This window comes from Knoellia koreensis, assembly GCF_013041615.1.
GTDB lineage: Bacteria > Actinomycetota > Actinomycetes > Actinomycetales > Dermatophilaceae > Pedococcus > Pedococcus koreensis.
This window is the reverse complement of the sequence record NZ_JABEPQ010000003.1, coordinates 169,118-226,028: the sequence shown is the minus strand read 5'-3', so window position 1 is coordinate 226,028 and position 56,911 is coordinate 169,118. Positions and strand designations below refer to the sequence as shown.

Sequence of the window (56,911 nt, the reverse complement as noted above, 5' to 3'; positions counted from 1 at the left end):
CCCCACCGTCCCCAGGAGGACCCATGCGACCCACCTGTGCCCTCGCGCTCGCCGCGACCCTCGCGGCAGTCGGCGCCACCACGCTCGCCAGCCCCGCGGCATACGCGGCGGACGGTCAGGACAAGCCCGGTCACGAGACGTTCGCCGTCATCGGTGACGTGCCCTATGGCGCCGCGCAGATCGAGGCGTTCCCGCGCTGGATCGACCAGATCAACGCCGACCCCGACGTGTCGACCGTCTTCCACGTCGGTGACATCAAGAACGGGTCCACGCGGTGCGACGACGCCTACTACCGGATGATCCGCACCCAGTTCGACCGGTTCACCGACCCGCTGGTCTACACGCCGGGCGACAACGAGTGGACCGACTGCCACCGCGCCAACAACGGCTCGTACAACCCGTTGGAGCGGTTGGCCTTCGACCGTTCGGTGTTCTTCGACCGCCCCGGCGTGACCCTGGGCCGCAAGGCGACGGTGACGGTGCCGAACGCCGCCTTCCCGGAGAACGTGATGCTGCGCCGCGACGGCGTGACCTTCGGGATGCTGCACGTCGTCGGCTCGAACAACGACCTGGCGCCCTGGACTGGCATCGGGAACACGACGGCGACACCCGAGCAGGTCACTGAGGAGCAGGCGCGGATGGACGCGTCGATTGCGTTGGTGCGCAAGGCGTTTGCGGATGCCCGGCAGCGCAACGACCGGGCCGTGGTGCTGATGCAGCAGGCTGACATGTTCGACCCGACGTATGTGCCGAAGGAGTCGGACATCTCGGCGTTCCGACCGCTGGTGCAGGCGCTGGTCGACGAGACGAACGCGTTCGACGGAGAGGTCTACCTCGTCAACGGCGACTCGCACATCTACAACTCGGATCGTCCGCTGGCGCCCGGGTCGGTGTGGCTGTCGCGCTATGGCGTGACCGGTTCGGCGGCCGGGTTGGAGCGGATCACGGTCGACGGGTCGGACAACAACAAGGACTGGCTCAAGGTCACGGTGAACCGGCCGGGCGCCGACCGGGTGCTCAGCTGGGAGCGCATCCCGTATGCCGGGTAGTCGCCTCCGCGCGTAGCGCGCGTGGCTGGCTCGGGTGCCATCCGGGGCGATTTCGGCCGGGGGTGGGTGCTCGGGTAACCTGCTCCGCGGTGGCGTGTCCGAGCGGCCTAAGGAGAACGCCTCGAAAGCGTTTGTGGGCGGAAGTCCACCGAGGGTTCAAATCCCTCCGCCACCGCCAACTGAACGAGGACCCCGACACGCTTTTCGTCGGGGTCCTCGTTCAGTTGTTGCTTGGGCATGTGGGATTTGTGGAGGAACCCCTCGGCGCGAAGCGCCCCGGCGTGACGGCTCCCTCCGCCACCCGGCGAGCGACGCACCCAACCCAGCCCCGCGGCATACCGACTCGTTGCCGAGCACACGGCGTGTGGGCCCGGTTTCGACGCCGGATGCCGAGCGATCGGCAACGAGTGGGTAAGGGTGTGCGTCAGGCGGGGCCGGGGTCGAGGTAGGCGTGCACGAGCGGCACGACCGACGAGCCCTCGCCGGCGGCGGCGGCGACCCGCTTCATCGACCCTGCGCGGATGTCCCCGGCGGCGAACACCCCGGGCAGCGTCGTGGCCAGGTTGGCCGGAGGTAGGCCGTCGACCCAGGCGTCGGGGGCGACGTCGCGGCCCGTCAGGACGAACCCGCGGGCGTCCCGGGCCACGGTGCCTGGCAGCCAGTCGCAGTGGGGCTCGGCACCGAGCAGGAGGAACAGGGCGCCCACGCCCTGGCGGGTGACCTCGCCGGTCGTGGTGTCGCGGACGTCGACCCACTCGAGCTGGCCGTCGCCACCGGCCTCGCACACCTCGGCCCGGGTCTGCACGGTGATGCGCGGGTTGAACTCGATCTCGCCGATGAGGTACTGCGACATGGTCGCCTCCAGCCCGTCGCGGCGGACCATGATCGTCACGGACTTGGCGAACCTTGACAGGTGGATCGCGCATTGCCCGGCCGAGTTGCCGCCGCCGACGACGATGACGTCCTGCCCCTCGGTCTCGCGGGCAGCGCTCATGGCCGAGCCGTACCAGACGCCGCGGCCGGTGAACTCCTCGACGCTGTCGACCCCGAGCCGCCGGTAGGCGACGCCGGTCGAGATGACGACTGACCGCGCGTGGACGTCACCGCCGTCGGTCCGGACAACGTGGTGTTCGCCGTCCTCGCACGCCTCGAGCGCGTTGACCTCCCAGCCGGTGAAGAACCGCGTGCCGAACCGGATCGCCTGGCTGCGGGCCCGCTGCGCCAGCCTCATGCCGGAGATCCCGCGCGGGAAGCCGAGGTAGTTGCGGATCATGGAGCTCGTCCCAGCCTGTCCTCCGATGGCGTCGGACTCGACGACGATGGTGCTCAACCCTTCCGAGGACCCGTAGACGGCGGCGGCGAGACCGGCAGGGCCGGCGCCGATGATGCACAGGTCGACCACCGTGTCGACGGACACCTCGTCGGGTCGGCCGGTGAGCAGGGCCGCGACCTCGCGTGCCGAGGCCGGCGCGTGCACCTCACCGCTGCCGACGACCTCGACGAGCGGAAAGCGCACGGGCCCGTCGAACCGGGCGATGACGTCCTGCCCCACCTCTGAGTCGGGTGAGTAGGTGCGGGTCGGCATGCCGATACGGCCGACCAGCTCCTGGATCTCCGATGTCACGCGGTCTCGGCCCGGCGAGACGATGCGCAGGGTCTCGATGACTGGTGCGGCCACGGTGGAGCCCCAGTCGGACAGGAGCTCGGTGAGGGCGGTGTGGAACTCCTCGTCGCGCACGCCGCGGGGCATGAGCAGCATGGCGTCGAACTTGCCCTTGGCGAGTCCGGGCCGCAGCTTGGCGGAGTCCTCGCGGAACGTCTCCCACGGCGACACCACGACGCGGCGGGCCGTGGGCACGATGGCTCGCAGGTCGTGAAAAGCCTTGAGGGTCATGGTGTCCGGCAACCGCGACTCCGCGACGTAGAGCGCCACCGGCACGCCCTCGCTCTTGAGCCGCCGGCTGATCTCGAGCGCACCCTCGGCACTCCGGGTCGAGTGGAGCGCGTAGTCCCTCGTGTAGCGGCCGAGCTCGTCGAGGAGGAAGTCGGCGTGGTTGGGCGAGGCGATGACGATCGCGGGCTTCATGCGACCAGTATCAGCGCCGGTGTCCGATTGGTCACCTGCGTTCCGCGGGCGGCGAGATGGGGCAGCTGGGTGGGCGCGCGGCATACGCCGCAGGGAGTATGCCGTGTTGCCGCCGCCGGGTGACGCGGCGCCGGCGGCGTCGTCCCTACGCTGAGGGGATGCACGCGCCCGACTACCCGCGCCCGTGGGGTCCGCCGTGGGCCTGGGGCGAGCGCGGTCCCGGTGCCGGGCGGCCGGGCCCTCCGCCTGCGCTGCGGTGGGTCGTCGCTGTCGTCGTGCTCGTGGTGCAGCTCGGCGGCACGCGAGGTGCCGCGCACTGGCAGCCGGGCAGCCGCCCGTTGAGCCTCATCGGGGTCCTGCTGCTGCTCGTCGCGCCGGTCGCGATCGTCGTGGCCCGGAGGGCGCCGAGGGCAGCCATGGCGGCGACAGCCGCGGCGGTGGCGACCTACCTGGCTCTCGCGTTCCCGTACGGCCCGGTCTTCGTCGGGCTGGCGGTGATGCTGGTGGCCACGGTGGTGCGTGGGCACCGGCTGGTGGCGTGGGCCGGTGCTGCGCTGGTCCTGGTGGGCAACCTCGTGGGCCGGCTGACGTGGTTCGACACGTTGTCGTGGAACTCGATCGGAGGGACCGTCGCGTGGACCGTGGTGGTGCTGTCTCTGGCGGAGGTGTTCCGCGGCTGGCGCGAACGGGTCGCCGCCGCGCGCGCCGCGGCCATGGAGTCCAGGCGTCGTCGCGCGGGGGAGGAGCGGCTGCGGATCGCCCAGGAGCTGCACGACGTCGTCGCCCACCACATGTCCCTCATCAACGTCCAGGCCGGGGTCGCCCTGCACCTGGCCCAGCGCAACCAGACCGAGCAGGTCGAGCCGGCGCTGCAGGCCATCAAGGACTCGAGCAAGGAGGCGCTGGGGGAGCTGCGTTCGCTCATCGACGTGCTGCGCACCGAGGACGGGCCCGCCCCGCGGTCGCCCGGCGCGACCATCGCCGCCCTCGACGACATCGTGGACCGCAGCCGGCTGGCCGGACTCGAGGTCACCAAGACCGTCACCGGGCTGTCGCGGCCACTGCCCGCCGCGGTCGAGCTCGCGGCCTACCGCATCGTGCAGGAGGCCATCACCAACGTCGTGCGGCACGCCCACGCCAGGTCCGCCGATGTCGTCCTCGGCTACGGTGAAGAGGTGCTGACCATCAGCGTCGACGACGACGGCACCGGCGGCCCCTCGGTCGAGAACCTCAAGCGGGGTAACGGAATTCACGGCATGACCGAGCGGGCCAGAGCCCTCGGAGGCGACCTCGAGCTCAGGCGTTCGGCGCGCGGTGGGCTGCGCGTGACGGCTCGCATCCCCACCGGTGGTGCCGCGTGATCCGGGTGGTGCTGGCCGACGACCAGGCGCTCCTGCGTGCGGGCCTGCGAGCCCTGCTCGACGCCGAGGACGACATCGAGGTGGTCGGAGAGGCGTCGGACGGCGCCGAGGCCGTCGAGCTGGTGCGCGAGACAGCTCCCGACGTGGTCCTCATGGACATCCGTATGCCGGGCACGGACGGACTGGAGGCCACGCGCCGCATCGTCGCCGCCCCCGAGCTGGCCGGGACCCGGGTGGTGGTCCTGACGACGTTCGACTTGGACGAGTACGTCTTCGAGGCCGTGCGCATCGGCGCCAGCGGCTTCCTCGTCAAGGACACCGAACCGGCCGAGCTGGTGCGCGCCGTCCGGGCGGTTGCCGGCGGAGACGCGCTGCTGAGCCCGGGCGTCACGCGCCGACTGATCGGAGAGTTCGCCAACCGCAGCCGCGGCACGAATGCACCTGCAGTGCAAGAGCTCTCACGCCTCACCGAGCGGGAGCGCGAGATCGTCGCGCTCGTCGGGGAGGGGTTGTCCAACGACGAGATCGCCGAACGCCTCGTCGTCAGCCCAGCGACCGCGAAGACCCACGTGAGCCGGGCCATGGTCAAGCTCCACGTCCGTGACCGGGCCCAGCTGGTCGTGCTGGCCTACGAGAGCGGCCTCGTCCGGCCCGGCTGGTCGGGCGACTGAGCCTCGCGCCGCAGGCTGGGCCACGCGGCATACTCCGTCGGGCGCAACGGAACTGACGCCTGCGGTGGGATTCGCGGGCGGGCCGCGCGGCGAAGCATGGGTGACACCAACCGACCGGTGACAAGCAGCCGGTCCGATCAAGGAGTCACCATGTTGACCACCATCACCACAGCCATCGCGGCCCACGACCGCTGGGACGGTCCCGGCCCGTGGTGGCCGATCTTCCCCTTCCTGTGGCTGCTGTTCATCGTCGCGGTCTTTGCCACGTTCGGCTTCTTCGGGCGTCGTCGTTGGGGTCGCTACCACGCGCAGAGCGCCCAGCGGGCCGGTGAGGCACGGCTGGCCGAGCGCTACGCGGCCGGCGAGATCGACGAGCAGGAGTACGAGCGTCGCCTGACGACGCTGAAGCGGATGGGGCCGGCGTGAGCACCGACGCCGTCATCTCGGCTGAGGCGCTGACCAAGCGCTACGGCTCGGTCGTCGCGGTGGACGGTGTCGACCTCACCGTCCGCCGTGGCGAGGCGTTCGGCTTCCTCGGCCCCAACGGCGCCGGGAAGACCACCACGCTGCGCATGCTGCTAGGGCTGGTGCGCCCGAGCAGTGGCCGGGCCAGCATCCTCGGTCGTCCGCCGGGGGACCCGGATGCGTTGCGGCGCACCGGATCCCTGATCGAGGGGCCGGGCTTCTACCCCTACCTCTCGGGGCGCACCAATCTCGAGCTCATGGCCAGGTATGCCGCAGTGCCGGCCTCCAGGGTCATGCCGGCCCTCGAGGCGGTCGACCTGGCCGGTCGGGCCGGCGACAGGTTCGGCTCCTACTCCCTCGGCATGAAGCAGCGTCTGGGGGTCGCGGCCGCCCTGCTCAAGGACCCCGAGCTGGTGATCCTCGACGAGCCGACGAACGGCCTTGACCCGCAAGGGATGCGTGACATGCGCGCGCTCATCGCCGATCTGGGCGACCAGGGGCGGACGGTCATCCTGTCGAGCCACCTCATGCAGGAGGTGCAGGCCGTCTGCCAGCGCGTGGCGGTGATCGACCACGGGCACATCGTCACGGTGGGCACCGTGGAGGAGCTCCGCGGGCAGCCGGACCTCGAGGTGCGGGCCACGCCCTCCGACACCGCCCTGGCGACCCTGCGCGCACTGTCCTACGTCGAGTCCGTGCGTCCCGACGGCGGTCACCTGGTCGTCACCGTGCCCACCCGGCACACCGCGGACGTCACCCGCGAGCTCGTGGCCGCCGGTGTCGCCGTCACCGGGTTGCGACGTACCGAGCGCCAGCTCGAGGACGTCTTCTTCGACCTCACCAGCCAGTCCGGCAGCGCTTCCGACGCCACCCAGGAGCCTTCCCATGTCTGACAACTCCGCCACCTCCATGGTCGCGATGACCCGTGCCGAGCTCACCAAGCTGGTCCGCCGACCGGCCTCGTGGGTGCTGCTCGCCTCAGCGGTCACGCTCAGCCAGGTCTTCGGATACGTGATCCCCTACCTGTCCTACCGCAGTGGACCGGGCGCTCCCATGACCGACGGCCAGACCCCCGAACAGCTTCTCGCCGGCACGCTCCCCGCGGAGGTGGTCACCAACACCACGAGCGCGTTCCCCGTCTTCGCCGGGGCGCTGGCCCTCGTCCTGGGCGCCCTGGTCAGTGGCACCGAGTTCACCGGAGACACGGTCAAGACGCTGTTCACGCAGGGACCCCGGCGGTCCGCCGTCTTCGGCGCGCAGGTGGTGGCTCTGGTCGTCGCCACGGGGGTGGGCGTGCTGGTGCTCTTCGCGACGTGCGCGGCCTCCGGTGCCGGCATCGCCTTGGCCGAGGGCCAGCCGATGGACTGGCCCACTCTCGGTGCGCTTGCCTCCGGGCTCGGCAGCGGGTGGCTCGTCATGGCGATGTGGGCGACGATCGGGGCCGCGCTGGGCGTCCTGCTGCGGTCGGTGGCCCTGCCCATCGGGCTGGGTGTCGTGTGGATCCTCGGCATCGAGAACCTCATCTCCGCAGTGGCCGGCACCTCGCTCGAGGCGCTGAAGCCATTGCGGGACGTGCTCCCCGGGGTCAACGCCGGGTCGCTCATCGTGTCAGTGATCCCGGCCCAGACGGGTCCGCTGCCGCCCGGTGTCCAGGACGCCGTCGGTGGCGGCCGGGGACTGGTGACGGTCGCGGCATACGTCCTCGTGGCGGCGGTCGCGATGGTGGCGGTCGTGCGGCGTCGCGACGTCGCCTGAGGTCAGGCCGAGGAGGTGAGGGCGAGCTCGACCTGCTCGGCTGACAGGGCGTGCTGGATCACCATGGTGGCCGCGCCGATCACGCCGGCGTGGTCGCCGGTGCGTGCGGCCACGATCTGCAGGTCGCCCGTCGCCAGCGGCAGCGAGCGGCGGTAGACGACCTCGCGGATGCCGGCCAGCAGGCTCTCGGCCGCCTGCGCGAGGATGCCGCCGACGACGATGACCGACGGGTTGAGCAGGCTCACGCAGGTGGCCAGCACCTCACCGATCTCCCGGCCGGCGTCGCGGATCGCGGCCGTGGCGACCGTGTCGCCGGACTTGGCCAGGGAGATCAGTCCCCGGCTGTCGCCCGCGTCAACGCTCTGTGCTGCAAGGGATCTCACGATGGCTGGTCCGCTCGCTACCGCTTCGAGGCAGCCGACGTTGCCGCAGGTGCAGCGGACGTCGCCCCCGTGGGGAGCGGCGACGTGCCCCAGGTCGCCCGCGGACCCCTGGGCGCCACGGGTGAGCCGGCCGTCGCTGATGATGCCGGCGCCGATACCGGTGGCCACCTTGACGAACATCAGGTGGTCGACCTCGGGGTAGATCGTCGCGTGCTCGCCCAGCGCCATGATGTTCACGTCGTTGTCGACGAGGACCGGGCAGCCGCCGAGGCGGGACGAGACATGACCGGGCACGTCGAAGTCGTCCCAGCCGGGCATGATCGGCGGCAGGGCAGGTCGCCCGCTCGAGTGCTCCACCGGGCCGGGCAGGCCGATGCCGACGCCCGCGAGCTCGTCCTGGCGCCGCCCCGCCGAACGGAGCAGGGCCTTGGCGGTGCGCACCACCCGGTCGAGCACGGGCTTGGGACCGAGGGTGATGTCGAGCGGCTCGGCGCGCTCGGCAATGACCCGCCCGCTGAGGTCGGTGAGCGCCACGATCGCATGTGTCGCACCGAGATCCGCGCCGATGACCACCCGGGCGTCGGGGTTGAAGGCGAACCTCGCCGGTGGGCGACCACCGGTGCTGGCCGCCTCGCCCGAAGGTGCCAGGAGGCCCGTGCCGAGGAGCGCGTCGACGCGCGCACCGACGGTCGACCGGGCGAGCCCGGTGAGCTGGATGAGCTCGGCGCGGGTGCGCGGCTTGCCGTCGCGCATGAGCTGGAGCAGGTCACCGGCACCCGACGACCCGTTGACCGTCGTGAGGGGTCCTGCGGTGTCCACGGGGGAAGTGAACCACAGGGGACTTCTCGAGGCACCTGCGGCAGATCTGGATCCTTGACATCAAACTTTTGCTTGACCGGCATACAAAAGTAGGTCTAGCGTCTGCCGGCATGACCCGAGGCAACGCAGCCTCGCCCTTGTTGGCGATGACCGGCATCGTGAAACGGTTCCCCGGCGTCGTCGCCCTGCGCGGCGTCGACCTCGAGGTCGAGCCGGGTGAGGTGCACTGCCTCCTGGGCCAGAACGGCGCCGGCAAGTCCACCCTCATCAAGGTGCTGGCGGGAGTCCACCAGCCCGACGAGGGCCGAATCACGTGGAACGGCACCGAGGTTCGGCTCTCGCACCCACAGGCCGCGATGGACCTCGGCATCGCCACCATCTACCAGGAGCTCGACCTCGTCGAGGGGCTCACGGTCGCGGAGAACATCTTCCTCGGGCACGAGCGTGCGCGGTACGGCTTCTCGCAGCGGCGGGCCGCGGCCCGCGAGACCGCAGACCTGCTGCGCCGGCTCGGCCACAGCGAGATCTCGCCGACGGCCGAGGTCGGGAGCCTGTCGGCAGCCGGTCAGCAGATCGTGAGCATGGCGCGTGCCCTGTCGCGCGACGCCCGCCTCATCGTCATGGACGAGCCCTCCGCCGTGCTCGACGCCGGTGAGGTGCAACGACTCTTCGGGGTCATCCGCGACCTCACCGCCGAGGGCGTGGCCGTCGTCTACATCTCGCACCGGCTCGAGGAGATCCGCGCGATCGGCGACCGGGTGACGGTCCTCAAGGACGGCGGCACGGTGACAACGGGCCTGCCCGCCAAGGAGACCCCGACGGCGGAGGTCATCCGGCTCATGACGGGGCGGTCGATCGAGTACGTCTTCCCACCGCGGCCGGGCGTGCCGCCGGGCGAGCCGCTGCTCGAGGTCGAGGGCCTTTCGCGCGCAGGGGAGTTCGCGGATGTCGACTTCAGTGTGCGACCCGGGGAGGTGGTCGGGTTCGCCGGACTGGTCGGGGCCGGCCGTTCGGAGATCCTCGAGACCGTTTTCGGCGCCCGGAAGGCCGACCGCGGCACGGTCCGCGTGGGCGGGAAGGCCCTGAGGCCGGGCTCGGTCGACGCGGCGGTCGCTGCCGGCATTGGGCTGTGCCCCGAAGAGCGCAAGTCGCAGGCGCTCCTCCTCGGTGACTCCGTGGCCACCAACATCTCGTTGGCGAGCCTCACGCGGTTCGCCAAGGGTGGCGTGCTGGACGGGCGGGGTATGCGGCGTGCTTCCGCCGACATCGCCCGCTCGGTCGACGTGCGGCCGCCGGACATCGGCCGCGAGATGCGCACCCTCTCCGGGGGCAACCAGCAGAAGGTGGTGCTGGCGCGCTGGCTGCTGCGTGACTGCCGCGTGCTGCTGCTCGACGAACCCACCCGCGGCGTCGACGTCGGCGCCCGGTCCGAGATCTACGGTCTCATCCGCACCCTGGCCGACCGCGGTGTCGCCGTGGTCGTCGTCTCCAGCGAGATCGAGGAGGTGCTCGGCCTGTCCGACCGGGTCCTCGTCATCGGCGACGGAGCCGTGCTGGCCGAGGCCGCGAGCGGTGAGCTCGACGAACGTGGAGTGCTCGACATCGTCATGAGAGGAGACGCCGCGTGAGCCTCGAAGCCCCGGCGACGACGCCGGACCCGTCACGGGACCCGTCCAAGGGCCCCACCACGGGCCAGGAGAAGGAAGCATCGGCGTCCGGCCTGCCCAAACAGGAGACCAGCGCCGTCGCGACCGAGGGGGACGGTGCCCGACGGTCGGGCCCTCTCGGTGGACTGGTCGCGGGCGCGGCTGGGCGCAACCTCGGCCTGGTCATCGCCCTCCTCGTGCTGTGCGTCGTCGGCCTCGTCACCGCCGGCGACCGGTTCGGCAGCCTCGACAACGCGATGACGATCCTGCGCCTCGCCAGCGTCACCGGCGTCGTCGCGGTGGGGATGACCTTCGTGATCTGTGGCGGCGGCATCGACCTGTCGGTGGGTGCGATCGTCGCCCTGTCGTCGGTGTGGGCCACCACCTTGGCGACCCAGGCCATGGCCGCGGACTTCCACTGGATCGTCATGGTCTTCACCGCGCTCGTGGTCGGGGCGGCCTGCGGGCTGGTCAACGGGATCCTGATCGCCTACGGGAAGGTCGCCCCCTTCATCGCCACCCTCGCCATGCTCGCGGCAGCCCGCGGGCTGGCCGAGATCATCGCCCAGCGCAAGACCCAGATCGTGCGCGAGCGCGGCTTCATCGACTTCTTCGGTGGCAGCGTCCTTGGGATCCCGGTGCTCGTCATCATGTTCGCCGTGGTCGCCGTGATCGGCTGGGTGCTGCTCAACCGCACGACGTTCGGCCGGCGAACCCTGGCCATCGGCGGCAACCCGGAGGCCGCGCGGCTGGCCGGGATCCGCGTGCAGCGTCACACGGCATACCTGTATGTCCTCATCGGGGTGGCGTGCGGCATCGCCGCGGTCATGCTGATGGCGCGCACGACCACGGGCACGTCCACACACGGCAACCTGCTCGAGCTGGACACCATCGCCGCCGTCGTCATCGGAGGGACGCTGCTGAGCGGCGGTCGCGGCACCATCGTCGGCACCGTCTTCGGTGTCCTCATCTTCACGACGCTCAGCAACGTGTTCACGCTCAACAACGTCGACACCTCGACCCAGGCCGTCGCCAAGGGCGCCATCATCATCGCCGCCGTGCTGCTCCAGCAACGCGTGGCCGCCCGACATCGCGAGTCGGCCAAGGCCTGAAACACAAACTCGCCCAGGGGAATCCACACCACCCAACATCCGCACGCGGCATACCGCCCCACCAAGGAGAAACGAATGAAGCGCACCATCACCTCCCGGCGCCTCGCCGCCGTCGGCATCGCCGGCGCCCTCGCCCTCGTGGCAGCCGGGTGCACGAGCAACGACCCCCAGCAGACCAGCAACGACTCGTCGGCGGCGCCCAAGGCCGCGAGCGACAACGACGCTCCGGGCGACAAGGTGACCATCGGGTTCTCGGGCCCGGCTGCCGACCACGGCTGGCTGGCCGCGATCAACAGCTCCGCGCAGGCCGAGGCGAAGAAGTACTCGGACATCGACTTCAAGGCCGTCGAGGGCACCAATGACGCTAGCCAGCAGATCGCGCAGATCGAAACCTTCATCAACGACAAGGTCGACGCGATCGTGTTGCTGCCCACCGATGGTGCGGCGCTGACCGAGGTCGCGACCAAGGCGATGAATGCCGGCATCCCGGTGGTGAACGTCGACCGCGAGTTCTCCAGCCCGTTCGCCGCCCGCACCACGATCCTCGGCGACAACTACGGCATGGGGGTCTCGGCCGGGACGTACGCCTGCAAGGTCGTCAAGGACAAGAAGCTCAGCAACCCGGTCATCGCCGAGATCGCCGGCATCGACTCGCTGCCGCTGACCCAGGACCGCAGCAAGGGCTTCGCCGACGCGCTGAAGGCCTGTGGGCAGACGGTCGACAACCGGGTCGCGGCGCAGTTCACCGTCGAGTCCGGTGAGAAGGAGGCGTCCAACCTCCTCCAGGCCGCCAAGAAGATCGACATCCTCTGGAACCACGACGATGACCAGGGCGTGGGCGTCATGGCCGCGCTCGACCAGGCGAACCGGCACGAGATGGCCTTCATCGGTGGCGCCGGGTCGGCCAACGCAATGCGGTGGATCAAGGAAGGCAAGATGGAGGCCACCGTCCTCTACCCGCCGACGCAGGCTGCCGACGGCATCAAGCTCGCTCGGCTGCTCGCGCAGGACAAGGGCCTGTCCGACCTCGTCCAGGTCGAGGTGCCCAAGCGCGTCGTCCTCAACGCGCCGGTGGTGACCAAGGAGAACGTCGACAAGTACCTGCCGCTGGGCTTCGAGTCCTGATGGCGGCAGAGGACAAGCCGACCCTGGGAGTCGGCATGATCGGCTACTCCTTCATGGGTCGCGCCCACTCCCAGGGTTGGCGGGGCGCCCACAGCTTCTTCGACCCACCCGCGCTGCCTCGGCTGGTCGCGATCGGTGGTCGGGATGCGGCGGCAGCCCAGGAGACGGCCGACAGGTTCGGATGGGAGTCGGTGGAGACGGACTGGCGGGAGCTCATCGCCCGCCCGGACGTCGACATCGTCGACATCTGCACGCCGGGCGACACCCACGCCGAGATCGCGGTGGCCGCGCTCGCCGCCGGCAAGCACGTGCTCTGCGAGAAGCCGCTGGCCAACACCGTGGAGGAGGCCGCGACGATGGCTGCGGCTGCGGCCGACGCGGCTCGCGACCGGGGTGTGCGGTCGATGGTGGGCTTCACCTACCGTCGCGTGCCCGCCATCGCCTATGCGCGAAAGCTGGTGCAGGACGGGCGAATCGGCGAGGTGCGGCACGTGCGTGCGCAGTACCTCCAGGACTGGCTGGTTGACCCCGAGGCGCCGTTGACGTGGCGGCTGCAGAAGGAGCGCGCCGGGTCGGGGGCGCTCGGCGACATCGGCGCCCACATCATCGACCTGACCCAGTTCGTCACAGGGGAGTCGGTGGCCGGTGTGAGCGCCCTGACCGAGACCTTCGTCAAGGAGCGGCCGCTCCCGGGAGACACGGCGCGGGGACTGTCGGCGGACGTCTCCGAGGGCCGTGGCCAGGTCACGGTGGACGACGCGGCGATCTTCGTCGGGCGGCTCGCTGGCGGCGCGCTGGCGACCTTCGAGGCGACCCGGTTCGCCACCGGCCGCAAGAACGCGATTCGACTGGAGGTCAACGGTTCTCGCGGCAGCCTGGCGTTCGATTTCGAGAACATGAACGTGCTCTGGCTCCACGACGCAGCCGTGCCGGCTGTCGACGGCGGGTTCACCCGCGTCCTCGTGACCGAACCCGAGCACCCCTACGTCGCGCCCTGGTGGCCGCAGGGCCACCTGCTGGGCTACGAGCACGGCTTCACCCACCAGGCGGCCGACTTCCTCACCGCCGTCGCCGAGGGCGCCGACCCCACGCCCTCGTTCGCCGACGGCCTTCAGGTGCAGACGGTGCTCGCCGCGGTCGAGCGCAGCGCGGCCTCTGGCGCAGCCTGGACGCCGATCGCCCCGCCTTCATGAGTTGACCTCGCACGACCCCATCGCACCAATCTCGGCACGAGCAAAGGAGCAGCATGGACACCACCGACCGACCCGACACCCCCGCCCTCGCCAAGGGGCTCGGCCTGGGCCGCCGCCAGTTCCTGGCGGCTACGACCGGCATGGCGGCGGCGACCCTCGCAGGCCCGCTGGCCGGGCGAGCCTCCGCGGCCTCCGCCCCCGCGGCTGCGTCCGCGAGCGGCGTCGTCGTGCCGCCGGGAAAGCGCGGCATCATCCTCTACACCGTCCGGGACGCGATCTCGCGCGACCCCGCGACCACCCCCTACGCATCGGGATTCCGCGCGGTCTTCGAGGAGCTCGGCCGCATCGGCTACAAGCAGGTGGAGTTCGCGGGCTACCGCCAGCACCCGAACGCCCCGGGCGGCGACACCGACACCGTCGCCGGTGCGCACCTCCTGCGCCAGTGGCTCGACGACAACGGGCTCGAGGCCGAGGGCAACCACGGCAGCGTGCCGGGCGACCTGAGCGCCGGTTCGCTCGCGGCATTCGACGCCGCCTGTGAACGCGCCAACATCCTCGGCCTCGGGCACATCGGCACGGGCGGCGACCCGACGGGTAGCGCCTACCAGGCCGACTGGGACGCCGCCGCCGAGCGCTGGAACGTCCTCGGACGACGCGCCGCCGGGCACGGGCTCAAGCTCTACACGCACAACCACGACACGGCATACAACTTCCTTCTCGACAGCGGACCCCTTGACGCACAAGGCCGTCCGACGCGTTCGTCCGGCATCCGCCGGCTCGAGTACTTCCTCACGCGCACCGACCCCGCCTACGTCTTCCTCGAGATGGACATCTACTGGGCGCACGTCGCGCAGTTCCGATTCCGCACCTACACGGCTCCCGACGGCTCGACCGTCACCTCGGTCTTCAACCCGCTCGCCGTGGTGCAGCGACAGCCGATCCGCTTCCCGCTCTTCCACGCCAAGGACGGCGACTCGCGTCCCGACCTGCCGGCGGGCTACGAGATGGTGCCCTTCGGCACGGGCGACATCGACTACCGCACGTTCCTGTCGCAGACCGGTGCGCGTGGGTACCACAACCCGATGTACGAACAGGACAATGCGCCGGGAGGCGCGGCGAACCCCGGTCAGTCGCTGGACTTCTCGCGGCTCAGCTACCAGAACATGGCGGCCCTTCGGGCCTGAGAGGAGAAGACCGTGGCGCGACCGATCACGCTGTTCACCGGGCAGTGGGCCGACCTTCCCTTCGAGGAGGTATGCCGCCTGGCCGCCTCGTGGGGGTACGACGGACTCGAGATCGCTTGCTGGGGCGACCACTTCGAGGTCGACCGTGCCCTTGCCGAGGACGACTACGTGGCCGGCCGACGCGAGATCCTCGAGCGTCACGGTCTCGGGGTCTGGGCCATCTCCAACCACCTCGTCGGGCAGGCCGTCTGCGACGACCCGATCGACCAGCGGCACAAGGACATCCTGCCGCCAGACGTGTGGGGTGACGGTGACCCGGAGGGCGTGCGGCAGCGGGCCGCCACGCGCATGTCCGACACGGCCCGCGCCGCCGCCAAGCTCGGTGTCGACGTGGTCATCGGGTTCACCGGTTCGGCGATCTGGAAGTACGTCGCGATGTTCCCGCCTGTGTCGGCGGAGACGATCGAGGCGGGCTACCAGGACTTCGCCGACCGGTGGAACCCGATCCTCGACGTCTACGATGAGGTCGGGGTGCGGTTTGCCCACGAGGTCCATCCGAGCGAGATCGCCTACGACCACTGGACGACGGTGCGCACGCTCGAGGCGATCGGCCACCGCCCGGCGTTCGGCCTCAACTGGGACCCGTCCCACATGGTGTGGCAGGACCTCGACCCGGCCGCGTTCATCTGGGACTTCCAGGACCGCATCTACCACGTCGACTGCAAGGACGTGCGGATGCGAATCGGCAACGGCCGCAACGGAAGGCTGTCGTCGCACCTGCCGTGGGCTGACCCGCGCCGCGGCTGGGACTTCGTGTCCACCGGGCACGGCGACGTGCCGTGGGAGGACTGCTTCCGGGTGCTCGGCGCGATCGGGTACGACGGGCCCATCTCGGTCGAGTGGGAGGACGCGGGAATGGACCGCCTGGTGGGTGCGGCCGAGGCGGTGGACTTCGTGCGCCGGCTTGCCTTCGACCGTCCGGAGGCGGCGTTCGACGCGGCGTTCAGCTCGGGTGACCGTGATGGCTGAGGGTGACTTCACCCCCACCCGCGAGGACCGGTTCTCGTTCGGGCTGTGGACGGTCGGGTGGCAGGGGGTCGACGTCTTCGGCGGCGCCGTCCGTCCACCGCTCGACCCGGCCGAGGCGGTCCACCGGCTGTCCGACCTCGGCGCGTGGGGTGTGTCGTTCCACGACGACGACGTCATGCCCTTCGGGTCGACGGCCGAGCAGCGACTCGAGCACCTGACCCCCTTCCGCAAGGCCCTCGCCGACACCGGTGTCGTGGTGGAGATGGTGACGACGAACCTGTTCTCCCACCCCGTCTTTCGCGATGGGGGCTTCACCAACAACGACCGCGACGTGCGCCGGTTCGCCATCCGCAAGGTGGCCGACAACATCGACCTCGCGGCCCAGCTGGGCGCGACGACGTTCGTCGCCTGGGGCGGTCGTGAGGGCGCCGAGTCCGGTGCGGCCAAGGACGTCCGCGCCGCCCTCGACCGCTACAAGGAGGCGTTCGACGTCCTGGGCGACCATGTGGTCGAGCAGGGGTACGACCTGCGCTTCGCCCTGGAACCCAAGCCGAACGAACCGAGGGGCGACATCCTGCTCCCCACCGTCGGCCACGCCCTCGCCTTCATCGACGAGCTCGAGCACTCCGACCTCGTCGGCCTCAACCCCGAGGTCGGCCACGAGGAGATGGCGGGCCTCAACTACGCCCACGGCATCGCCCAGGCGCTGTGGCACGACAAGCTCTTCCACATCGACCTCAACGGGCAGAACGGTCCCCGCTTCGACCAGGACCTGCGCTTCGGGGCGGGGAACGCGCGTGGCGCGTTCTGGACCGTGGACACTCTCGAGCAGGGTGGGTATGCCGGTCCGCGTCACTTCGACTTCAAGCCGCCGCGTACCGAGGACCTCGACGGCGTGTGGGAGTCGGCCGCCGGCTGCATGCGCAACTACCTGGTGTTGGAGAAGAAGACCCGCGCCTTCCGTGCCGACCCCGAGGTCCAGGAGGCGCTGCGTGCCGCGCGCGTCGACGAGCTGGCCCGGCCGACGCTCGACGACGGCGAAGACCTCGCCACGCTGCGCGCCGACACCGACGCGTTCGACCCCGACCAGGCCGCCGCCCGCGGCATGGCCTTCGAGCGGCTGGACCAGCTCGCGCTCGAGCACCTCTACGGCATCCGGTGAACACCACCGCGTGAGGTGCCATCCGCGCTCAGGCGCGCACGCGGCATACCCCTCGACAGCTCAGGCGAAGCTGAGCAGCGCCAAGGCGTAGGCGCTCTCGGCGTCCGGGTCAATGAAGCTGGCCGGGCCGAGGTTGGGGTCGACCACGTCCACGACCCAGCCGTCGGCGCCACTGCGCAGGGCGACGAACCGGTCACCGAGCAGCCCACGCAGCTGGTCCTCCCGCGGCAGCCACAGGGCCGTGTCGAGGGTGACCGAGTCGAGTGCCCACTCGGTCGTGCCGTTGAAGCCGATCAGCGGCTGGCCCTGGAAGGTGTGCACGTCGATCGTCAGGTGGCTGATCCAGAACACCTCGCCGACGACGTTCGGCTGGTCGATGGTGAACCGGTCACCGGGGCTGGGCTCCCAGAGCACGCCAGCCTGCGCCAGCTGGCGGGCGAGCTCGACGCTGATCATGGTTCGAGCGTACGGGGGATGGCGCCGGCTCACAGGAGTGCGAAGGTGCGCAGCTCCTCCTCGGTCATGAGGCGCGAGCGGATGAGGAAGCGCACGCCCTCCGGCGCCTCCACCGAGAAGCCGCTCCCACGGCCGGCCACCACGTCGACGGTGAGATGCGTGTGCTTCCAGTACTCGTACTGCGGCGCCGACATCCAGAACTCGACCGGCTCCGGCAGGCCGTCGACCGCGAGCGACCCCAGGTGCACGTCACCGTCGCCGGTGAGGAAGTCGCCGACGGGGTAGCACATCGGCGCGCTGCCGTCGCAGCAGCCGCCGGACTGGTGGAACATCAGCGGGCCGTGCCGGCCGGTGAGGCGACGGAGCAGGTCCGCCGCCTCACCGGTGAGGTCGACCCGGGTGACCTCGCTTGTCATCGGCCTAGAAGAAGCCGAGGGGGTCGGGTGAGTAGGAGACCAGGAGGTTCTTGGTCTGCTGGTAGTGGTCGAGCATAATCTTGTGGTTCTCGCGCCCGATGCCGGACTGCTTGTAGCCGCCGAACGCCGCGTGTGCGGGGTACTGGTGGTAGCAGTTGGTCCACACGCGGCCGGCCTTGATCTCGCGCCCGACGCGGTAGGCCTGCGACCCGTTGCGCGACCAGACTCCGGCGCCGAGCCCGTAGAGGGTGTCGTTGGCGATCCGCAGGGCATCGGCCTCGTCGGCGAACCCGGTCAGCGACACCACCGGCCCGAAGATCTCCTCCTGGAAGATCCGCATGTCGTTGGTGCCCTCGAACACCGTCGGCGTCACGTAGTAGCCCTCCGCGAGGTCGCCGTCGAGCACGTTGCGCTCGCCGCCGGTGAGGACCTTCGCGCCCTCCTGCTTGCCGATGTCGATGTAGGACAGGATCTTCTCGAGCTGGTCGTTGCTGGCCTGCGCGCCGATCATCGTGTCGGTGTCGAGCGGGTTGCCCTGCTTCACCTGCTCGACCCGCGCCACTGCGTCGCCCACGAAGTCGCTGTAGATCGACTCCTGCACCAGCGCCCGCGACGGACAGGTGCACACCTCGCCCTGGTTGAGGGCGAACATGGTGAAGCCCTCCAATGCCTTGTCGTAGAACGCATCCCGCTCGCTGGCGACGTCCTCGAAGAAGATGTTCGGGCTCTTGCCGCCGAGCTCGAGGGTGACGGGGATGATGTTCTGGCTGGCGTACTGCATGATGAGCCGGCCCGTGGTCGTCTCACCGGTGAAGGCCACCTTGGCGACCCGGTTCGACGACGCCAGCGGCTTGCCTGCCTCCACGCCAAAACCGTTGACCACGTTGACGACTCCCGCCGGCACGAGGTCGCCGATGAGCTCGATCACCTTGAGGATCGACCACGGTGTCTGCTCGGCCGGCTTGAGCACCACCGCGTTCCCGGCGGCCAGCGCGGGGGCGAGCTTCCACGTCGCCATGAGGATCGGGAAGTTCCACGGGATGATCTGCGCGACAACGCCCAGCGGCTCGTGGAAGTGGTACGCGACGGTGTCCTCGTCGATCTCGGAGATGCCACCCTCCTGCCCGCGCAGCACACCGGCGAAGTAGCGGAAGTGGTCGATCGCGAGCGGCAGGTCGGCCGCCAGCGTCTCGCGCACGGGCTTGCCGTTGTCCCACGTCTCGGCCACGGCCAGCACCTCGAGGTTCTCCTCGAGCCGGTCGGCGATGCGGCTCAGGACGAGCGCGCGCTCGGCCGGACTGGTGCGTCCCCAGGCCGGTGCCGCGGCGTGGGCGGCGTCGAGTGCGGCCTCGATGTCCTCGGCGGTCCCCCTGCCGACCTCCGTGAACGGCCGGCCGGTGACGGGTGAGATGTCCTCGAAGTACTCGCCCTTCTTCGGCTCGACCCAGTTGCCGCCGATGAAGTGGCCGTAGCGCGGCTCGACCGGGACGATCGAACCCTCGGTCCCGGGGGGTGCGTAGACGGTCATGCGATGCTCCCAACGTCCTTGGTGGTGGCCCCTTTTCGGGGTGCGCCAGACGCTAGGCAGCGCAACGTTGCGACCACGTTGCACGAGGTATGCCGCGGGCTCGGCCCCGCGGCATACCTCGCCGTGCGCTCAGGGGGCGCCGAGCTCCCGGTCGAGCCGGGCGAGCTGGCCGGCCACGAGCGGACGCAACGGCGAGGTGGGCGCGAGGGCCGCCTGCTGGGCGCTCCACATCTCGTAGTCGTCGGCGCCCCACGCCGACCGGGTCCACGTCGACATGAGGTCGGGTTCGCCGGTGGTGAGCACCGCGCGTCGCAGCTGTCCCTCGACGCTGGAGCGCAGGCGGACGACCCCGGGAGCGGTCGCGGTGTGCAGCAGCGGCCCGCGGTAGGACCGCAGGGCCGAGTCGACGGCGCCGGCGGCGAGGTGCGCCTCGACCGCGAGCCAGTCGCCGGTGACCTCTGCGGTGAGGCGGTAGGGGCGGGAGGCGAGCAGTTCCTCGCCGAGGAGGGAGCGCAGCCGGTTGAGCTCGGCGCGCAGCGTGGACGCGCTGACGTCGTCCTCGTAGAGCAGGACCGCGAGCTCGTCGCCGGAGAGCCCGCGTGGTGTCGAGGCGAGAAGCAGCACGATCTCGCTGTGCCGTGGGCTGAGGCGCAGCGTGTGGCGTCGAGCGCGACCGTCGTCGATCGTCACCAACGCCTCCGCCCGGCCCAGTGCCTGGAGGCTCAGCCGCACCGTGGGGCCGTGCGGGTGCGCCGGTTCGTCCCGCCGCTGGAGCAGCTCGCGGGCGAGCTCGGCCTCGGCCATGCGGGCTGCGGCACGCACCATGGCGTTGGTCTGTGGCACCACGATGTCATCGCCGCCGGTGATGTCGAGCACGCCCAGCAGCGAGGCGTCGGACGGGTCGTGGATCGGGGTGGCGGCGCAGCTCCAGCCGCGTACGCTCGCCCGGAAGTGCTCGGCGCCGATGATGCTCACCGACTGGTCGAGGGCCAGTGCCATGCCCGGCGCGTTGGTGCCGGCCAAGCGCTCGTCCCAGTTGCTGCCCTCGACGAACCCGATCGACTCGGCCTTGCGCAGCACGCTCGGGGTGCCACAGACCCAGAGCAGCTGACCGGCTGCGTCGGAGACGGCCATGATCGCGTCGCACTCGCGGGCGGCGCGGCCGAGCACGTCGTCGAGCAGGGGGAACACCTGGGCCAGGGGATGGGCCTGCCGGTGGTCGCGCAGTGCGTCCTGCGGGAGGGTGATCGGCGCTTCGACTCGATCGGTGTCGACGCCGGCGGCGGCCGAGCGCAGCCAGGAGTCGGCCACCTCGGAGCGGACGCCGTCGACCTCCATGCCGACGATTGTGCGCAGGAGGCGGCGCGGATGTCACCCGCCGACCAGTGGGCGGTCAGCAGCCGCCGGACGCCTTGGTCGTGGGGGCGGTCTTGCCGGTGGGCTTGCTGGTTGCGTTGGCGTTGTCTGCAGTTGCGGCCTTCGGTGGTGGCGCCAGCGCGGTGTACTTGGCCCCGAGGACGAGGTCGACCGTGGCGTCGGTGCGCTTGTCAGGGACGGCCTTGGCGCCCTTGACGAGGGCGAGCACGAGGTTGGCCCGGTCCTTGCCGGCAGTGCCGTACCGGACCTCGGCCGAGCCGGCGACCTTCTTGTTGAGCGGGTCATTGGCCACGGTGCGCACGGTGAACCCGCGCTTCTTCACATCTGCGGCGGTCTTGGCGGCGAGGCCGTTGCGCTCGGTCGAGTTGTAGACGTTGACCGTCACCGACTTCGGCGCGATGGGGGCCGTCGTCGTGCAGGTGGGGGTGGGCACGGCGGCCGGCTTGGCGCGGTCGGAACGGTAGTAGGAGTAGGCGTACCAGAACGCGAAGAACAGCATCAGCGCGACGATGGCCAAGGTGATGAGGGCACGGCGGCGTCGCTCACGTCGCCCGCGCGAGGCGCCCGACTCCACGACGTAGCTCAACGCCAACCTCCGTGCCCGTGGCCGTCACCCTCGGCGGCCGCGAATCCCTTGAGAGGTCAGTCAAGCACGAGCACGCGCGCGTGCAGCGTAGGTCGCTGCTGCAGCGCGGCGCGCAGGGCGCGGTGCAGGCCGTCCTCGAGGTAGAGGTCGCCCTCCCACTCCACGACGTGCGCGAAGAGGTCGCCGTAGAACGTCGAGTCCTCGGCCAGCAGGTGACCGAGGTCGAGGGTCCGCTTGGTCGTGATCAGCTGCTCGAGCCGCACCATCCGCGGCGGCACGTCGGCCCAGTCGCGGGGCGACTGCTTGCCGTGGTCGGGATAGGGGCGCCCCTCGCCCACCTTCTTGAAGATCACCTGCCCACCCTAGAGGTATGCCGCGTGCGCGCGTTTGCGTGAATCTCGCCCTGCCCGAGGGGTGGACGTCGCACTAGAGTGCCGACCGTGACCGAGAACGCGAAGCCCGACAAGCCCGAGCAGCCCGAGCAGTCCGACGAGGCGGCGGCCAAGCCCGCGACGTCCAACGCGCAGATCGACGAGATCCGCGCCGGCTACACCTTCGAGGGGGGTGCGCTCCTGTTCGGGGCCGCGGTCGTCGACGGCACGGCATACCCGGACGCGCCGGTGAAGATCCCGCTCGCCACCCTCAACCGGCACGGCCTCGTGGCCGGCGCCACCGGCACCGGCAAGACCAAGACCCTTCAGCTCATGGCCGAGCAGCTCGCGGGCCAGGGTGTCCCGGTCTTCCTCGCCGACATCAAGGGCGACCTGTCCGGCATGGCCAGCCCGGGCCAGCCCAACGACAAGATCACCGCGCGCGCCCAGGAGGTCGGGCAGGACTGGCAGCCCACGGCATACCCTGCCGAGTTCCTCTCGCTGGGAGGTCAGGGCAACGGGGTGCCGATCCGTGCGAGCGTCTCGTCGTTCGGTCCGACGATGCTGGCAAAGGTGTTGGGGCTCAACGAAACCCAGGAGTCCAGCCTCGGCCTCGTCTTCCACTACGCCGACTCCAAGCAGCTGTGGCTCGACGAGCTCAAGGACCTGCGAGCCGTCGTGCAGTTCCTCGCGTCCGACGAGGGCAAGGCCGACCTCAAGGAGCTCGGCGGGCTCTCGTCCGCGACCGCGGGGGTGATCCTGCGCGAGCTGATCACGTTCGCCGACCAGGGGGCCGAGGCGTTCTTCGGCACGCCCGAGTTCGACACGGCCGACCTGCTGCGGACGGGGGCCGACGGCAAGGGCATGGTCACGCTCCTCGAGCTGCCCGCGGTGCAGGACCGGCCGGCGCTGTTCTCGACGTTCCTCATGTGGCTGCTCGCCGACCTCTACCACGACCTGCCCGAGGTGGGGGACCCCGAGAAGCCCAAGCTGGTGTTCTTCTTCGACGAGGCGCACCTGTTGTTCAACGACGCCTCGAAGGCGTTCCTCGACGCGATCCAGCAGACGGTGCGGCTGATCCGGTCCAAGGGTGTGGGTGTCTTCTTCGTGACGCAGTCGCCCAAGGACGTGCCTGCCGATGTCCTCGCCCAGCTGGGCAACCGGGTGCAGCACGCGCTGCGGGCCTACACCCCCGAGGACGCCAAGGCGCTCAAGGCGGCCGTGTCGACCTACCCGCACAGCGGCTACGACCTCGAGGAGCTGCTCACGACGCTCGGCACCGGTGAGGCGGTCGTGACCGTGCTGTCCGAGAAGGGCGCACCGACCCCGGTGGCCTGGACCCGGATGATCGCGCCGCAGTCGCTCATGGCCCCCTCCGACGACGCCACGATCAAGGGCATCGTGGCCGCGTCGTCGCTGGCGCCCAAGTACACGACCGCGACCAACCGCGACTCCGCGTTCGAGATGTTGCAGGCCAAGGAGCAGGCGGCGCAGGCGCAGCCGGCCCCGGGTCAGCCCGCGCCGGCTCCGGCGGGTGGCGGCGAGGCGGCGAAGCCGCCGCGGGCCCCGAAGGAGCAGCCCGGCATCGTCGAGCAGGTTGTGACGTCGAGCGCGTTCAAGTCCGCGCTGCGGTCGGCGGGCACCGTCCTTGGCCGCGAGATCACCCGCTCGATCTTCGGCACCTCGCGCCGCCGCCGCTGACCGCGTTGCGTCTGCGTGAACGGTGGCTATGGCAGCCGTTCACGCAGACGCAAGCACGCGCGGGGAGATCAGGTTGACCGGCGGTTGCGTTCGGTCGCGACCGCCTCGCGCACGGCAGGGGCGATCTCGTCGCTGATGCGGCGCAGCGCGGACTCGACCGGCGGCACGCCGAAGACATAACCGTTCATGCCGTGGTCGAGCGTGACCTGGGTGAGCAGGTCGACCCACTGCCCGGTCGAGAAGTCGCCCCACACGTTGTAGATGCGGGTGATCTCTGCGGGGTCACGTCCGGCGGAGCGCGCGGCCTCGTCGATCTGCTCGTGGGCCCCGCCGAGCTGGTCCGGTGGGACGAACGCCAGGGACGGAAGCCATCCATCTGCCTTGCGCCCCAACAGATCCAGCATGCGCGGCTTGAACGCCCCCAACCAGATGCCGATGTCGTGCAACGGGCGCGGCCCGGGGTGGGCGCCGGTCATCGAAAAGTGCTTCCCGGCATACGAGGCCGGTCGTCCCGACCAGAAGAGGTCCATGACGTCGATCGCCTCGGCGACCGCCTCGAACTTCTCGCGTGGCTCTCCGACCGTGCCGCCGAACGCCCGGATGCCGTCGGGGAACGCCCCGGCGCCGAGCCCCAGCTCGACGCGTCCACCGGTGATCCGGTCGAGCGATGCGGCTGCCTTGGCGAGCATCACGGGAGGCCGCAGTGGCAGGTTCGCCACGTCGGGGAAGAGCCGCACCCGCTCGGTGACCGCCCCGACCGCGGACAGCAGTGTCCACGTGTCGAGGAAGCCCGAGTTGTAGGGGTGGTCCTGCACACCGATCAGGTCGAGACCGGCCCGGTCCGCCACGCGCGCCGCGTCGAGCAGCACGTCGGGACGGTCGGCGTCGGGCGACATGAACCAGCCGAACTCGACCGGTCGTCCGTAGTCGTTCATGACGTTGCCTCCACGGGCTCGACGGCTGGCTCGATCGGGTCGGCGGGCACGGGCGCAGGGCCGCGGCTGGCCGCCGCTTCATGGTCGCGCACCAGCAGCGAGACCGCGACGCCGAAGGCGGCGATGAGGGCGCTGACGACAAAGACGTCCTGGTATGCCGCGAACGCGGCGGCCGTGCGTGTGGTCGCCGAGGCGTCCACCGCGAGGTCGGCCAGGTGGGACGTCATCCGGACGGTGAGCGTGGTGGCCAGCAGGGCGACACCGACGCTGGCGGCGACCTGGCGGGTGGTCGAGAACAGCGCGCTCGCGCGAGCCGTCTCCAGCGGGGTGATGCTCGAGAAGGCCGCGGCCTGCACCGGCACCATGATGAACGCGCCGGCCATGCCCATGAGGAACATCGCGCTGCGGATGAGCCACAGGCTCGATTCCGCCTCGACGAGCGCCAACCCGACCTGGCTCAGCGTGATGACGGCAAACCCGCCCGCGAGCATCCGGCGTGGACCGACCCGCTGGAAGACGCGGTTGGTGAAGGGCAGCACCACGAGCATCCCGATCGCCTGCCACATGGTCAGCAGGCCGGACTCGGTGGCGGACAGTCCCATCGAGGTCTGCACCATGAGGGGCACGACGAACAGCGCACCCATCGTGGCTCCGGCAGCCGGCAGCATGATGATGTTGCCGAGCCGGAACATCCGGTTGCCGAGCAGCTTGAGGTCGATCATCGGGAACTGCACGCGCCGCTCGGTCACGACGAACGCGATGACGAGCAGGACGCCGGCGCTGACGAGCGCCAGCGTGGGACGGTCGGACCAGCCCTCACGCGCCCCGCGTTCGAGGCCGACGAGCAGGGTCGCCAGACCGGCACCGCCGGTGAGGAACCCGAGTACGTCGAGGCGCTCGCGGGCCGTCCGCACGCCCTTCCTGAGGGCGACGGCGCTGAAGACCAGGCCGATGATGCCGATCGGCACCTTGAGCAGGAACACCCAGCGCCACGAGATGTTGTCGGCGAGCCAGCCGCCGAGCACCGGGCCGAGGGCCGGTGCCAGCGTCGTCGGGATGGCCAGCACCGCGGAAGCGCGGGCGCGCTCATGCGGCGGGAAGGCACGGAACAACATGGCCGTGCCCACCGGCGTCAGCAGACCACCGCCGACGCCCTGCGTCACACGGGCGATGAGCAGCTCCGTCACCGAGTTCGCGAAACCGGCCCACAACGAGGCCGCGGTGTAGATGGCGAGGGCGAGCACGAACGTGTTCTTGTCGCCGAACCGGTCAGCCACCCAGCCGGAGGCGGGGATGAAGACCGCGAGGCTCACGAGGTAGCCCGTGACCAGCCACTGCAGCGTCGAGGTCTCGGCGTCGAAGTGTTCGCCCAGGATGGGCAGCGCCGTGTTGAGCACCGTCATGTCGAGGATCTCCATGAACAGCGCCATGACGAACGCCGTGGCCACCAGCCACTTGTAGGGAACGGAGCGGAACATCAGGGCCGTCGATTCAGGCTGTCGCGAACTGGAAGGCCAGGACGACGGCGCCCAGGACGAGCAGGACGAGCGCGCCCACACTGCCCTTGAACGTGTCCCGGGCCCGGACGTGGAAGACGAGCGCGCCGATCATCATGAGGACGAGCCCGATGGCGGCGGCGATGCCGAGCGGCTGGAGCCACAGGCCTATGACGACGCCGATGGCGCCGAGCACCTCGAGGGCGCCGACGGTCTTCTGCAGGCTCGGGGTGACGCCCAGCGACTCGAGGGTGCCGGTGACGGGTTCGGCCCGGCGCAGCTTGCCCGTACCGGCCAGGAAGAAGCCCAGGCCGAGCAGGGCGGAGAGAATGATGGTGGTGATGGTCACGTGAGGAACCTCCGTGGTGAAGTGTGTGAAGACACAGGTGCGGGAAGACAACAGACCTCACAACGGTTCACCTAGTGAAGTTATTTCTTCATTCAACCAAGTATTCTGGGAGGCGAGGAGCAGACCATGGCAGCCACGCGGCATACCCCCGCTCGCACGGGCGACGACCAGGCGCGGCTCGACGCGCTCGACAGCCTGCTCCGGCTCGGCATGGAGCTGCGCCGGCACGTCGAGACGGTGGCGCACGACTTCGGGATCAGCGCACCCCAGGCGAGGCTCGTCGTCACTCTGTCCGAACCCATGCGGATGCAGCAGGCCGCCGAGGCGACCGCCTGTGAGCCCTCGCACCTCACCGCGCTCGCCGACCAGCTCGAGGGCGCCGGCCTGCTCACCCGCAAGCCCGATCCGACGGACCGCCGGGCCCGTCAGCTGTGCCTCACTACCAAGGGAAAAGCGTTGCGCACCAAGCTGGTTCCGGCTGTGGTCGACGGGGCGCCCGTCGTGGGTCGCCTCGACGGCGGCCAGTGCGGCCGGCTGCGCTCGCTCATCGAGATGGAGGAAACATGACCTTGCAGACCCGGCCCCTGTTCGGCTTCGCGGCCGACGTGCCATTCGGCCAGGGCGCCGCGGCCGAGGCGGTCGTCCAGGCCGCGGAGGCGGCCGGCTTCGATCTCTTCTCGATCACCGACCACCCTTACGGCGCACAGTCTTTCGAGCCGTATGCCGCCGTTCCCTACCTCCTGGGTCGCACCAGCCGCATCTCGGGTTACGTCGGCGTGACGAACCTTCCGCTGCGTCCCGCGCCGATGCTGGCGCGGACCGTCGCATCGATCGCATCGCTGTCCGGTGGCCGGTTCGCGTTGGGTCTGGGCTCCGGTGGCTACTGGGAGCACATCACGCGGATGGGGGTGCCGCACCTGACGCCGCGGCAGGCCGTCGACGCCTTCGACGAGGCGATCGACGTGGTGCGCAGGCTCACCGGCGGGCCCGGGCGGCCGGTCGACTTCGAGGGTGAGCACTACCGCGCCGACCACCTGGCGCCGTCGGCCGTGCCGACGCCGCCGATCTGGACCGGATCCGGCGGTCCGCGAGCCCTCGCCATCACCGGCCGCAAGGCCGACGGGTGGATCCCGCCGGGCGGCGCAGACTGGACCACGCAGGTCTACCGCGAGGGCCGCGCCCGCATCGACGCGGCAGCCGGTGAGGCCGGTCGCGACCCCGCCGAGATCATCACCGTCGTCAACCTCGGCACGCCGATCCTGACCGCGGCCGACGTGGCGCAGACGCGCGGACCGGACGGACGGTTCGTCGGTGGCTCGGCGCGGCAGTGGGTCGAGGAGCTCACCGGGGCGGTGTCGGCGCACGGCATTGCCGGCTTCAACGCAGCGGTGCTCGACGAGAACGGCTCGATCAACCTCGACACGATCGCGCGGTTCGGCGCGGAGGTCATCGCGCCGGTGCGCGACACCCTCGGCCGCTGACGGCGGCGTCAGGGGTTCGACGGCTCCGGCAGGGCGCACGAGTCGTCGGTGCACACGGCTCCGTCGACAGCGTCGCCGCCGACGACCTGGATCGGATGCTCCTTGGCTCAGACCTCGTCGAGGGCGGACCGGAAGGTCTCGACCGGCTGCGCGCCGGAGACGGCGTACTTGCCGTCGATGAGGAAGAACGGCACGCCGCTCACGCCGATCGACTGCGCCTTCGACTCATCGGCGCGGACGGCATCGGCAAACTCGTCACCGGCCAGCACCTCGCGCACCCGGTCCTCGTCGAGTCCCACCTCGGTCGCCACCGCGACGAGCTCATCGACGTCGCCGGCCTTGAGGCCGCGGGCAAAGTAGCCGCGCATCAGGGCGGCGAGCATCTGGCGGTCGAGCCCGCTCTCACGGGCCAGGTGGACGAGCCGGTGGGCGTCGAAGGTGTTGGTGACACTGGCCTTCGTCGTGTCGAACTCCAGGCCGACCGCGTGAGCCTTGTCGGCAATACCGCGCTGCATGGCGGTCACCTGGGCCGGTGTGGTGCCGAACTTCGCGGCCAGCGCGTCGACCATGGGACGGTGCTCGTGCGGCGCCGCGGTGGGGTCGAGCTCGAACGCCCGCGGCACGATCTCGACGTCGTCGCGGTGCTCGAAGGACTCCAGGGCCAGCGCCAGGTGGCGCTCACCGAGGTAGCAGAACGGGCAGGCGACGTCGGACCAGATCTCGATCTTCATGCCACTGCCAAGTACTTCAGTCACACAACTATTCCGTCGGGTGTGTCACCTCGCGCCGCCGCCGCTGACCGCGTTGCGTCTGCGTTGCCGCGAGTCTTCGGAAGAATTCCGACGTTCCAGCGTCGGAATTCTTCCGAAGACTCGCAAGCGCGTCAGCCGAGGAGCCAGGCGAGCAGGAGGATGACCGGCACCGAGCCGATCGTCGTGATGAGGATGGTGTCGCGGGCCAGCACCGTGGCCCGGTCGTAGCGGGTGGCGTGGACGAAGATGTTCTGTGCCGTGGGCAGCGCCGAGGTCACGACGATCGCGAGCAGGGCGTGCCCCTCGACGCCCAGCACCACGCTCGCCACCAACCACGCGACCACCGGCTGCACCAGCAGCTTGAGCGTCGACGTCGTCGCCAGCTCGCTGACCGACCCGGCCCGTCCCAGCCCGGGCCCGAGGCGCAGCGCCACTCCGTAGGCCACGAGCATGCTCGGCACCGCCATGTGCCCGAGCAGGACGAGTGGGTCCTCGACGATCGTCGGCAGCGTCCACCCGGTGACCGACAGCACGACACCGAGCAATGATCCGACGGTGAGTGGGTTCTTCAGGGGGCGCAACGCGAACTGCCACCACGGCATACCCCCTCCTCGAGCATCCGAGTCGAGGACTGCCAGCGCCACTGGCTGCATCACGAGCAGCTGGAGGAGCAGGGTGGGAGCGACGTATGCCGCGTCGCCGAGGACGTAGCTGGCGACCGGGATGCCGAGGTTGCCGGCGTTGACGTAGGCGGAGCTGAGCGCTCCGATCGTGGTGTCCCCCAACGGCCTTCGCCACACGAGGCGGGCCAGGGCGATGTAGATCCCGGCGGCCACCACCACGCCGGCCACCGAGGCGACGAGGTTGGCGGACAGCACCTGGTGCACGTCGGCCCGGCCGAGCGTGGTGACCATGAGCGCCGGGCTCGCAACGAAGAACGCGATGCGTGACAGCACCTGTTGGGCCCCGGCATCGACGATGCGCAGGTGCGCGAGCAGGGCGCCGACGCCGATGACGACGCCGATGGTGACGAACCCGGTGATGACTCCCTGCACGCCCGACAGGCTAGGCGGGTGGGCGCAGCACCGGCGTCAGGGTCTCAAGCACTGTCGCGTCCTCGATGGTCGACGGCACGGTCGGGGTCTTGCCGTCGGCGATCTCGCGCATCGTCTTGCGCAGGATCTTGCCTGAGCGCGTCTTGGGCAGGGCAGTGACGATGTCGACCTGCCGCAGCGAGGCCACGGCCCCGACCTCGTCACGGACCCGCTGCACCAGCTCGGCCCGGATGCGTTCGCCGTCGGACTCGGCCGACACCCCGGACTTGAGCACCACCAGCCCGCGCGGCACCTGGCCCTTGAAGTCGTCGGCCACGCCGATCACCGCGCACTCCGCCACGGCCTCGTGCCCCGCCAACGCCGCTTCGATCGAACCGGTCGAAAGCCGGTGTCCCGCAACGTTCAGCACGTCGTCGGTGCGCCCCATGACGAACAGGTAGCCGTCCTCGTCGACCATGCCGCCGTCACCGGTGAGGTAGTAGCCGTCGAACGCCGACAGGTACCCCGAGACGTACCGCTCGTCGTCGCCCCACAGCGTCGGCAGCGTCCCCGGGGGCATCGGCAGCTTGATGCAGATCGCACCCTCGGTGCCCGCAGGCACGGGGCGGCCGTCGTCGCCCAGGGTCTCCACGGCATACCCCGGCACGGGGACCGATGGCGAGCCCGGCTTGATCGGCATCGGCTCCAATCCACGCAGGTTCGACGCGATCGGCCACCCCGTCTCGGTCTGCCACCAGTTGTCGACGACGGGCACGCCGAGCCGCTCGGTGGCCCACTCCCACGTGTCCGGGTCGAGCCGCTCACCCGCCAGGAAGAGGGTCTCGAGCGAGGACAGGTCGAGCGAGCCGAGCAGCTCACCGGAGGGGTCGTCGCGCTTGATGGCCCGGTATGCCGTGGGGGCGGTGAACATGGCCTTGACGCCGTAGTCGGAGATCACCCGGAAGAACGCGCTCGCATCCGGCGTTCCGACCGGTTTCCCTTCGTACAGAACGGTTGTCGCGCCGGTGAGCAGTGGCGCATACACGATGTAGGAGTGGCCGACGACCCAGCCGACGTCGCTCGCGGTGAACCACGTGTCACCGGGGTTGATGCCATAGACGTTCGGCATCGACCAGCGCAGCGCGACCGCATGCCCGCCGTTGTCCCGCACGATTCCCTTGGGCCGCCCCGTGGTCCCTGACGTGTAGAGGATGTAGAGCGGATCGGTCGCGTCGACGGTGACCGGGTCGGCGGGCTCGGCGTCGCGCATGACGTCGTCCCACTCCATCTCCTCCCAGTCGGTGTCGCGCACCCCGACGTCGGCCGGTGCCTGCTCGCGCTGGAGCACGATGACGGCCTCGGGCTTGTGCTCGCTGCGATCGAGGGCCGCGTCGAGCAGCGGCTTGTACTCCACCACCCGCGACGGCTCGATGCCGCACGACGCAGACACGACCACCACCGGCTTCGCGTCCTCGACCCGCGCGGCCAGCTCGGCGGGCGCGAACCCGCCGAACACCACCGAGTGCACCGCACCGATCCGCGCGCACGCCAGCATCGCGACGACGGCCTCGGGCACCATCGGCATGTAGATGACGACCCGGTCGCCCTTCTCGACACCCAACGAGGACAACACGCCGGCGAACCGCGCCACCTCGTCGAGCAACGCGGCATACGTGATGGTGCGCTTCGTGTCGGTGACGGGGCTGACGTAGTGGATCGCCGCCTGCTCTCCGCGTCCGTCGCGCACGTGCCGGTCGAGTGCGTTGAAGCTCGTGTTGAGCGTGCCGCCGGTGAACCACCGGTAGAACGGCGGCCGGTCGTCGTCGAGCACCCGCGGCGGCGGCGTCACCCACTCGATCGCCTTCGCCGCCTCGCCCCAGAACCCGTCCGGGTCGTCAAGACTGCGTTGGTATGCCGCGTGGTAGGCGCCGTCGCTCATGCCCCCATCGTCGGTGGCGGGGACCGGTGGCGCCAGCGCACCTCGGCTACAGCTCGACAAACCGGGGGCCTGTAGCGCCGAACGGTCGACCGCTCAGTCCTGCGGGGTGCTCTGGTAGCTGATCCAGGCGGACGAGTCGCGATGCCACAGCCGCACCACGGCGAAGACGCCGGCGGCCAGCAGCAGCATCGCGCTCATGCGGGCGAACGGGCCTGCCGTAGGGATGAGGCCGCCGAAGAAGCCGACGAGGGCTGCGGCCAGCAGCACGCACGAGGCGATGCGTCCCCACTTCGAACCGCGAGCCGTCACCCGCGACTGCCACCACCAGACGAGAGCTCCGAGCATGCCGACCACGACCGAGACGGACAGGCCGACGGTGACCACGGCGTCGAGGTCGTGGGCGTTGAGGGATCTGTTCTGGCTGTGCGCCTCGGCGTCGAACGCGGCGCGGAGCTGGCCTCGGGTGAGGACGGCGCGCACCACTTCGAGCAGGCTCAGGACCGCTCCCACCTGCATCGCGCGCACCGCCTCGACGGTCGAGCGGGGTGGGGTGAGCGGCTCGGTGGGGCGCCACGTCCCCCGTTCACGCTGCCCGTCAGCGGGCCCGTCGGGACTGAGGACTCCGCGCAACCGGATCGACCTGGCCATGCCCCATCCTTGCAGCCGTCGTGCGGTCGTTGCCGCATACTGCTCGCGTGCTCCTCGCCGACCTCGTGCGCGACCCCGCGCTGCACCTCGACGTGGTCGTGCCCGCCACCACCGACGACGTCCGGATCGTGGCCGCGCACGTGTCCGAGCTGGTCCGGCCGCAGGAGTGGCTCCAGGGCGGCGAGCTGCTGATGACCATCGGGCTGCTGCTGGAGGTCACCGAGGACGAGTGCGACGCGTATGTCCGCAGCGTGCGCGACGGTGGTGCCGCCGCCCTGGCGCTCGGACTCGGTCACGGCCTGCCACACCAGGAGGCGCCCGAGCCGCTCGTGGCCGCGGCCCGGCGCCACGGCATACCCCTGCTCACCGTTCCCGACGAGGTGCCGTTCATCGCCGTGACCAAGGCGGTGTTCCGAGCGCTCGCGGCGCAGGAGCAGGCGGCGATGCAGCACGCCGTCGACCTGCTGCGTGACCTCACCCGCGCCGCGACGGGCACCGACCCCCTCACGGCCATGACCCGCACCTGGGAACGCGGCACCGGCACCACCGTGTTCGTCCTCGACCGTGCCGGCCGGTCCCTCGACACCACCGGCAGCCCGCCGCCGAGCGGGATTGCCGACCTGCTCGCGGCGGTCGAGCAGAAAGGCCTGCACGGCAGCGCCCGCGACGTCACCGACCGGGCCCGGGTCGACGTGCAGCCGCTGGGTGTCGACCGGCTGCGTGGTTTCGTCGTCGTGCAGACCCCGGTCGGGGACGGTGCGGTCGGAGCCGAGGCCGACCCGGTCGCCGTGGCCGCCCTCGTCTCGCTGCTCTCGGCCGAGCTCGAGCGGCGACACCTCGCGGGTGACGCCGGTCGTCGCGCCCGCTCCGCCCTCGTCGGCCGGGCCCTCGACGCGGCCCCCGGCGCACCGGTCTGGGGGCACCTGCGCGACGCCGGCCTGCGTGGCGAGTCGGTGCGGGCACTCGTGGTGGACGTGACCGACCTGCCCGAAGCGGCCGAGCTGGCCGGTGACCTCGCCCTGGTCGCGAGCGCCGGGCTGGTCCGCCACCACGGCGGCGAGCTCGTGGTGCTCGCCGACGAGGGCACCGACCTGGCGGCGGTGGCACGCCGGTTCGCCGCGGGCCGCCCCTGCGGCATCGGTCGCCCCATGCCGCTTGACCGGTTGCGCGACACGGTCGGGCAGGCCCGCGCCGCCATGCTCGTCAGCAGGTCGACCGGTGAACCGGTCGAGCACCACGACGACCCGCTCGACACGCTGCTCGCGACGGTCTCGGCCCCGGAGGCGGTGCGTGCCTACGCCGACACGGTGCTCGCACCGCTCGAGCGGGCCGACGCCGACGGCACCCTGCTCGCGACCCTCGCGGCCTGGCTCGACGCCGGATCGGTCGACGCGACCGCCTCGCGGCTCGACGTCCACCGCCACACCGTGCGCAACCGCCTCCAGCGCATCGCCGACCTCACCGGCGCCCAGCTCGACTCGGCGGAGGGACGGCTCCACCTCCATCTCGCCGTCCGCCTGCGCGGCGACCTCCGCGATGGACGGTTGGGCCAGTCCTGACCGCACCGTTGTCCACCACGGCCATCGGCCGCGGTGCTCCGCCGGACTAGCGTCTCGCCTCACTCGACGAGGAGAGGATCCATGAGCGGAACCCACGACGGCACCACCGCACCGCGCGGTCCGGTGGACGGGTCCGCCGTTCCCCGGTTCGCGGGCCCCGACACGTTCGCGCGGCTGCCGCGGCTCGACGAGGTGGACCGGGCCGCGGTGGCGGTGCTCGGGGTTCCGTTCGACGCGGGTGTGAGCTACCGACCCGGCGCCCGGTTCGGGCCCGCCCACGTGCGTGCCGCCTCCAAGCTGATCCGTCCCTACAACCCGGCGCTGCGCGTCGAGCCGTTCGGGGTGCACCAGGTCGCGGACGCGGGCGACCTCGCGGTCAACCCGTTCTCGATCGACGACGCCGTCGTCGCCATCGAGTCCGCCGCCAACTCCTTCGCCGACGCGGACACGACCCTGCTCACCATCGGGGGCGACCACACCATCGCCCTGCCCCTCCTGCGTGCCGCCGCCCGCAGGCACGGACCCATCGGCGTCGTCCACTTCGACGCCCACCTCGACACGTGGGACACCTACTTCGGCGCCCCCGTCACCCATGGCACACCGTTCCGGCGCGCGGCCGAGGAGGGCCTGCTCGACCCGCGCCGCTGCCTGCACATCGGCACCCGGGGGCCGTTGTATGCCGCCAGCGACCTCACGAGCGACGAGGCCCTCGGCTTCCGGGTCACCACCTCCGACGACTACGAGACCCTCGGGATATCCGGTGTCGTGGAGGCGATGCGGCGGCGCCTCGGCGACGGCCCGGCATACGTCTCGGTCGACATCGACGTCCTCGACCCCGCCCACGCCCCCGGCACCGGCACCCCGGAAGCCGGCGGGCTCACCTCCCGCGAGCTGCTCGGCACCCTGCGCGGGCTCGTCGGGGCTCAGCTGGTCGGCGCCGACCTCGTCGAGGTCAGCCCGCCCTACGACCACGCCGAGATCACCGGCATCGCCGCCGCCCACGTGGCCTACGAGCTGTTGTCGGTGCTCGCCGTCAACGCGCTCCACGCCGGAGGGCGCCAGTCCTCCGAGCCGACCTCCGCACCCACCTCCCCGACAACGACGTCAGGACAGGACCAGTCATGAGCAACCCCACCACCGAGGCCACCGGCCTGCGAGCCGGCAGCGTCCGCACCGGCCACCTCGTCTTCTTCGTCGTCGCCGCAGCTGCGCCGCTGACGGTGCTGGCCGGCTTCGCGCCGCTCGCCTTCCTCGTCGGCGGCCAGACCGCGCCCGTCGGCTACCTCGTCGCCGGCCTGGTCTACCTGCTGTTCGCGGTCGGCTTCACCACGATCAGCCGGCACGTGCGCAACACCGGCGCCTTCTACGGCTACATCCGGGCGGGCCTCGGCGCCGTCCCGGGTGGGGCCGCCGCGCTCCTGGCGTATGCCGGGTACGCCCTCGGGCAGATCGGGTTCTGTGCCGCAGCGGGCCTCTTCGCGAGCAACCTGGTCGAGCTGGTGACCGGTGCGAAGGTGTCGTGGGGGATCTGCGCCCTCGTCATCGCGCTCGCGGTCGGCGCCCTGGCCTACGCCAAGGTCGAGGTCGGTGCCCGGGTGCTGGCCGTGCTGCTCGTCGCTGAGATCGGCATCCTCTTCGTGCTCGCCGCGGCCATCCTCGTCAAGGGCGCCCCGGACGGGTTGTCATTGGCGGGCTTCAACCCCGGCAGCTGGACCCTGTCGGCGCTCGGGCCGCTGTTCGTCCTCACCTTCATCGTCTACATCGGCTTCGAGCAGACCGCCGTCTACAGCGAGGAGTGCGACGACCCGCGCACGGCGGTGCCCCGCGCCACCTATGTGGCGGTCGTGCTGCTCGCGGTGGTCTACACGTTCATCTCGTGGATGATCCTCATGGGCATCGGGGCCAGCAACCTCGAGAAGGTTCTCGCCGGCGACCTGTCGGCCGTGGTCTTCGACGTCAACACGCAGTACCTCGGCACGGCCGCCACCGACGTGCTCCAGGTGCTCATCGTGACGAGCTTCTTCGCCGGTGTGCTGGCGCTGCAGAACGCCAGCTCGCGCTACCTCTTCGCCCTCGGCCGGGACGGGCTGCTCCCGCGTGCCCTCGGGCGGTCGCACCCCCGCACCGGCAGCCCCGCGACGGCCGTGGTCGTGCAGACCGTGATCGTGTTCGTAGCCATCGCCGCCTTTGCCGTCGGCGGGTTCGACCCCTACCTCCAGGTCGTGATCTGGACCAACACCCCGACGCTGGTGGCCGTGCTGGTGCTGCAGATCGCAACGAGCATCGCGGTGGTCGTCTTCTTCCGTCGCAACCCCCGCGGCGAGTCCGCGTGGCACCGGCTGGTGGCCCCTGCGTTGTCCGCCATCGCGCTCCTGGCGGTGCTCGTGCTGGTCTGCGCAAAGCTGTCCCTGCTGACGGCTCTCGGAGTCGGTGGCAACCTGCTCATCATGGTTCCCCTGGTGGTGGCGGCTGTCGTCGGCGCCGTCCGCGGCGCCAGCGTCGGACCGGTGTCCGCCGGCCAGCTCGATGACCGTGACCGCACCGAACTCGCCCTGGAGACCTACTCGTGACTTCCGCTCCCCGCTACGCCTGGTCGATCCCCGGATTTCCCATCGAACGGCCGTCAGGCGACCCGCAGCAGCCCGAAATCTGGTGCTACACAGACGAGTTCGCCTACTCACCCGGTGACCCGATCGACCTTCACGTCCACACGACGGCGGACACCTACGACGTCAGCGTGATGCTCGACGGCGCCCGGCCGCGCGAGGTGTTCCGCGCCGAGGGGCTGCCGGGCCAGGCGCACGAGACCCCCGACGACGCGTATGCCGTGGGGTGTCGTTGGCCGGTCGCCCTCACCATCGAGACCGACGGGTGGGAGAGCGGCTTCTACCTCATCGTCGTCGGGATGGAGCGCGACGGAAGGCGTTACGAGGGAGAGCACTTCGCCGTCGTGCGCCGGGCCGCCGACGCCGAGCCGGCGCCGATCGCGCTGGTCCTGACCACCTCCACCCTGCTCGCCTACAACGACTGGGGCGGCGCCAACCACTACCGCGGTCTCGGTGACGACCCCTACACGGACATCCCGACGCCGCTCTCGGCTGTGCAGCGTCCCGTGGCGCGGGGCATGCTCCGCAAGCCCGACACCGCGCCACGCAGCGCCAACCCGCACACGCCAGAGCCGGGAGAGCTGCCCCGCCACCCGGCATACGAGTGGGCCATGGTGCACGGCTTCTCACGGCACCACGCCGACGCGTTCTGGGCCACGTACGAAAGGCATTTCGTCGTCTGGGCGCAAGAACACGGCTACCGGCTCGACTACCTCACCCAGCACGACCTCCACCACGACCCGAGCGCCCTCGACGGCTACCGCTGCGTGGTCTTCGTCGGCCACGACGAGTACTGGTCGCGCGAGATGAGGGACGTCGTCGACGCCTATGTCGACGGCGGCGGGCGGGTGGCGCGGTTCGGCGGCAACTTCGTCTGGCAGGTGCGGATCGAGGACGACGGACACACCCAGGCCTGCTACAAGGACCCGGCTCTGGACCCGCTGCGCGACAGCGACCCCACGTTGGTCACGACGGCGTGGGACGCGCCGGGCCTGCAGCGGCCGCCCGGCTCGACGTTCGGCCTGTCCGGGCTCTCCGGGTGCTACATCCGTTACGGCTCAGCGGCATCGCGCGCCTCAGGAGGGTTCACGATCTACCGGCCGAACCACTGGTCGCTCGCCGACACCGACCTGGGTTACGGCGACGTGTTCGGCGCCGCGCCGGTGTGCGTCGCGGCGTTCGAGGTGGACGGCGCGGACTTCACGATGCACCGCGGGTTGCCGGTGGCGACCGGGAGTGACGGCGCGCCGGACAACCTCGAGATCGTCGCGATGGCGCCGGCCACCCGCGGCGAGATCGACCGCTGGGGCGGAACGGTTCCGCTCGGCGCGCCCGTCGCCGAGTGGGGCGGCCTCGTGGAGGCGATGTTCGGCCAGGACGTCCCGGACCGGTTCCAGGGCGAGAACTACGGCTCCGGGATGATCGCGTCCTTCACGCGTGGCGACGGCGAGGTGTTCTGTGCCGGCAGCACCGAGTGGGTCAACGGGTTGCGGTTGCGCGACCCCTACACGGAGGCCATCACCCACACCGTGCTCCGGCGGTATGCCGGCCGGCCGGCTGGGGAAGGGGACGACCAGTGAGCGTCGACGACGTCCGCGACATCGCCATCGGGGTGGGCGAACCCGTCTCACCGGTGTGGCCGCCCGGCGAGGCCAGTGCGGAGTGGGCGGAGACCGAGTGGCGCAGCTTCGGCGACGAGGCGGGCGGCCGCTTCTACGGCGGCATGTGGGAGGGCTCGACCGGGACGCTGCGGCTGCCCGACTACCCCTACGACGAGGTGTGCGTGATGCTCGAGGGCCGAGTGGCCCTGGTCGACGAGGACGGCCGGCGCCGCGAGTTCGGCGCCGGTGAGGCGTTCTTCGTGCCGCGTGGGTTCAGCGGGGTGTGGGAGACGCTCGAACCCTCACGGAAGGTGTTCGTGGCCCTGGGCCCGTTCGGGGCCTGAGGGCCGGTCGGGGAGGCGGCCACGCGGCATACCCGGTCATCTGTTGCCGGACCCCGGAGATGTAGGTAAGTTGCGCGACTAGGACGAAGTTTGTGAATCGTTCACGTCGCTGGAGGCGTCATGTCCAAACCCATCGGGTGCGGCCCCCTTCTGCTCCTGCCCCGGCCCGACGTGTCCACGAGCGCCACCGGCGGTCGCCGTGCGGTGCTCGAGCCCGTGCTGCCGCGCACCACCGCGCCCTGACCATCCCGCCCACCGGAGGAGATCCGCATGTCCGCCCTCAACCGTCGCCAACTGCTCACTGCAGCAGGGGTTTCCGCGCTGGCCGTCCCGGCCGCTGCCGCGGCCGCCAATGCTGCTGGGACGCCCGCGGCCACCAACTACCCGTCCCGCAAGGTCACCACGGGTGCCGAGGTCCAGGCCGCCAAGGGGTGGAGCGAGCTGCGCGGCCAGAAGGTCGGAATCATCACCAACCCCACCGGAATCCTGACCAACCTGCGCTCGATCGTCGACGAGATGCACGAGGCCGGCACGGTCGACATCGTCGGCGTCTTCGGGCCCGAGCACGGCTTCCGCGGCACCGCCCAGGCGGGTGGCTCGGAGGGCACCACGACCGACCCGCGCACCGGCCTCACCGTCTACGACGCCTACGGCGCGGGCGTGACGAAGATGACCGACCTCTTCCGCAAGGCGGGCGTCGAGACCGTCGTCTTCGACATCCAGGACGCCGGGGCGCGCTTCTACACCTACATCTGGACGATGTACACGGCGATGCGCGCCGCCGTCGCCACGGACGCGCGCTTCGTCGTCCTCGACCGGCCCAACCCCACGGGTGGCACCGCGCGCGGACCGATGATGACGACGGCATACACCTCCGGCGTCGGGGCCAAGGAGATCGTCCAGGCGCACGGCATGAGTGTCGGCGAGCTCGCGCGCTTCTTCGACGCGGAGTTCCTGCCGGCCGACGCGGGCGGGCGCCTGCGCGACCTCACCGTGGTCGAGATGAGTGGCTGGCGCCGCGATGTCGTGTATGCCGCGACGGGCCTTCCCTGGGTCATGCCAAGTCCCAACATGCCGACACCGGACACCGCGCTGGTCTACCCGGGCACGGGGATGTTCGAGGGGACGAACCTGTCCGAGGGGCGTGGGACGACGCGGCCGTTCGAGCTGATCGGCGCTCCCTACGTCGACTACAAGTGGGCGGAACGCCTTGCGGGGCGCGGGATTTCGGGCGTGGGCTTCCGCGAGGCCTACTTCACGCCGACGTTCAACAAGCACGCCAACCTCGTGTGTGGCGGCGTCCAGGTGCACATCACCGACACTGCGACGTTCGACCCTTTGCGGGTCGCGGTCGAGGTGCTCGTGGCGGCCAAGTCGCTCTACTCGGACTTCCAGTGGCGCTACGACAGCTACGACCCCCAGCGGCCCTACTGGATCGACAAGCTCTCGGGCTCGACCCGCCTGCGCGACCAGATCACCGCAGGCGCCTCGGCCGACGAGGTCATCGGCGCCTGGAAGGCCGAGCTCGCCGCGTTCGACGCGCGGCGCCAGCAGTACCTCATCTATCGCGGACCAGCGAACTGACGAAGGGGAGACACGATGCGAACTGGACGCAGGTCCGCATGGGTGACGGCCACGGTGGCCGCCACGATGGTGAGCGGGGTGGTCATGGCCGGCCCGGCCAGCGCCGAGGACTTCAGCAAGCCGAGGATGGGCTACATGCCCGCGAACACCGTGCTGCGTGACGCGAGCCCGCAGTCCGTCGGCCTCGACCCGGCGCCGATCGCGAGGGCCAGCGAGCTGGTGCGCAGCCACGAGACGGCCCCTCCCGGTGGCAAGCCGATGTATGCCGGAGCGGTCGCCGTCATGGGCCACGACGGCAAGATCGCCGCGAGGCACACGAGCGGCTACGCGCTGCGCTACGCGACGGAGACCCAGGAGCTCCCGCGGGACCAGTGGGTGCCCATGCAGGACGACACGATCTTCGACCTCGCCTCGGTCTCCAAGCTGTTCACCTCCATCGCCGTCGTCCAGCTCATCGAGGAGGGGAAGGTCGACCTGGAAGCCCCTGTCGCGGCATACCTCCCCGAGTTCGCCGCAGGCGGCAAGGAGAACGTGACGGTGCGCATGCTGCTCACCCACACGTCCGGCTTCCCGGCCTGGCTGCCGCTGTGGAGCAAGTACCCGGACAAGGAGTCGCGGATCAAGGCCGTCATGGACCAGCCGCCCGTCAACGAGCCGGGCAGCACCTACCTCTACAGCGACCTCAACATGATCACCCTCGGTGTCATGGTCGAGCGCCTTCGGGGTGAGCCGCTGGATCGCGTTGTGGCAGAACGCATCACGAAGCCCTTGGGGATGAAGGACACGGGCTACAACCCGACGAACAAGGAGCGGACCGCCGCCACCGAGTACCAGGCATCGCCGCCGCGCGGCATGGTCTGGGGCGAGGTGCACGACGAGAACGCGTGGTCGCTCGGCGGGGTCGCCGGTCACGCCGGGGTCTTCTCCACGGCGCAGGACCTCGCGGTGCTCTCGCAGGCCTTGCTCAACGGTGGCACCTACAAGGGCAACCGGGTCCTCACGCGCAAGAGCGTCGACTCCCTCATCACCAACTTCAACACCGCCTTCCCCGGTGACTCCCACGGGCTCGGGTTCGAGCTCGACCAGCGGTGGTACATGGACGCCCTCTCCGGTCCCCGCACCGCCGGGCACACGGGCTACACCGGGACGTCGATCGTCATCGACTTCGCATCGAGGTCGTTCGCCATCCTGCTCACCAACCGCGTCCACCCGTCCCGGAACTGGGGCAGCAACAACCCGGCCCGCCGCGAGTGGGCGGGCGGACTGGCGCAGGCGATGGCGGTGCGGCCGTCCAAGGGGGCGACCGCCTGGTTCGGCGGTGCCACCAACAACGCGACCACCACGCTGACGACAGCCGCGCTCGATGTGCCGGCCTCCGGGGCGCGGCTGTCGTTCGACCTCTTCCTCGACACCGAGGAGACGGACCTGCTCGTCCTGGAGCGGTCGACCGCCGGCGGCCGGACGTGGGAGCCGCAGCCGTTCACGGTGCGTGACCGCGGCACGACGACCACCGCGGACAAGGGCACGGTGTCCGGTGCAGGAGAGCGGTTGTGGACCCAGGCGAACGCCGACCTGGCACCCGGCACCCAGCAGCTGCGCTGGCGCTACACCACCGACGCGCTCTACCTCGGCCGCGGCGTCTACGTCGACGCCATCAAGGTGGCGACGACCGGTGGCGCACTGCTCGACTCCGAGAAGGACCCGAGCACGCTGACCGCCCAGGGCTGGACGCCCGCCACGCGGTAGCAGCCGCAGCGATCCTTTCGGTGGCGCCGATCTACGAGGTCGGCGCCACCGTGGGGTCTACGGTGTCCCCATGTCTGCCGCCGACGAGTCAGCCACTGACTCCTCCGTCCCGCTCCTGGTTCGCCTTCGGGGCATCCGGCCATCCCTGTCTCCCGCCGAGGACCGCGTCGCCGAACGCGTCCTGGCCGACCCGGGTGCCGCCGCGGACCTGACGATCAGCGAGCTGGCGACCGCCGCCGACACCTCGGAGACGACGGTGCTGCGGTTCTGTCGGAGACTCGGCCTGCGGGGCTACCCGCAGCTGCGGCTCCGGCTGGCCGAGGCCAGTGTCCAGCCCCGCTTGGCCAAGGCGCAGGACACCGACATCAGCGCCAAGGACACCATCGCGGACATCGTCGCCAAGGTCGCCTTCGCGGACTCCAGCGCCGTCGAGGAGACGGCCCAGCAGCTCGACCACGACGCCCTCGCCGCGGCAGCCCAGGCGATCGGCTCGGCCAAGCGGGTCGACATCTACGGCATCGCGGCCAGCGCCATCGTGGGTATCGACCTGCAGCAGAAGCTCCATCGCATCGGTGTCGTCGCCTTCGTGTGGAACGACCCGCACATCGCCCTCACCAGCGCCACGCTGCTCGGCAAGGGCGACGTGGCCATCGGACTGTCGCACTCCGGCACCACCAAGGAGACGATCGAGGCCCTCGAGGCAGCCCAGTCGCGTGGCGCCACGACCGTCGCGATCACGAACTTCCCCGTGTCACCACTGGCCTCGAAGGCTGACCTCGTCCTGTCGACCGCCGCGCGCGAGACCAGCCTCCGCTCGGGCGCCACGGCCAGCCGGATCGCGGCCCTCACCGTGGTGGACTGCTTGTATCTCGCTGTGGCACAACGGAATCTGTCGCGGGCGCGCAAGGCGGTGCAGGAGACCCGGGACGCCGTGTCGAGCCACCACGTGCGCACCTGAGCAGCCGGGTCCTCGTCGGGCTGGTGGGTCGTCGCCGACGGCGACCACGCCCACAGTCAGCGTTACTCATTCACGTCGTTGACGGCATACATGTAGGAAACTAACCTCACAGCGTGACCAGTGACGTGAGTGTGAGCGCACCGACCGAGCAGCGCCACCCCGACACGGCCGGCATCGACACCGAGGACACCCTCGGCATCCTTCGTCGCATCAACGCCGACGACGCCCTGGTCGCGCCGGCCGTGGCCGAGACGCTGCCCGAGCTGGCTCTGCTCGTCGACCGGGCCGTCGAAGCGGTGCGGGCCGGTGGGGTCATCCACTACTTCGGGGCAGGCACCTCCGGTCGCCTCGCCGTCCTCGACGCCGCCGAGCTGCTGCCGACGTTCAACATGCCCGAGGGCCTCGTCGTCGCGCACCACGCCGGCGGGCCCGAGGCGTTGCTGCGCGCGGTCGAGAATGTCGAGGACGACGACGTGCAGGGCCGCGCCGACGCCGCCGAGGTGCGCCCCGGCGACATCGTCATCGGGCTCACCGCCTCCGGTCGCACCCCCTACGTCGGCGGCGCGCTCGCCTGCGCCCGCGAGGTCGGCGCCGTCACCGCGCTCGTGACGTCCAACCCCGACGCCGAGCTCTCACCCCTGGCCGACGTGCTGATCGCCCCCAACACCGGGCCCGAGGTGCTCACCGGCTCGACCCGCCTCAAGGCCGGGACCGCGCAGAAGCTCGTCCTCAACGCGTTCTCGACCACGCTCATGATCCGGCTCGGCCGCACCTGGTCCAACCTCATGGTCGACGTCGTCGCCACCAACGCCAAGCTCCGCGGCCGCGTCGTGCGCATCCTGCAGGAAGCCAGCGGCGCCGACGAGACCACCGCACGCACGGCACTCGACGCCGCCGACGGCGAGCTGAAGCCGGCGCTGCTGTCGCTGCTCGCCGACATCGACGCCGCCACCGCCCGGGCCGCGCTCGCGGCCGCCGACGGATCCGTCGCCGTCGCCCTCAAGACCACGTCCGCGCCACCGCCCTGAGGCGCCCACGACGGTGGGGTATGCCGCGGCGCAGGGGGACGCGGCATACCCCGCTTTCGTGCCGTCCCCGACTTCGGGCCGCTGAGGGTTGGTGTGGTGGGCCGCGTCGAGCCGCTGTGGCCCGAAGTCCGGTGGTGGGTTCACTTCGGGCCGCCCAGGGTCGGTGTTGCGAGGTTGGTCGAGCCGCTGTGGCCCGAAGTCGGGTGAGTCACGGCGGAGGATAGGGGAGCCGTCGTTGCGGTCGGCTCGTTCCTCGCCGCCCGCTCCTCCTCCCGTCATCACCTATCCACTCGCCAACGACAAAGGCCCCCGCGCAAGCTTGGGGGCCATGTCTTTTGGCGGAGGATAGGGGAGCCGTCGTTGCGGTCGGCTCGTTCCTCGCCGCCCGCTCCTCCTCCCGTCATCGCCTATCTCCGCACATGAGAAAGGGCCCCTCGCAAGCTCGGGGCCCATCTCATGTGGCGGAGGATAGGGGATTCGAACCCCTGAGAGCTTTCACTCAACACGCTTTCCAAGCGTGCGCACTAGGCCACTATGCGAATCCTCCGCGGAGGAGGCTACCCGACGGCCAAGTGCCCGAAGAAATCCGTCAGCTCTTCGCCGGCACGGGCGGGCCGACCGCCAGTGCCAGGCCCGTCAGCGCCGCCACCGCGACCACCGCCACCACGACGGCCAGACCCGGCCGACGCAGCATCCACGCTTGCACCCGCTCGGGCGCTGACCGGGGCGTCTCCCCACCGGCCACCAACCGCCAGCCACCCGCGAGCAGACCCCGCCGCTCGGCATACCGGTCGAACCACACCGTCATGAACGGCGGCACCGCGCTCACCAACCCGAGCAGCACGATGCGCGCCGACCAGCGCTGGTTCACCGCGACGAACAACACCGCCAGGCAGTAGGCGATGAAGACGACGCCGTGTGCCATCCCGAAGATCCGCACGCCGAGCTCGGTGGTCCTCGTGACGTACTTGAGGAACATGCCGATCAGCAGTAGCGCCCACGTCACCGCCTCGGCGATCGCGACCCGGCGGAACAACGACTGCGGCGACATGACCCCTCCGAAGGGCTCGGCACAAAGGCTCGGCAAGAACGAGCATCCATGGTCGCAAAGCCTCCCCACGGCCCGGTCACCGGTGCCACACTCGAGCCATGGTGGGGGAGCCGGGGACGCCGCAGTTGACGCACACGGCCGTGTCGCGCGCGCCCGCACCCCGCGACCGACGTGCCCGCGTCCGGCGCGTCGGGCGACCGCTGCTCGCCGCCCTGCTCATCGGCGGCTGGCTCGCGTGGGCCACCGTCACCTACGTCACCCAGGCGCGTGAGGTTTCCGTGAAGCAGTTCACCACGGACCTCGAGGCGGGCGACATCGTGGCGTTCCGGGCCGTGTCCAACGTCCGCGGCGGCTACGGCCGCTGGGCCGAGGACCCCATCGACTACGACATACCGGCAACGGACGCGTCCGGTCGGCTCCTCCCGCCGGTCGAGGACGCAGGCTCGATCACGGTCATGTACTGGACCGACAACCCCATCGGCCGCATCCGCATCGTCGACGACTACTCCGTGCCCGTCGAGGAACGCATCGCCGCGCTGCACCAGGCGGACGTCCCGCCCAACACCGCCCTCGACGGACCCAGCGACGCCGGACAGGCGGTGGCCCTGGCGCTCGGGCTGGTCACCCTGCTCGCGATCATCGGCGGACCGGTGCCGACGCGGGGGACGCGCTGGTTCTGGTTCTGGGTGCTCGGCCTGCTGTGGGGTTGGGGCGTGGTGGCGTATGCCGTGGGCGAGCTCCTGCGCCCGCGTGCCCCTGAAGCGGTCGGCGCCGAGAGCGGGGCGGTCCCGCGTCGGCGACGCTGGTCCGGCTGGGAGGGGTTCGCCGTGCAGCTGGTCGTGGGCATCCTCGGCGGGCTCGCGGCGGCGGAGGTGTCCCGCCTCACCGGCGGCGTGGTGATCCCGAGGCCCTGACGAGACTGGGGCCGCACTTCTTCCCGTGCGGATTCGTCGCTGGTGTCGCGCGCCCCTTAGACTGCAGCCGGCACCCCGCGTGGTGGTACCTCTCCGAACTCCCCCAGGGCAGGAATGCAGCAAGGGTAGGAGAGCTCTTCCAGGTACGCGGGGTGTCCTCGTGTGTCTGCCCGCCGTCGCGCGGCGGGATGTGCCGGAAGTGGCAGGAATGCACCTCGGTCGGCCTGCGGCAGGTTCATTCCTGCCGGTTTCGCCACAACCCGGCCGTATGCCGCGTGGTCGCCTGACGCCCGCCCGCGCCGGAGCGGTCGAGAGGGTCGTCCACACGGCGGGCACACGGCATACCGGCTGTCACGAGGCCCGACTAGGGTTCACGAGGTGAGCACCGCCCTCTACCGCCGCTACCGGCCCGAGTCCTTCGCCGACGTCATCGGGCAGGAGCACGTCACCGAGCCGCTCATGCAGGCGCTGCGCACGGGGCGCGTCAACCACGCCTATCTCTTCTCCGGCCCGCGCGGCTGCGGCAAGACGACCAGCGCCCGCATCCTGGCCCGCTGTCTCAACTGCGAGCAGGGCCCCACCGACGTGCCGTGCGGCACCTGCGACTCGTGTGTCGCGCTCGCCCGCGGCGGCCCCGGCAGCGTCGACGTCATCGAGATCGACGCGGCCAGCCACGGTGGTGTCGACGACGCGCGTGACCTGCGTGAGCGGGCGAGCTATGGCCCGGCCCAGAGCCGGTTCAAGGTCTACATCATCGACGAGGCGCACATGGTCACGCCGCAGGGCTTCAACGCGCTGCTCAAGATCGTCGAGGAGCCGCCCGAGCACGTGAAGTTCGTGTTCGCGACGACCGAGCCCGAGAAGGTCATCGGCACGATCCGCAGCCGCACCCACCACTACCCGTTCCGGCTGGTGCCGCCCGGTCAGCTCACCGACTACATGCAGAAGCTGTGCGACCAGGAGGGCGTCACCGTCGCCCCGGGCGTGCTGTCGTTCGTGACGCGCGCTGGTGGTGGCTCGGTGCGTGACTCCCTGTCGGTGCTCGACCAGCTCATCGCGGGGTCGGGCGACGAGGGGCTCACCTACGAGTCGGCCGCGGCGCTGCTGGGCTTCACCGATGCCGAGCTGCTCGACGCGATCATCGACGCGTTCGCTGCCGGTGACGCCGCAGGCGTGTTTCACCAGGTCGACCGGGTCATCGAGACCGGGCTCGACCCGCGCCGCTTCGTCGAGGACCTTCTCGAGCGGCTGCGTGACCTCATCGTCGTCGCGGCCGTGCCCGACGGCGCCTCGTCGGTGCTGCGCGGCCTGCCCGAGGACCAGCTCGAGCGGATGCGCCAGCAGGCCGCGGCGTTCGGCGGCGGGGCGCTCTCGCGCGCGGCCGACATCGTCAACGCCGGCCTCACCGAGATGACCGGCGCCACCGCGCCGAGGCTCCAGCTCGAGCTGATCTGCGCGCGGGTGCTCATCCCCGCCGCCTCCGGCGAGACCGGGTATGCCGCGCGGCTCGATCGCATCGAACGTCGCCTCGACGTCGAGGGCGTCCCCTCCGTCACCCGGGCGGGCACCGCGACCTCGGCCCCGGCCGCGCGCGCCCAGCATCCCGAACCACGGCAGTCGCAACCGTCGCCCGCCGCCGCACCGGCAGCGGCGCCCCAGGGTGAGCCGGCGTCTGGTCCGGCCCGGGCCCCCGAGCCGCAGGAGCGTGCGTCGTCCGGCGCGTCCGAGCCGGCCACGCGGTCTACCTCTGAGCCCGCCGAAGTCCCGGCCGGCGACGTCGCTGCGGTCGGCGAACCGGTCGCCGAGCGACCGGACCCGCAGGCGATGCGCGAGCAGGCGGAGGACTACGCACACGCCCACGGCGACAGCGTCCCGTCCGACACGGTCGACGAATCCGCCAGTGCGGCAGGCGAATTCGAGCCGGCGGCCGCCGCTGCCGAGCCTGCGCGTGCCACCGGCGGCATCGACACCGCGGCGATCCGGCGGTCCTGGCCGGACATCCTCGGCTGGATCTTCAAGCACAAGCGCACGACCTGGACCCTGTTGTCCGAGCACGCCCAGGTGCACGACTACGACGGGTCGAAGGTCACCCTGGCGATCTCGACCGTCGGCATCGCGCAGACGTTCCGCAACGGCCCGCACGCCGACCTGGTGCGGCAGGCGCTGATCGACGTGCTCGGCGTCGAGGCGCGGGTCGAGGGCATCCCCGTGCCCGATGCGAACGCCTCCAGGCCGTCCGGTGAGTCGCACCCCGTGGTCCGTCCCGAGGACACCAGCCCGCGCGGCGGCCAGTCCAGCGGTGGCCAGTCCGGTGACGCCCCCCGAGCGGGCGGTGACGCGGGTCCGCGAGCCGCGGGCGGCGGCATACCCGACGTGGGCGTGCCCTCGACGCCGACGGCCGGCGCCGACGGCAGCAGCGGCAGCTGGGCCGACGCGCCCTCGGCACCCGACAGCGGCCCCTCGTGGGCGGCGCCCGACCCCGCCGAGGCGGCCGGGTCGGCGAGCCCGGCCCCCGTCGCCTCACCGCTCGCACGGGCCCAGGCCCAGGTCGCGGCCGAGTCGCCACCCGACGCACCCAAGCACGTCGCCGACGACAGCGTGGTGAGTGACGACGACGAGGAGATCGAGGAGCTCGGCGACGTCGGGCGGCCCGTCATCGAGCGCATCCTCGGCGGCAAGGTCATCGACGAGGGCTGATCCCGGCGCTGGTCCCGCGTGGGGGCGCGGTTGCCGTCGGACCGAGGACGTACGCTCATCGGGTGTACGAAGGCGTGGTCCAGGACCTGATCGACGAGCTGGGGCGGCTGCCCGGTGTCGGCCCCAAGAGCGCGCAGCGGATCGCGTTCCACCTGCTGCAGGCCGACTCGGTCGACGTGAAGCGGCTGGTCGACGCCCTGACCGAGGTCAAGGTCAAGGTGCGGTTCTGCGAGACCTGCGGCAACGTCGCGGAGGCTGAGCAGTGCAAGATCTGCGCCGACCCGCGTCGTGACGGCACCTCGATCTGTGTGGTCGAGGAGCCCAAGGACGTCGTCGCCATCGAGCGCACCCGCGAGTTCCGCGGCCGCTACCACGTGCTGGGCGGCGCGATCAGCCCGATCGAAGGCGTCGGCCCAGACGACTTGCGGATCAAGGAGCTCATGACCCGCCTCGCGTCCGGCGAGGTCACCGAGGTCATCATCGCCACCGACCCCAACCTCGAGGGCGAGGCGACCGCCAGCTACCTCGCGCGACTCCTGCGCACCATGGGCATCAAGGTCACGCGGCTCGCGTCCGGCCTGCCGGTCGGTGGCGACCTGGAGTATGCCGACGAGGTCACCCTTGGTCGTGCGTTCGAGGGCCGGAGGCTGTTGGATGTCTGACATGTCCGACGACCTGGCCCGGCTCGCGGAGGTCTCCGCCGAGGACGCGCGCGCCTACCTCGGCACCGTGACGGAGGTGGCGTCCGGTTCGGCACCCGACGCCGCGATCCCGATGACGCTGCTCGCCCTGTCGCAGGTGCTCGTCATGGGCGCCCGGCTCGGGGCGATCGAGGACGTCGTGCCCACCGAGCGGTTCGAGCCGGACATCGTCGACCCCGAGCTCGACCCGCTGCGCACTGGCATCGCCAACCTCTTCGAGGGCCTCGACGAGTACGCCGACCTGGTCGACCCGCTGACCTCCACCGAGCTGACCACCGGCTCCATCTCGAGCGACGTCGCCGGCGTGGCCGGTGCCCTCGCGCACGGCCTGCGCCACTACGACGAGGGCCGCATCACCGAGGCCCTGTGGTGGTGGCAGTTCAGCTACCTCTCCGACTGGGGCGAGCGGGCGGCCGCCGCCCTGCGGGCGCTGCAGTCGCTGCTCGGCCACATCCGGCTCGACGCCGACGAGGAGACCATCTCCGAGGCCGAGTTCGACGCGCTCCACCCTTAGGCGCGAGCCCTTCTTCCTGACCCATCGGTGGTCGCCTGGTCGGGGTTTCGAACGGGTTCGGCACGGTCGAGGTCGGAGGGTCTCGGCACCGTGTACGAGGGAGCGGCGGCACCTTCGGCGAGAGGGGCGGGCGAAGGCCGAGTTCGACGCGCTCCACCCCTGACGCCTTCGGCTTGCTGCTCGTGAGGTGCCACCGCGCCCCCAAGATCGGCCAGGGTCGCACCTGACGGGCAGCAAGTCCGGCGGCAGCGCGGGGAAGGTGAGGGGCGGGGCGCACGCGCGCCGTCCGGCATACGACCGGTGCGTCTCGGCAGGTGAGCCACCGTTAGACTGACCGCGCCGCACCCACCGCGCCACCACCGGGAGTTCCACCGTGCCGATCGTCGTCCAGAAGTACGGCGGCTCGTCGCTTGCCGACGCGGCCAGCATCAAGCGGGTGGCTCGCCGGATCGCCGAGGCCAAGCGCGCCGGCAACGACGTCTGTGTCGCTGTGTCGGCCATGGGTGACAGCACCGACGAGCTGCTCGACCTCGCCAACGAGGTCAGCCCGCAGCCGCCGCCGCGCGAGATGGACATGCTGCTCACGGCGGGTGAGCGCATCTCGATGGCGTTGGTGGCCATGGCGATCCACGACCTCGGCTACTCCGTGCGGTCGTTCACCGGCAGCCAGGCCGGCGTCATCACCGACGCGAGCCACGGCAAGGCGCGCATCATCGACGTGACCCCGGGTCGCGTGACCGAGGCGCTCGACAAGGGCCACATCGTGATCGTCGCCGGCTTCCAGGGCGTCAGCCAGGACACCAAGGAGATCACCACGCTCGGTCGCGGTGGCACCGACACGACCGCGGTTGCACTCGCAGCCGCCCTGAAGGCCGACGTGTGCGAGATCTACACAGACGTCGACGGTGTCTTCACCGCCGACCCGCGCGTGGTCCCGACGGCCCGGAAGATCTCGACCATCACCAACGAGGAGATGCTCGAGCTCGCCGCCTCCGGCTCGAAGGTGCTGCACCTGCGCAGCGTCGAGTACGCCCGCCGCTTCGACATCCCGATCCACGTCCGCAGCTCCTTCTCAGCGAAGGAGGGCACCATCGTCACGGACCACCCCGAAGGAGACACCGTGGAAGCCCCGATCATCGCCGGTGTCGCCCACGACCGCAGCGAAGCCAAGATCACCGTCGTCGGCGTGCCCGACCAGACCGGCAAGGCCGCCGAGATCTTCCAGACCCTGGCCGACGCCGAGGTCAACATCGACATGATCGTGCAGAACGTCTCCGCGACGGAGACGGGTCTGACCGACATCTCGTTCACGCTGCCCAAGTCCGACGGCCGCACCGCACTTGACGCGTTGAAGAAGGTGCAGGGCTCGGTCGGGTTCGCCTCGCTGCAGTACGACGACCAGATCGGCAAGCTGTCGCTCGTCGGTGCGGGCATGCGCTCGCACCCCGGTGTCTCGGCGACGTTCTTCAAGGCGCTCGCCGACTCCGGCGTCAACATCGAGATGATCTCCACCTCCGAGATCCGCATCTCCGTCGTGACCCGCTCCGAGGTGCTCGACGATGCCGTGCGCGCCGTCCACACCGCCTTCGGGCTCGACTCGTCCGAGGGAGAGGCCGTGGTCTACGGAGGCACCGGGCGGTGACCTCACTCGCCTCGTCCGGCGCGCGTCCGACCCTCGCCCTGGTGGGTGCGACGGGCGCGGTCGGGCGGGTGACCCAGCAGGTCCTGGCCATGCGCGAGGACATCTGGGGCGAGGTGCGGGCCTGTGCCGCACCAGAGGACGTCGGCACGGTGCTGACCGTCCTCGGCCGCACGGTGGAGGTGCAGCAGCTCACCCCCGCGTTCTTCGACGGGGTGGACATCGCCCTGGTCGATCTGCCCGCTGACGTGGCAGCCGCGTGGGCGCCGATCGCGGCCGACCGTGGTGCCGTGGTCATCGACAACAGCTCGGCGCTGCGTAGCGACCCGGACATCCCGCTGGTCGTCCCCGAGGTCAACCCCGCACAGATCCGCAACCGCCCCAAGGGAATCATCGCCAACCCGGGGGCCACCGTGCTCACCATGATCGACGCCCTGGGCGTGCTGCACGCCGGGTGGGAGCTGACCGAGCTGGTGGTCGCGTCCTACCAGGCGGCCTCCGGTGCGGGCCGGGTCGGGATGGCGCGGCTCTTCGACGAGCTCGAGGTCGTGGCCGGGCACCGCGAGCTGGGTCACCAGCCCGGTGACGTCCGCCGCCTCATCGAGTCCGAGCTGGGGGAGGACTCGCCGTTCCCCGCGCCGTTGGCGCTCAACGTGGTGCCGTGGATCGGTCGCGCCGACGAGGACGGCTGGACCACCGAGGAGCTCAAGATCCGGGGCGAGACCCGCAAGGTGCTCGGGTTGCCCGAGCTCAAGGTCTCCGCGACCTGCGTGCGCGTGCCGGTGGTGACCAGCCACTCGGTCGCCGTTCACGCCACCTTCGCCCGGCGGATCGACCTCGAGAAGGCCCGGCAGGCGCTGATCGAGGCCCCCGCCGTGGTGGTGCTCGACGACCCCGAGAGCCTGGAGTTCCCGACTCCCACCGACGCGGTCGGGTCGGACCCGCGGTTCGCCGGCCGGCTGCGGCAGGCGCTGGACTTCCCCAACACCCTCGACTTCTTCATCTGCGGTGACAACCTGCGCAAGGGCGGCGCCCTCAACATGGTGCAGGTCGCCGAGCTCGTGGCCCGTGAGCTCGTCACGGCCTGAGTACGGGGTGCGGGGTGCGGGGGCACGGAAGCGTCACGACTCGGTGACGAACCGGAATTGCGGCGCGCCACGCCGGCGTTACTGCTGTGACTGATGTGACGATTGTGACTCGAAGGACGCGAAGCTCAATGGGGGCCGACATGAAGGACGAGAACCTCACACCGATCCAGATCTGGCGCAAGAAGCGACTGCGCCAGATCCTCCTCTTCGTGACCATCCCGGGAGTCCTCCTGGGCACCGCGAGCATCACCGCGGCATACTCCAGCGGCCTGCTCACCCCGCCCCCGCCCAAGCCCGCATGCACGCCCGACGTCGTGCCGGCCCCGGCGCGCAGCTCCTTCACCGTCAACGTCATGAACGCCACCGGCAAGCAGGGCGTGGCGTCCGAGGTCGCCGCCGGGCTCGGCAAGCGCGGCTTCAAGATCGTCGGCATCAGCAACGCGCCCAAGTCCTGGTACGTCACCCAGCCGGCCGTCGTCCACTACGGCCCCAAGGGGCTCGACCAGGCGCTGCTCGCACAGAGCCAGATCCCCGGAGCCAAGCTCTTCGAGGACGGTCGCGACGGGACCTCGGTCGACGTCGTCGTCGGGCTCGGCTACAAGGAGATGGTCCCGGTGCCGCCGCGGCTGGCGCCGATCCCGTCCGAGGTGACGGTCAACGTCTACAACACGACGTGGAAGACCGGTTTCGCCAAGACGGTCGCCGACCAGGTCAAGGCGCGCGGCTTCAAGGTCAAGGACGTCGCCAACGACCCGCTGCGCACCATGCAGCTGGGCACGGCGGTCATCCGCTACGGCGAGCGGGGTGACCTGAACGCCGCACTGCTCAAGGGTCACGTGCCCGACGCCGAGCTGGTCAAGGACGCCCGTGCCGACGCCTCCGTCGACCTCGTGATCGGCAACAAGTTCACCGAGCTCGTGCCGGAAGCCGACGTGCCACCGCTGCCGCCGCGGCCCAAGCCGGTCACGCCGACCGTGGCGCGCCCCTGCTCCAGCTGACGACATCTGGGACTGGGGCAGCGGGCCGCGGCCTGGGTGCGGCAGAGTGGAACCCGTGGCTGTCCAGACCGTTGCCCTGCTCACCGCTGGTGGGCTCGCCCCCTGCCTGTCGTCCGCCGTCGGCGGGCTGATCGAGCGCTACACCGAGGTCGCACCCGACGTGCGGATCCTCGCCTACCGCAATGGGTATGCCGGGTTGCTCACCGGCGACTCGGTGGAGGTCACCGATGCGGTGCGTGCGAACGCGCACAAGCTGCACGCGTTCGGAGGCAGTCCCATCGGCAACAGCCGGGTCAAGCTAACCAACGTCGACGACCTCGTGCAGCGTGGGCTCGTGCAGGCCGGCCAGGACCCGTTGCAGGTGGCCGCCGAGCAGCTGACGAAGGACGGCGTCGACGTGCTGCACACCATCGGCGGCGACGACACCAACGGCACCGCGGCCGACCTCGCGGCATACCTGGGTCGCAACGACTACGAGCTCACGGTGGTCGGCCTGCCCAAGACCATCGACAACGACGTCATCCCGATCCGCCAGTCGCTGGGGGCGTGGACGGCCGCCGAGCAGGGTGCGATCTTCGCGCGCAACGTCATCGCCGAGCACTCGGCCAACCCGCGCATGCTCATCGTCCACGAGGTCATGGGCCGCAACTGTGGCTGGCTCACGGCGGCCACGGCGCGTGCCCACCACGACTGGGTCAAGGGCGCCGATTTCGCTGACTGGCTTGAGAACTCGCCGATCACGTGGGACGTCCACGGGGTCTTCGTGCCGGAGCGCCCGTTCGACATCGCCGCCGAGGCCGGGCGGTTGCGCGCCATCATGGACGAACACGACGGCGTCAACCTGTTCATCTCCGAGGGCGCCGGCGTCGCCGAGATCGTCGCGGCGATGGAGGCCGACGGGCAGGACGTGCCGCGCGACCCGTTCGGCCACGTGCAGCTCGACAAGGTCAACCCGGGCCAGTGGTTCGCCAAGCAGTTCGCCGAGCAGCTGGGCGCGGACAAGGTGCTGGTGCAGAAGAGCGGCTACTTCTCGCGGTCGGCCGCGGCGAACGCCGCCGACCTCGCGCTGATCAAGGAGTGCACGACGTATGCCGTCGACGCGGCCCTGCGCGGCGACGCCGGCGTCGTGGGCCAGGACGAGGAGCGTGGCGACGAGCTGCGCGCGATCGAGTTCGACCGGATCAAGGGCGGCAAGGCCTTCGACCCGACCGTGGGCTGGTTCACCGAACTCCTTGCCGAGATCGGTCAGTCGTAGCAGGGTCGGTGCATGGCATCCTCGGCGACCAGCGCACCCTCACCCAGCACCACGGCATACCGGGAAGCACGTGACACCCTCGTTTCCCTCGCGGGCAGACACGACGACGCGGTGCGCGAGTTCCGTTGGCCCGACGTGGGGGAGCGGTTCAACTGGGCGATCGACTGGTTCGACGCGTTCGCGCGCGGCAACGACGCGACCGGGCTGTGGATCGTCGAGGAGGACGGCTCCGAGCAGAAGCTGACGTTCGACGAGCTGGTGCAGCGCTCCGACCAGGTCGCCACGTGGCTCGAGTCGCTGGGCGTCGGCAAGGGCGACCGGGTGCTGCTCATGCTCGGCAACCAGGTCGAGCTGTGGGAGACCATGCTCGCCGTCTTCAAGCTGGGGGCCATCGTGATGCCGACGACGGCGGCGCTCGGGCCGGCAGACCTGCGCGACCGCGTCGACCGCGGTGGTGCCCGAGCGGTGGTGGTCGGCGAGAGCGACGCAGCGAAGTTCGACGAGGTGCCCGGCGACTACGTGCGGGTCGTCGTCGGCTCGGCCGAGGGTTGGCACAGCTACGCCGATGCGTATGCCGTGGAAGGTCACCCCTTCGAAACGACTACTGCCGCAGCGGATCCATTGCTGCTCTACTTCACGTCGGGCACGACCAGCAAGCCCAAGCTCGTCGAGCACACGCAGGTGTCCTACCCCGTCGGGCACCTGTCGACGATGTACTGGATCGGGGTGCGACCGGGCGACGTGCACCTCGCGATCAGCTCGCCCGGGTGGGCCAAGCACGCGTGGTCGTGCTTCTTCGCACCGTGGATCGCCGAGGCGACGATCTTCGTCTACAACTACACGCGCTTCGACGCGGTCGCGCTGCTCGAGCAGATCCGGCGCGCGAAGGTCACGACGTTCTGCGCGCCACCAACCGTGTGGCGCATGCTCATCCAGGCGGATCTCGGTGGGACAGAAGGGAAAGGCGCGCTCCGGGAGCTGCTCGCCGCCGGTGAGCCGCTCAACCCCGAGGTCATCAGCCAGGTCGAGAAGGCGTGGGGCCTGACGATCCGCGACGGCTACGGCCAGACCGAGACGACGCTGCAGATCGGCAACATCGCCGGTGAGCAGCTCAAGCCCGGGTCGATGGGGCGGCCGATGCCCGGCGTGCCGGTGGCACTCGTCGACCCGCTGACGAACGAGCCGGCCGACGAGGGTGAGATCGTGCTCGACCTCAGCCAGCACCCGGTCAACCTCATGACCGGCTACCTCGGCGACGACGAACGCCAGGCCGAGGCCATGGCGGGTGGTTACTACCACACCGGCGACGTCGCCCAGCGTGACGAGGACGGCTACATCACCTACATCGGGCGCACCGACGACGTGTTCAAGGCCAGCGACTACAAGGTGTCGCCGTTCGAGCTCGAGTCGGTGCTCATCGAGCACCCGGCGGTGGCCGAGGCCGCGGTCGTGCCCGCCCCCGACCCGACCCGGCTGGCAGTGCCCAAGGCCTACGTCGCGCTCGCGGCCGGTCATGAGCCGGACGCCGAAACCGCCAAGTCCATCCTGGGGTACGCGCGCGAGCACCTCGCGCCCTACCTGCGGGTGCGGCGGATCGAGTTCTACGAACTGCCCAAGACCATTTCAGGCAAGATCCGCCGGGTCGAGCTGCGCGACCGGGAGCAGCGGGCCTTCGACGAGGGGCAGTCGATCTCCGAGGAGTTCCGCGACGACCAGTTCCCCGAGCTGCGCTCCCAGCGATGAGTCCGGCGCGCCGCACAGGTCTGCCCCTGCATGAGTGACTACGACCGCGACCCCCGCGTCGACGCCTACATCGACGCGCTCCCGGCTTGGCAGGCCGACCTGTGCCGGGAGCTGCGAGATCTCATCCATGCGGTGGATCCGCAGATGCAGGAGACGATCAAGCGCACCGTGCAGCCGTACTTCGTACTCGACGGCAACGTCTGCGCCTTCCTGTCCGCCAAGGACCACCTCAACCTGTTCGTCTACGACGGCGGCATCGTCCCCGACCCCGATGGCCTCATCACCGCAGGTCACGACAACCAGACGGCCCGCACCATCGGCTTCCACGAGGGTGACCCGATCCGTCGGGAACCGCTCCTGGCCTTCCTGCGCCAGCTCGTCGCCGACAACCGCGCCGGCGGCTGGCGCAAGCTCAAGGCCGCTCGCGCCTGACCGGTCTTCTCAGCCTTGTGCGGGAGGACATTTCCGGCTTCCTCCGTCAGAATCGGCCCCCGGTGGACCATTGAAGGGTCCACTTTTCACGAGCCACAGGGCCGATCGTGCCGACGTGCAGGGAGCCGAGATGCCGGGACTGGTCACTGCGATGCCGCTGACGACGCGCATCGCGGTCCACGTGCTGGCCGTGGACCCCGAACGCCGCGTGCTGCTCGACCACGTGCGCCAGGTGAGCCCACAGCAGTGGGGTATGCCGCATGCCGTCGCCGAGCCGGGTGAGGACCCGGCCGTGTGCGCGCGGCGGCTCGTCGTGGCCGCCGGGGCGGTGCCTGCGACCCGCG

At 70.7% G+C, this 56,911-nt stretch carries 53 protein-coding genes, 2 tRNA genes and 1 other RNA gene (1 of these 56 only partly in view); 39 read left to right on the top strand and 17 right to left on the bottom strand.

Annotated elements, in window-relative coordinates; all coding sequences use genetic code 11:
• The first annotated feature begins 23 nt into the window (after positions 1-23).
• Together HJG52_RS14660 and HJG52_RS14655 are read left to right on the top strand one after the other, a co-directional pair.
• Positions 24-1,049 (top strand): metallophosphoesterase family protein, encoded by a 1,026-nt coding sequence (locus HJG52_RS14660; RefSeq protein WP_171244363.1) that lies wholly within the window; start codon positions 24-26, stop codon positions 1,047-1,049.
• Between the two features lie 88 nt (positions 1,050-1,137).
• Positions 1,138-1,227, top strand: a tRNA-Ser gene (locus HJG52_RS14655).
• A 246-nt stretch (positions 1,228-1,473) separates the two neighbouring features.
• On the opposite strand, the gene HJG52_RS14650 is transcribed toward HJG52_RS14655, so the two are convergent.
• Entirely contained in the window at positions 1,474-3,135 is a 1,662-nt protein-coding gene (locus HJG52_RS14650; protein ID WP_171244362.1) for an NAD(P)/FAD-dependent oxidoreductase, read from the bottom strand.
• Positions 3,136-3,293: 158 nt separating this feature from the next.
• Here HJG52_RS14650 and HJG52_RS14645 point away from each other — a divergent pair, with 158 nt between their 5' ends.
• From HJG52_RS14645 to HJG52_RS14625, 5 genes are all read left to right on the top strand, one after another.
• A complete protein-coding gene (locus HJG52_RS14645; RefSeq protein WP_206070850.1) occupies positions 3,294-4,496 on the top strand; it encodes a sensor histidine kinase in 1,203 nt (400 codons plus the stop codon).
• On the top strand, positions 4,493-5,167 hold the full coding sequence (locus tag HJG52_RS14640; RefSeq protein ID WP_171244361.1) for a response regulator: 675 nt from the start codon (positions 4,493-4,495) through the stop codon (positions 5,165-5,167). The genes HJG52_RS14645 and HJG52_RS14640 overlap by 4 nt, the downstream gene beginning before the upstream one ends.
• A gap of 150 nt (positions 5,168-5,317) precedes the next feature.
• Positions 5,318-5,593 (top strand): SHOCT domain-containing protein, encoded by a 276-nt coding sequence (locus HJG52_RS14635; RefSeq protein ID WP_171244360.1) that lies wholly within the window; start codon positions 5,318-5,320, stop codon positions 5,591-5,593.
• Positions 5,590-6,525, top strand: coding sequence for an ATP-binding cassette domain-containing protein (locus HJG52_RS14630; RefSeq protein ID WP_171244359.1), 936 nt, complete (start codon positions 5,590-5,592; stop codon positions 6,523-6,525). The genes HJG52_RS14635 and HJG52_RS14630 overlap by 4 nt, the downstream gene beginning before the upstream one ends.
• Positions 6,518-7,387, top strand: coding sequence for an ABC transporter permease (locus tag HJG52_RS14625; protein WP_206070848.1), 870 nt, complete (start codon positions 6,518-6,520; stop codon positions 7,385-7,387). Before HJG52_RS14630 ends, HJG52_RS14625 begins: the two co-directional genes overlap by 8 nt.
• 2 nt (positions 7,388-7,389) lie before the next feature.
• Here the strand turns inward: HJG52_RS14625 and HJG52_RS14620 are convergent, their stop codons facing one another.
• Positions 7,390-8,523: an ROK family protein gene (locus HJG52_RS14620; protein WP_171244558.1), complete on the bottom strand. Its 1,134-nt coding sequence runs from the start codon at positions 8,521-8,523 to the stop codon at positions 7,390-7,392.
• Positions 8,524-8,699: 176 nt separating this feature from the next.
• Between HJG52_RS14620 and HJG52_RS14615 the strand changes: the two genes are divergently transcribed.
• From HJG52_RS14615 to xylA, 7 genes are all read left to right on the top strand, one after another.
• Positions 8,700-10,217, top strand: a complete 1,518-nt coding sequence (locus HJG52_RS14615) for a sugar ABC transporter ATP-binding protein (protein ID WP_240978054.1) — start codon at positions 8,700-8,702, stop codon at positions 10,215-10,217.
• A gap of 164 nt (positions 10,218-10,381) precedes the next feature.
• On the top strand, positions 10,382-11,347 hold the full coding sequence (locus HJG52_RS14610; RefSeq protein ID WP_240978078.1) for an ABC transporter permease: 966 nt from the start codon (positions 10,382-10,384) through the stop codon (positions 11,345-11,347).
• 75 nt (positions 11,348-11,422) lie between these two features.
• Positions 11,423-12,472, top strand: a complete 1,050-nt coding sequence (locus HJG52_RS14605) for a substrate-binding domain-containing protein (protein ID WP_171244358.1) — start codon at positions 11,423-11,425, stop codon at positions 12,470-12,472.
• Positions 12,472-13,665 carry a Gfo/Idh/MocA family protein gene (locus tag HJG52_RS14600; RefSeq protein ID WP_171244357.1) on the top strand — a complete coding sequence of 398 codons (1,194 nt, stop codon included), beginning with the start codon at positions 12,472-12,474 and terminating at the stop codon, positions 13,663-13,665. Before HJG52_RS14605 ends, HJG52_RS14600 begins: the two co-directional genes overlap by 1 nt.
• Positions 13,666-13,718: 53 nt before the next feature.
• Positions 13,719-14,849, top strand: a complete 1,131-nt coding sequence (locus HJG52_RS14595; RefSeq protein WP_171244356.1) for a sugar phosphate isomerase/epimerase family protein — start codon at positions 13,719-13,721, stop codon at positions 14,847-14,849.
• Positions 14,850-14,861: 12 nt separating this feature from the next.
• On the top strand, positions 14,862-15,878 hold the full coding sequence (locus HJG52_RS14590) for a TIM barrel protein (protein WP_171244355.1): 1,017 nt from the start codon (positions 14,862-14,864) through the stop codon (positions 15,876-15,878).
• Positions 15,871-17,040: a xylose isomerase gene (gene xylA / locus HJG52_RS14585; protein WP_171244354.1), complete on the top strand. Its 1,170-nt coding sequence runs from the start codon at positions 15,871-15,873 to the stop codon at positions 17,038-17,040. Before HJG52_RS14590 ends, xylA begins: the two co-directional genes overlap by 8 nt.
• A 60-nt stretch (positions 17,041-17,100) precedes the next feature.
• Here xylA and HJG52_RS14580 read toward each other — a convergent pair whose 3' ends face one another.
• The 6 genes from HJG52_RS14580 to HJG52_RS14555 form a co-directional block, all read right to left on the bottom strand.
• Entirely contained in the window at positions 17,101-17,496 is a 396-nt protein-coding gene (locus HJG52_RS14580) for a hypothetical protein (protein ID WP_171244353.1), read from the bottom strand.
• Between the two features lie 29 nt (positions 17,497-17,525).
• Positions 17,526-17,912 carry a DUF779 domain-containing protein gene (locus HJG52_RS14575; RefSeq protein ID WP_171244352.1) on the bottom strand — a complete coding sequence of 129 codons (387 nt, stop codon included), beginning with the start codon at positions 17,910-17,912 and terminating at the stop codon, positions 17,526-17,528.
• Positions 17,913-17,916: 4 nt separating this feature from the next.
• On the bottom strand, positions 17,917-19,440 hold the full coding sequence (exaC, locus tag HJG52_RS14570) for an acetaldehyde dehydrogenase ExaC (RefSeq protein WP_171244351.1): 1,524 nt from the start codon (positions 19,438-19,440) through the stop codon (positions 17,917-17,919).
• A 129-nt stretch (positions 19,441-19,569) separates the two neighbouring features.
• Positions 19,570-20,778 (bottom strand): sigma-54-dependent transcriptional regulator family protein, encoded by a 1,209-nt coding sequence (locus HJG52_RS14565; protein ID WP_171244350.1) that lies wholly within the window; start codon positions 20,776-20,778, stop codon positions 19,570-19,572.
• A gap of 55 nt (positions 20,779-20,833) precedes the next feature.
• Positions 20,834-21,403, bottom strand: a complete 570-nt coding sequence (locus tag HJG52_RS14560) for a LytR C-terminal domain-containing protein (protein WP_171244349.1) — start codon at positions 21,401-21,403, stop codon at positions 20,834-20,836.
• A 56-nt stretch (positions 21,404-21,459) separates the two neighbouring features.
• Complete coding sequence (locus HJG52_RS14555) at positions 21,460-21,756, bottom strand: type II toxin-antitoxin system VapB family antitoxin (RefSeq protein ID WP_171244348.1); 297 nt, start codon at positions 21,754-21,756, stop codon at positions 21,460-21,462.
• A gap of 174 nt (positions 21,757-21,930) precedes the next feature.
• Here HJG52_RS14555 and HJG52_RS14550 point away from each other — a divergent pair, with 174 nt between their 5' ends.
• Positions 21,931-23,475: a helicase HerA-like domain-containing protein gene (locus tag HJG52_RS14550; protein ID WP_346767780.1), complete on the top strand. Its 1,545-nt coding sequence runs from the start codon at positions 21,931-21,933 to the stop codon at positions 23,473-23,475.
• 68 nt (positions 23,476-23,543) lie between these two features.
• On the opposite strand, the gene HJG52_RS14545 is transcribed toward HJG52_RS14550, so the two are convergent.
• The 3 genes from HJG52_RS14545 to HJG52_RS14535 are packed head-to-tail and all read right to left on the bottom strand — an operon-like array spanning position 23,544 to position 26,255.
• Positions 23,544-24,410, bottom strand: a complete 867-nt coding sequence (locus HJG52_RS14545) for an LLM class flavin-dependent oxidoreductase (RefSeq protein ID WP_171244346.1) — start codon at positions 24,408-24,410, stop codon at positions 23,544-23,546.
• Positions 24,407-25,888, bottom strand: coding sequence for an MDR family MFS transporter (locus HJG52_RS14540; protein ID WP_171244345.1), 1,482 nt, complete (start codon positions 25,886-25,888; stop codon positions 24,407-24,409). The genes HJG52_RS14545 and HJG52_RS14540 overlap by 4 nt, the downstream gene beginning before the upstream one ends.
• 13 nt (positions 25,889-25,901) lie before the next feature.
• Entirely contained in the window at positions 25,902-26,255 is a 354-nt protein-coding gene (locus HJG52_RS14535) for a DoxX family protein (RefSeq protein WP_171244344.1), read from the bottom strand.
• Positions 26,256-26,381: 126 nt separating this feature from the next.
• Between HJG52_RS14535 and HJG52_RS14530 the strand changes: the two genes are divergently transcribed.
• On the top strand, positions 26,382-26,822 hold the full coding sequence (locus tag HJG52_RS14530; protein WP_171244343.1) for a MarR family winged helix-turn-helix transcriptional regulator: 441 nt from the start codon (positions 26,382-26,384) through the stop codon (positions 26,820-26,822).
• A complete protein-coding gene (locus tag HJG52_RS14525; protein WP_171244342.1) occupies positions 26,819-27,736 on the top strand; it encodes an LLM class flavin-dependent oxidoreductase in 918 nt (305 codons plus the stop codon). Before HJG52_RS14530 ends, HJG52_RS14525 begins: the two co-directional genes overlap by 4 nt.
• A 107-nt stretch (positions 27,737-27,843) precedes the next feature.
• Here the strand turns inward: HJG52_RS14525 and HJG52_RS14520 are convergent, their stop codons facing one another.
• The 4 genes from HJG52_RS14520 to HJG52_RS14505 form a co-directional block, all read right to left on the bottom strand.
• Positions 27,844-28,467 carry a DsbA family oxidoreductase gene (locus HJG52_RS14520; protein WP_171244341.1) on the bottom strand — a complete coding sequence of 208 codons (624 nt, stop codon included), beginning with the start codon at positions 28,465-28,467 and terminating at the stop codon, positions 27,844-27,846.
• A 152-nt stretch (positions 28,468-28,619) separates the two neighbouring features.
• Positions 28,620-29,543 carry an AEC family transporter gene (locus HJG52_RS14515; RefSeq protein WP_171244340.1) on the bottom strand — a complete coding sequence of 308 codons (924 nt, stop codon included), beginning with the start codon at positions 29,541-29,543 and terminating at the stop codon, positions 28,620-28,622.
• A 10-nt stretch (positions 29,544-29,553) separates the two neighbouring features.
• Positions 29,554-31,461, bottom strand: coding sequence for a propionyl-CoA synthetase (locus HJG52_RS14510; RefSeq protein ID WP_171244339.1), 1,908 nt, complete (start codon positions 31,459-31,461; stop codon positions 29,554-29,556).
• Positions 31,462-31,554: 93 nt separating this feature from the next.
• Complete coding sequence (locus tag HJG52_RS14505) at positions 31,555-32,109, bottom strand: hypothetical protein (RefSeq protein ID WP_171244338.1); 555 nt, start codon at positions 32,107-32,109, stop codon at positions 31,555-31,557.
• Between the two features lie 47 nt (positions 32,110-32,156).
• On the opposite strand from HJG52_RS14505, the gene HJG52_RS14500 reads away from it, so the two are divergent.
• The 10 genes from HJG52_RS14500 (at position 32,157) to HJG52_RS14460 (ending at position 43,535) form a co-directional block, all read left to right on the top strand.
• Positions 32,157-33,668, top strand: a complete 1,512-nt coding sequence (locus tag HJG52_RS14500) for a PucR family transcriptional regulator ligand-binding domain-containing protein (RefSeq protein ID WP_171244337.1) — start codon at positions 32,157-32,159, stop codon at positions 33,666-33,668.
• A gap of 81 nt (positions 33,669-33,749) precedes the next feature.
• Positions 33,750-34,793: an agmatinase gene (gene speB, locus HJG52_RS14495; protein WP_171244336.1), complete on the top strand. Its 1,044-nt coding sequence runs from the start codon at positions 33,750-33,752 to the stop codon at positions 34,791-34,793.
• Positions 34,790-36,238, top strand: coding sequence for an APC family permease (locus HJG52_RS14490; RefSeq protein ID WP_171244335.1), 1,449 nt, complete (start codon positions 34,790-34,792; stop codon positions 36,236-36,238). The genes speB and HJG52_RS14490 overlap by 4 nt, the downstream gene beginning before the upstream one ends.
• A complete protein-coding gene (locus tag HJG52_RS21720) occupies positions 36,235-37,854 on the top strand; it encodes a N,N-dimethylformamidase beta subunit family domain-containing protein (RefSeq protein WP_171244334.1) in 1,620 nt (539 codons plus the stop codon). Before HJG52_RS14490 ends, HJG52_RS21720 begins: the two co-directional genes overlap by 4 nt.
• Complete coding sequence (locus HJG52_RS21355) at positions 37,851-38,219, top strand: cupin domain-containing protein (protein ID WP_206070846.1); 369 nt, start codon at positions 37,851-37,853, stop codon at positions 38,217-38,219. The genes HJG52_RS21720 and HJG52_RS21355 overlap by 4 nt, the downstream gene beginning before the upstream one ends.
• A gap of 120 nt (positions 38,220-38,339) precedes the next feature.
• Positions 38,340-38,462 carry a hypothetical protein gene (locus tag HJG52_RS21350; protein WP_277352164.1) on the top strand — a complete coding sequence of 41 codons (123 nt, stop codon included), beginning with the start codon at positions 38,340-38,342 and terminating at the stop codon, positions 38,460-38,462.
• A 27-nt stretch (positions 38,463-38,489) separates the two neighbouring features.
• On the top strand, positions 38,490-39,803 hold the full coding sequence (locus HJG52_RS14475) for an exo-beta-N-acetylmuramidase NamZ family protein (RefSeq protein WP_171244333.1): 1,314 nt from the start codon (positions 38,490-38,492) through the stop codon (positions 39,801-39,803).
• Between the two features lie 15 nt (positions 39,804-39,818).
• Positions 39,819-41,549, top strand: a complete 1,731-nt coding sequence (locus HJG52_RS14470; RefSeq protein WP_171244332.1) for a serine hydrolase domain-containing protein — start codon at positions 39,819-39,821, stop codon at positions 41,547-41,549.
• Between the two features lie 70 nt (positions 41,550-41,619).
• The gene (locus HJG52_RS14465; RefSeq protein ID WP_171244331.1) at positions 41,620-42,507 is read left to right on the top strand and encodes a MurR/RpiR family transcriptional regulator; all 888 of its coding nucleotides are present in this window, start codon (positions 41,620-41,622) and stop codon (positions 42,505-42,507) included.
• Between the two features lie 113 nt (positions 42,508-42,620).
• Positions 42,621-43,535 carry an N-acetylmuramic acid 6-phosphate etherase gene (locus HJG52_RS14460; protein ID WP_171244330.1) on the top strand — a complete coding sequence of 305 codons (915 nt, stop codon included), beginning with the start codon at positions 42,621-42,623 and terminating at the stop codon, positions 43,533-43,535.
• A gap of 459 nt (positions 43,536-43,994) precedes the next feature.
• Here HJG52_RS14460 and HJG52_RS14455 read toward each other — a convergent pair.
• Positions 43,995-44,082 (bottom strand) — tRNA-Ser (locus HJG52_RS14455).
• Between the two features lie 42 nt (positions 44,083-44,124).
• Entirely contained in the window at positions 44,125-44,586 is a 462-nt protein-coding gene (locus HJG52_RS14450) for a DUF3817 domain-containing protein (protein WP_171244329.1), read from the bottom strand.
• Between the two features lie 98 nt (positions 44,587-44,684).
• Between HJG52_RS14450 and HJG52_RS14445 the strand changes: the two genes are divergently transcribed.
• The 12 genes from HJG52_RS14445 to HJG52_RS14390 all read left to right on the top strand — a co-directional run.
• On the top strand, positions 44,685-45,500 hold the full coding sequence (locus HJG52_RS14445; RefSeq protein ID WP_171244328.1) for a hypothetical protein: 816 nt from the start codon (positions 44,685-44,687) through the stop codon (positions 45,498-45,500).
• A 66-nt stretch (positions 45,501-45,566) separates the two neighbouring features.
• Positions 45,567-45,663, top strand: an RNA gene (gene ffs, locus HJG52_RS14440) — signal recognition particle sRNA small type.
• Between the two features lie 215 nt (positions 45,664-45,878).
• Complete coding sequence (locus HJG52_RS14435; RefSeq protein WP_171244327.1) at positions 45,879-48,197, top strand: DNA polymerase III subunit gamma and tau; 2,319 nt, start codon at positions 45,879-45,881, stop codon at positions 48,195-48,197.
• 62 nt (positions 48,198-48,259) lie between these two features.
• On the top strand, positions 48,260-48,859 hold the full coding sequence (gene recR, locus HJG52_RS14430) for a recombination mediator RecR (RefSeq protein WP_171244326.1): 600 nt from the start codon (positions 48,260-48,262) through the stop codon (positions 48,857-48,859).
• On the top strand, positions 48,852-49,412 hold the full coding sequence (locus HJG52_RS14425; RefSeq protein ID WP_430413351.1) for a DUF5063 domain-containing protein: 561 nt from the start codon (positions 48,852-48,854) through the stop codon (positions 49,410-49,412). The genes recR and HJG52_RS14425 overlap by 8 nt, the downstream gene beginning before the upstream one ends.
• A gap of 373 nt (positions 49,413-49,785) precedes the next feature.
• Positions 49,786-51,054, top strand: a complete 1,269-nt coding sequence (locus tag HJG52_RS14420) for an aspartate kinase (RefSeq protein WP_171244325.1) — start codon at positions 49,786-49,788, stop codon at positions 51,052-51,054.
• The gene (locus HJG52_RS14415) at positions 51,051-52,139 is read left to right on the top strand and encodes an aspartate-semialdehyde dehydrogenase (protein WP_171244324.1); all 1,089 of its coding nucleotides are present in this window, start codon (positions 51,051-51,053) and stop codon (positions 52,137-52,139) included. The genes HJG52_RS14420 and HJG52_RS14415 overlap by 4 nt, the downstream gene beginning before the upstream one ends.
• Before the next feature lie 140 nt (positions 52,140-52,279).
• Positions 52,280-53,137 carry a LytR C-terminal domain-containing protein gene (locus tag HJG52_RS14410; protein WP_171244323.1) on the top strand — a complete coding sequence of 286 codons (858 nt, stop codon included), beginning with the start codon at positions 52,280-52,282 and terminating at the stop codon, positions 53,135-53,137.
• Between the two features lie 55 nt (positions 53,138-53,192).
• A complete protein-coding gene (locus HJG52_RS14405) occupies positions 53,193-54,392 on the top strand; it encodes a pyrophosphate--fructose-6-phosphate 1-phosphotransferase (protein WP_171244322.1) in 1,200 nt (399 codons plus the stop codon).
• Positions 54,393-54,404: 12 nt separating this feature from the next.
• Complete coding sequence (locus tag HJG52_RS14400) at positions 54,405-56,135, top strand: AMP-binding protein (RefSeq protein ID WP_171244321.1); 1,731 nt, start codon at positions 54,405-54,407, stop codon at positions 56,133-56,135.
• Between the two features lie 30 nt (positions 56,136-56,165).
• A complete protein-coding gene (locus HJG52_RS14395) occupies positions 56,166-56,567 on the top strand; it encodes a DUF1801 domain-containing protein (protein WP_171244320.1) in 402 nt (133 codons plus the stop codon).
• Between the two features lie 115 nt (positions 56,568-56,682).
• On the top strand, positions 56,683-56,911 hold the 5' portion of the coding sequence (locus HJG52_RS14390; protein WP_171244319.1) for an NUDIX domain-containing protein. 206 nt of this gene lie beyond the right edge of the window; 229 of the gene's 435 nt are visible here — the first part of the coding sequence; it begins with the start codon at positions 56,683-56,685; its stop codon lies beyond the right edge, outside the window.

Excerpts from the sequence above, each read along its gene's own strand:
- HJG52_RS14470 (WP_171244332.1), top strand. The coding sequence starts at position 39,819 with ATGCGAACTGGACGCAGGTCCGCATGGGTGACGGCCACGGTGGCCGCC.
- xylA (WP_171244354.1), top strand. The coding sequence starts at position 15,871 with ATGGCTGAGGGTGACTTCACCCCCACCCGCGAGGACCGGTTCTCGTTC.
- HJG52_RS14545 (WP_171244346.1), bottom strand. The coding sequence starts at position 24,410 with ATGAACGACTACGGACGACCGGTCGAGTTCGGCTGGTTCATGTCGCCC.
- HJG52_RS14400 (WP_171244321.1), top strand. The coding sequence starts at position 54,405 with ATGGCATCCTCGGCGACCAGCGCACCCTCACCCAGCACCACGGCATAC.
- HJG52_RS14425 (WP_430413351.1), top strand. The coding sequence starts at position 48,852 with ATGTCTGACATGTCCGACGACCTGGCCCGGCTCGCGGAGGTCTCCGCC.
- HJG52_RS14445 (WP_171244328.1), top strand. The coding sequence starts at position 44,685 with ATGGTGGGGGAGCCGGGGACGCCGCAGTTGACGCACACGGCCGTGTCG.
- HJG52_RS14505 (WP_171244338.1), bottom strand. The coding sequence starts at position 32,109 with ATGGCCAGGTCGATCCGGTTGCGCGGAGTCCTCAGTCCCGACGGGCCC.
- HJG52_RS14525 (WP_171244342.1), top strand. The coding sequence starts at position 26,819 with ATGACCTTGCAGACCCGGCCCCTGTTCGGCTTCGCGGCCGACGTGCCA.
- HJG52_RS14465 (WP_171244331.1), top strand. The coding sequence starts at position 41,620 with ATGTCTGCCGCCGACGAGTCAGCCACTGACTCCTCCGTCCCGCTCCTG.
- HJG52_RS21350 (WP_277352164.1), top strand. The coding sequence starts at position 38,340 with ATGTCCAAACCCATCGGGTGCGGCCCCCTTCTGCTCCTGCCCCGGCCC.
- HJG52_RS14410 (WP_171244323.1), top strand. The coding sequence starts at position 52,280 with ATGAAGGACGAGAACCTCACACCGATCCAGATCTGGCGCAAGAAGCGA.
- HJG52_RS14660 (WP_171244363.1), top strand. The coding sequence starts at position 24 with ATGCGACCCACCTGTGCCCTCGCGCTCGCCGCGACCCTCGCGGCAGTC.
- speB (WP_171244336.1), top strand. The coding sequence starts at position 33,750 with ATGAGCGGAACCCACGACGGCACCACCGCACCGCGCGGTCCGGTGGAC.
- HJG52_RS14645 (WP_206070850.1), top strand. The coding sequence starts at position 3,294 with ATGCACGCGCCCGACTACCCGCGCCCGTGGGGTCCGCCGTGGGCCTGG.
- HJG52_RS14635 (WP_171244360.1), top strand. The coding sequence starts at position 5,318 with ATGTTGACCACCATCACCACAGCCATCGCGGCCCACGACCGCTGGGAC.
- HJG52_RS14615 (WP_240978054.1), top strand. The coding sequence starts at position 8,700 with ATGACCCGAGGCAACGCAGCCTCGCCCTTGTTGGCGATGACCGGCATC.
- HJG52_RS14580 (WP_171244353.1), bottom strand. The coding sequence starts at position 17,496 with ATGATCAGCGTCGAGCTCGCCCGCCAGCTGGCGCAGGCTGGCGTGCTC.
- HJG52_RS14450 (WP_171244329.1), bottom strand. The coding sequence starts at position 44,586 with ATGTCGCCGCAGTCGTTGTTCCGCCGGGTCGCGATCGCCGAGGCGGTG.
- HJG52_RS14490 (WP_171244335.1), top strand. The coding sequence starts at position 34,790 with ATGAGCAACCCCACCACCGAGGCCACCGGCCTGCGAGCCGGCAGCGTC.
- HJG52_RS14395 (WP_171244320.1), top strand. The coding sequence starts at position 56,166 with ATGAGTGACTACGACCGCGACCCCCGCGTCGACGCCTACATCGACGCG.
- HJG52_RS14575 (WP_171244352.1), bottom strand. The coding sequence starts at position 17,912 with ATGACAAGCGAGGTCACCCGGGTCGACCTCACCGGTGAGGCGGCGGAC.
- HJG52_RS14540 (WP_171244345.1), bottom strand. The coding sequence starts at position 25,888 with ATGTTCCGCTCCGTTCCCTACAAGTGGCTGGTGGCCACGGCGTTCGTC.
- HJG52_RS14530 (WP_171244343.1), top strand. The coding sequence starts at position 26,382 with ATGGCAGCCACGCGGCATACCCCCGCTCGCACGGGCGACGACCAGGCG.
- HJG52_RS14475 (WP_171244333.1), top strand. The coding sequence starts at position 38,490 with ATGTCCGCCCTCAACCGTCGCCAACTGCTCACTGCAGCAGGGGTTTCC.
- HJG52_RS14620 (WP_171244558.1), bottom strand. The coding sequence starts at position 8,523 with ATGCGCGACGGCAAGCCGCGCACCCGCGCCGAGCTCATCCAGCTCACC.
- HJG52_RS14520 (WP_171244341.1), bottom strand. The coding sequence starts at position 28,467 with ATGAAGATCGAGATCTGGTCCGACGTCGCCTGCCCGTTCTGCTACCTC.
- HJG52_RS14565 (WP_171244350.1), bottom strand. The coding sequence starts at position 20,778 with ATGGAGGTCGACGGCGTCCGCTCCGAGGTGGCCGACTCCTGGCTGCGC.
- HJG52_RS14650 (WP_171244362.1), bottom strand. The coding sequence starts at position 3,135 with ATGAAGCCCGCGATCGTCATCGCCTCGCCCAACCACGCCGACTTCCTC.
- HJG52_RS14595 (WP_171244356.1), top strand. The coding sequence starts at position 13,719 with ATGGACACCACCGACCGACCCGACACCCCCGCCCTCGCCAAGGGGCTC.
- HJG52_RS14600 (WP_171244357.1), top strand. The coding sequence starts at position 12,472 with ATGGCGGCAGAGGACAAGCCGACCCTGGGAGTCGGCATGATCGGCTAC.
- exaC (WP_171244351.1), bottom strand. The coding sequence starts at position 19,440 with ATGACCGTCTACGCACCCCCCGGGACCGAGGGTTCGATCGTCCCGGTC.
- HJG52_RS14605 (WP_171244358.1), top strand. The coding sequence starts at position 11,423 with ATGAAGCGCACCATCACCTCCCGGCGCCTCGCCGCCGTCGGCATCGCC.
- HJG52_RS14510 (WP_171244339.1), bottom strand. The coding sequence starts at position 31,461 with ATGAGCGACGGCGCCTACCACGCGGCATACCAACGCAGTCTTGACGAC.
- HJG52_RS14625 (WP_206070848.1), top strand. The coding sequence starts at position 6,518 with ATGTCTGACAACTCCGCCACCTCCATGGTCGCGATGACCCGTGCCGAG.